The organism is Ruegeria sp. BC3 (assembly GCF_056539265.1).
In genome coordinates this window covers 789,305-845,595 of record NZ_JBQFUP010000001.1, presented here as the reverse complement: position 1 = coordinate 845,595, position 56,291 = coordinate 789,305, and the positions used below count along the sequence as shown (strand labels likewise).

The following is a 56,291-nucleotide window of genomic DNA, read 5'->3' as shown; positions in this document are numbered from 1 at the left end:
GACAAGGTTTCGACCAAGCCCTTTATCGCCCCGGTTCCGGTGTTCCCTGTGTTCCTGGACTTGCCGTTGTTGACCGGATCGGAAGTTCCACACGCGCCTTACATTGCCGTAACCGCAGACCCGTGGCCCGGCAGCGCTGCGGTGTATTCCGCGACCAATGACGAGGACTATGCGTTGCAGGACGTAATCTCTGCCCAAGCTGTCATCGGTACCACCCAAACGCCGTTACGGCGGGCCAGCGTTGGGCTATGGGATGATGGTGCACCATTGCGCGTGCGACTGGTTGATGGCTTGCTGGAATCGCGCCCGCGCGAGTCTTTGTTGAACGGCGCAAACCTGGCCGCAATCGGTGATGGCACCCCAGACAATTGGGAGCTGTTCCAGTTCGCCACGGCTTCGCTAGAGGATCAGGGGGTCTATGCCCTCAGTGGTCGGCTGCGTGGTCAGTTGGGAACAGATGCCGCCATGCCGGATGTCTGGCCTGATGGGTCGACCTTTGTTCTGTTGGATGAGCGGGTCTTTCAGACCGGATTGTTGCGGTCGGAACGGCGCGTGACCAACAACTACCGCATCGGGCCTGGTACCAGGGCGTATGATGACCAGTCCTTTGTCCATCAGGTGCATACATTCGACGGCAATGGGCTGAGACCCTACGCTCCGGTGCATCTAGGGGCCACGGCCACCGTGCAAGGCGATCAGATTTCATGGATTCGCCGCACCCGGTTGGACGGTGACAGTTGGGAGGGGTTGGATGTCCCATTAGGGGAAGAGACCGAATCCTATTTGCTGAGAATCCTGGTCAACGGCAGGGTCGTGCGCGAACAAGTACTGTCAGAACCGCGATGGACCTATGCGCCGGGGATGAAGGTCGCGGATGGTGTAACCGGCAGTTATTCTGTCGACGTTGCCCAAATCTCGGCCAGTTTTGGGCCGGGCCCATCTGCACGTGTTACGGTCGGTTGAGGGGCTTATGCGACCTATCCTGCATGGCGATGTCAGTGCGGCGGCGCGGGTTCTTCTGAACGCGCCGCCTGCGTCTCGTGAATATCTGTGCACCACGATGCTGCGCGAAGCTGAACTGGCCGACATTCACGTCGGCCAGACCGGGTGTTTGCATCCGCAGTTTGGCAATGGATCCCTGATGATGGCGGCGCGTACGCGGTCCTTGGCCGACGAACCCAACTTTGACGACCCGCAATATTGTCAGTGTTTTGAGATGGTTCTGCGGTGTCTGGTTCACTTCCACGTTACCCGGAGGCGCAACTGACACATTTGCTGGCGGCAGGGTCCAGTTCCAAACGACCGACTGGAACTTCTTCGCCGCAGTCCTCGCAATAGCCGAATTCGCCCTCTTCAACCCGGCCCAATGCAGCCTTTAACCTGAGCGTCTCAACGTCTCGATTTGCCTGCTGTGCCTTGGCCATGGCTTGGTTTTGCAGGGCGTCCATCCGGCTCAGGCGCCCAACGGCCTGTTGGTCCAGATCGACCACCGCTTGAGCTTCATGCCCCAACGCTGAATGCTCGGCCAGCTCGGCCAATCGGGCGAGTATCCGGGCCTTGAACCCGGCCAATTGTGTTTCATTCATTTCCGTTACCTTGCAGATCACGGGTTTGCGTTTGGTCTTTTTGCCACTAAATGGCATCCTAGGCGCAGCAAAGGATGAAAAGCCATGTTCGAAACGCGCAGTCACGTGACCCCTGTCGACCCTGTTTGGGATCGTATCACGGCCGAAGCTCAGGCAGCCGTGGAAAAAGAGCCGCTGATGGGCGGGTTGGTGCACGCCTGTATTCTGCATCACCGCAGCCTGGAACGCGCACTGTCGTACCGGATTGCCGCCAAGCTGTGCTCGAACGAAATGTCGATGATGGTCCTGCGCGAGATCGTGGACGATGGCTATGCCAACGATCCGTCGTTGATCGAAGCCGCACGTGCCGACCTGATGGCCGTGTACGAACGCGACCCGGCCTGCCACCGGCTGTTGCAGCCAATTCTGTACTTCAAAGGGTATCAAGCCATGCAGGCCTATCGCGTGGCGCATTGGCTGTGGCGCAAGGGACGTTATGATCTAGCGTATTTCTTCCAGATGCGCTCGTCCGAGATTTTCGGAATTGACATCCACCCTGCCGCAAAGATCGGCAAGGGGATCATGATCGACCACGCCCATTCCATCGTGATCGGTGAGACGGCCATCGTCGGCGACAATGTCTCAATGCTGCATTCGGTGACGCTGGGCGGGACCGGCAAGGAAGAAGAGCAGCGTCATCCCAAAATCGGCGATGGTGTGCTGATCGGTGCGGGCGCCAAGGTTCTTGGTAACATCGAGGTTGGCCACTGCAGCCGGATCGCGGCAGGCTCGGTCGTTTTGCAAGAGGTTCCTGCCTGCAAGACCGTTGCCGGTATCCCAGCCAAGATCGTGGGTGAGGCCGGGTGCGATCAGCCCGCGATCTCAATGGATCACATGCTGGGCAAAGACCAGTAAGTTACCTGAGTTAAAGCGGTTGATCGTTCTTGTTCAACCGCTTGTTCCGTTTCTCCTTTCGCCGCTTTTTTCTTTCTTCCTTGCGCTTCGCACGCTCGGCCTGTCTTTTTGCGGTTTCGACGGGGTCAGAGGTAAATGCTGAATGCTCACCGGGATAGGTGTTGGGTTTTGCGAGTGTTGACGCGGGCAGGCCGACCGCCAGGGCCGCAATCAGAAATGGGATAGCCGGATATATGCGGGGCATAGCGCACCTGTGTTTGAGGTCTCTTGACAAGCAAGGTGGTCAGAGGTGCGCAAGGTCGCAACTTGTGCGGCGATCACAGACGCTCACATCACGGTTGTGATCGGGATAGGCCGCGCCGATTTGAATTTGGCGCGGCCTGTGATCTTTGTTAGGCCAGCATGACCATCGGGTTTTCCAGGTTCTCCACGATGGCTTTGAGCAGTTCAGCGCCCAAAGCTCCGTCGATCACCCGGTGATCGACCGACATGGTGACCGACATAACGGTCGCCACGGTCAGCTCTCCGTCATCGCCGACAACCGGCTTTTTGACGCCAGTACCGACCGCCAGGATACCCGCGTGCGGCGGGTTCACGATGGCGTCGAAATTGTCGATGCCAAACATGCCGAGGTTTGAAACCGCAAACGTGCCGCCCTGATATTCATGGGGGGCCAGCTTGCGCTCGCGGGCGCGGGCGGCCAGATCCTTCATCTCGGTCGACAGTGCTGACAGAGATTTGGTGTCGGCATCCTGCAGAACCGGAGTAAACAGCCCGCCCTCAATTGCGACCGCAACGGCCACGTCCGAAGGTTTCAGCTGAAGAACCCGATCACCGGCCCAGACCGCGTTACAGGCGGGAACCTGTTGCAGCGCGTTGGCGACGGCCTTGATGATGAAGTCGTTGACGCTCAGCTTCACGCCGCGGCCTTCCAACTGCTTGTTCAGCTGGCTGCGGAATTTGAGCAGCGCGTCCAGCTTGATGTCTCGGCGCAGGTAAAAATGCGGGATCGTCTGCTTGGCTTCGGACAGGCGCGCGGCAATGGTCTTGCGCATGCCGTCCAGTTGGATTTCCTCGTATTCGCGACCTTCGTACATCCGCGCGACCATATCCGCCGACGGACCGGAGGGTGCGGCCGCAGGTGCAGCGGCGGCAGGCGCGGCTGCAGCGGCCGGGGCGGCAGCGGGTGCGCTTGCTGTTGCGCCTTCAACATCGGCTTTCACGATGCGACCGTGCGGGCCGGAGCCTGTGATCTGAGCCAGATCCAGCCCTTTCTGGGCTGCAATGCGACGGGCCAGCGGCGAGGCGAAGATACGACCACCATCCGCTTTGGCCGGAGCGGCCGGGGCAGGGGCGGGCGCCTCGGGTGCCGCAGGCGCGGCAGCCTCGTTGCCCGCGGCGGCAGGAGCCGCCTCAGGAGCTTTGGCCGGCGTGGCCGCAATGTCGTCGGCGCTTTCGCCCTCTTCCAGCAGAACTGCGATCGCGGTGTTGACCTTGACGGCTTCGGTGCCTTCCGGGATCAGGATCTTGCCGATGGTGCCTTCATCAACAGCCTCGAACTCCATCGTGGCCTTGTCGGTTTCAATCTCGGCCAACAGGTCGCCGGAGGAGACTGTGTCGCCCTCCTTGACCAGCCATTTGGCAAGCGTGCCCTCTTCCATGGTCGGAGAAAGCGCGGGCATCAGAATTTCTGTAGGCATCTGTTTGTCGCTCCTTACCGATAGGTCACTTGCTTAACGGCAGCGATCACCTCATCGGTGGTCACCAGCGCCAGTTTTTCAAGGTTCGCGGCATAGGGCATCGGAACGTCCTTGCCGGTGCAGTTGATGACCGGCGCATCCAGATAGTCGAACGCCTCTTGCATCACCACGGAACTGATGTAGCTGCCGACCGAGCCTTGCGGCCAGCCTTCTTCGACGGTCACCAGACGGTTGGTTTTCATAACCGAGTTGATGATCGCGCCAGTGTCCATCGGGCGGATGGTGCGCAGGTCGATCACTTCGGCGCTGATCCCCTCTTCGGCCAGCTTGTCGGCGGCTTCCAGGGCGAACTGCATCCCGATACCAAAGCTGACGATGGTCACATCCGTGCCCTCGCGCCAGATACGCGCTTTGCCTAGCGGGACCGTCAGGTCATCCACCTGTGGCATGTCGAATGAGCGACCGTAGAGGATTTCGTTTTCCAGGAACACAACCGGGTTGGGGTCACGGATTGCCGATTTCAGCAGACCTTTGGCGTCGGCTGCGGAGTAAGGCATCACCACTTTCAAACCAGGCACCTGCATGTACCATGCGGCGTAGTCCTGCGAGTGTTGGGCCGCCACGCGCGCAGCGGCACCATTCGGGCCGCGGAACACGATGGGACAACCCATCTGACCGCCGGACATGTAAAGTGTCTTAGCGGCAGAGTTGATGATCTGGTCGATCGCCTGCATGGCGAAGTTGAAGGTCATGAACTCGACAATCGGCTTCAGTCCGCCAAAGGCCGAGCCGACGGCGATGCCGGTAAAACCATGCTCGGTGATCGGGGTGTCGATCACGCGCTTGGAGCCGAATTCGTCCAGCATGCCCTGGCTGATCTTGTAGGCGCCCTGATACTCGGCGACTTCTTCGCCCATCAGGTAGACATCTTCGTCCGTGCGCATTTCTTCGGCCATCGCATCGCGCAGCGCCTCGCGCACGGTCTGCTGGATCATTGGTGCATCTGCCGGCCAGTCCGGGGACAGGTCCACCTGAGGCGCAGCAGGAGCGGCAGCGACAGGGGCGGGGGCCTCAACCGCCGCAGGGGCGGCCTCGGTCTCCGCCGCGGCTGCGGGTGCCGCCGCGGGAATGGCCGAGGCGTCTTCGCCTTCTTCCACCAGCACCGCGATGGGGGTGTTCACCTTGACCCCTTCGGTGCCTTCCGCGATCAGGATCTTGCCGACGATGCCTTCATCGACGGCTTCGAACTCCATCGTCGCCTTATCGGTTTCGATCTCGGCCATGATGTCGCCGCTGGATACGGTGTCGCCTTCTTTGATGAGCCATTTTGCCAACGTGCCCTCTTCCATTGTGGGCGAAAGGGCGGGCATGAGAATTTCGGTTGCCATGTCTTAATCGTCCTCTCAGGCGTAGATATCAGTCCAGAGCTCTTCGACGGAAGGCTCGGGGCTTTCTTTCGAGAATTCGGCGGCCTGATTGACGATCTCTTTGATCTCTTTGTCGATCGCCTTCAGATCATCCTCGGTCGCATGCTTTCCGGTCAGAAGCAGTTCGCGGACGTGCTCGATCGGGTCGCTCTGTTCGCGAACCTTCTGAACCTCTTCGCGGGTGCGGTACTTGGCCGGGTCGGACATCGAGTGGCCTCGGTAACGGTAGGTCTTGATCTCAAGGATATACGGACCTTTCCCCGCGCGGCAGTGCGCGACGGCCTTTTCGCCGGCTGCTTTGACGGCCAGCACATCCATGCCGTTGACCATTTCGCCGGGTATCCCAAAGGCCTGACCACGATGGTAAATATCGGCCGATGAGGTCGAGCGTGCTTGTGCGGTACCCATAGCGTACTGGTTGTTCTCGATCACGAACACGACAGGCAATTCCCAAAGGGCAGCCATGTTGAACGTCTCGTAGACCTGGCCCTGGTTTGCTGCGCCATCACCGAAATAGGTGAAGGTGACACGGCCGTTTTCCTTATACTTGTCAGCAAAGGCCAAACCCGCACCCAGCGGAACCTGGGCGCCAACGATGCCGTGGCCACCGTAGAAGTGCTTTTCCTTCGAGAACATATGCATCGAACCGCCCTTACCTTTGGACAGTCCTCCGATGCGCCCGGTAAGTTCGGCCATCACGCCGCCCGGGTCCATGCCACACGCCAGCATGTGACCGTGATCGCGATATGAGGTGATGCGTTTGTCACCTTCTTCTGCCGCGGCTTCAAGGCCAACGACAACCGCTTCCTGACCGATGTAAAGGTGGCAGAAACCGCCAATCAATCCCATGCCGTACAGCTGACCGGCCTTTTCCTCGAATCGGCGGATCAGCAGCATCTCACGGTAATAGGTGGTAAGTTCTTCCGCTGAAACGTTTGGTTTCTTTGTGGTTTTTCGCGCAGCCATTGTGGCGATCTCCCCCTCTCGGCAAGATAGTTTAGCGTTAAACTATCTCATAAAGCATTTCCTGCGTTCTGGCGAGAGTAAATGTGACGCAGCGTCGGAACGCGCTTGGATTGGCCCAAATGCGTAGATCAGATGCGATGCGTGACTGGGATGTGAAGGAGGGATGCGGCCCGGATCAGCGGATGACGATCTCATCCGAGCGGATCATGCCCAGCACTGAACGCGCCTGTTGATCCAGGAGGTCAAGATCAAGATACGTGTCAGACAGGCGGCGCGTAAGGTTTTCCATCTCTGCGATCTCGGCTTCGAGCTTTGCCAGGTCGCGCGACAGGGCGTCCCGTTCCGCTGCAATCTCGACCCGCCGAAACAGGCCATAGTCGCCCTGCACGGCAGCAAAGGTGAAATACACACCTAGCATGAACGCCACCATGAAGAATGCAACTGCGCCCAAACCGGGCCGATGGGAACGGGACACTCTGTTTACCGCCGTATGAAGTCTGCCTCAATAACGTGCCCTTTGCGGACATCTGCGAACACTATGTCATAGGTGATTCGGCTTGTGAATCCCTCGATTCGCACTTTTTGGCGTTCGACGAAAAAATGTGATCTTCTACGGGCAGTGACCGCGCAGATATCGCATCAACGCCAAGTGGCCAGTTCCTGATTTCGCTTTAGGGTCTGCTCTTCCATGCAGGCCCAATAGAACATCTGCGCAGCACTGCCATCGCTTTTGAGTTCGGGGTCACAGGTTGCATCCCTGCGTTTCAACCAGGCGCGCTGTTCGTTCAACAAAGCCTGTCCGGTTCCGCGCGTATCCGCCGCTGGTTTGATCTCTTTCCAGAGGCGGTTCAGCTCGTTATCCGCGATTTCCCATTTCTCTTTGGCGCAGAAAGTGGCGTCGATCTGAGTTTGGCCGGCGCAATGGGACTGCGCGCCGGAAACAGTGGGCAGAAGAATAACAGCAAGGGTGGCAACGGCTTTCATGGCCCATCTCCCGGTTTGCAGGAGAGTACCACGAATGCCGATTGCCAGCCAGAAAGGGGTTATTGGTCCAGTGCTGCAACGCCGGGCAGGGTTTTGCCTTCCATCCATTCCAGGAATGCGCCACCAGCCGTCGAGATATACGAGAAATCCTTGGCCGCCCCGGATGCATTCAACGCGGCCACCGTGTCTCCTCCACCTGCGACCGATACCAGCTTGCCAGCCTGCGTCAGCTCTGCTGCTTCGAGGGCGGCGGCGTTGGTAGCGGCATCGAACGGTTCGATCTCGAAGGCGCCCAGCGGGCCGTTCCAGATCAGGGTTTGGCTTTTCTCAAAAATCTCGGTGATCGCGGCAACGGTTTCCGGGCCTGCGTCCAGGATCATGCTGTCTTCCGGGCACTGGTCGGCAGGAAGAACTTGATTGGGTGCGTGCGCCTCAAACTTCTCGGCTACAACAATATCGCGCGGCAGAATGATCTCACATCCGGTCGTCTTGGCCTTTGCCAGAATTTCGGAGGCGGTGTCCTTCATCGCCACCTCTGCCAGCGACTTACCGACATTTACGCCCTGCGCGACAAGGAAGGTGTTGGCCATGCCGCCACCGATGATCAGGTAGTCTACCTTTTCGATCAGGTTGCCCAGCAGGTCCAGCTTGGTCGAAACCTTGGCCCCACCCACAACGGCAGTTACAGGGCGCTTGGGCGTGCCTAGAGCGGCCTCAAGCGCGCTCAGCTCTTGTTGCATCAAACGACCCGCGCAGGCGGGCAACAGGCGAGCCAGTGCCTCGGTCGAGCTATGGGCGCGGTGTGCGGCTGAGAAAGCGTCGTTGCAATAAATGTCACCCATCTTAGCCATGCCCGCGGCCAGCTCAGGGCTGTTCTTGGTTTCTGCCGCGTGAAACCGCGTGTTTTCCAGCAAAAGAACTTCGCCAGCGGCCAGATTTGCGGCAGCGGTTTCTGCCTCGATCCCGACGCAGTCATCGCCAAAGCGGACTGTGGTGCCAAATGCGGCTTCCAATGTGGGAACAAGCTGCTTCAGCGACAGGTTCTGGCGGCGTTCTCCGCCCGGACGTCCAAAATGCGCCAGCAGGATTGGTTTGCCTCCAGCGGCCAGAATGTCTTTGACCGTTGGTACAATGCGTTCGATCCGCGTGGCGTCGGTGACAACCCCGTCGACCACCGGCACGTTGATGTCCACGCGCACCAGCACGCGCTTGCCGTTCAGGTCCATATCGTCCAGTGTTTTCCAGCCCATCGCGCAATCCTCGACAATTGTGAAAGTGATTTAGGCGGTTCTTTTCCTTCATTTTGCCCTCAGGTCAATGCGTCACTTGGCATTCACGCCCCCGGCGCATAGTTATTTGGCCAAGACCAAACGACAGGAGGGCCTCATGGCCGAGATCAAAGATCCCGAAAACACAATTATCATCGAGCTGAAAGGCGGCAATGTCGTCATCGAGCTGTTGCCCGACGTGGCCCCCCAACACAGCGCTCGCATGAAGGAACTGGCGCGCGGTGGCGAGTATGACAACGTGGCCTTTCACCGTGTGATCGACGGCTTCATGGCGCAAACCGGAGACGTCCAGCACGGTGATATGGAAGACGGGTTCAACATCCGTATGGCGGGCACCGGTGGGTCGTCTCTGCCCAACGTTCCGGCGGAATTCTCGAAGCTGCCGCATGACCGCGGTACTCTGGGTGCGGCACGGTCTCAAAACCCGGACTCGGCCAACTCGCAGTTCTTCATTAACTTCAAGGACAATCACTTCCTGAACGGTCAGTACACGGTCTATGGCCGCGTCATCGACGGGATGGAGCATGTGGACGCGATCACCCGTGGCGAGCCGCCAGCAAGCCCCGATCGGATGATCAGCGTCAAGGTGGCGGCTGATGTATAAGCTCGCCGCTGCATTTGCCCTGTTGGCCAGCCCCGCGCTGGCCACAGGTCTTGAGATTGAGATCGAAGGCGAGGGGGCCAATGGCACCGTCACCATCGACCTATTCGATGATCTTGCCCCCAAGCATGTTGAACAGATTTCGAGTCTGGCTGCCGAAGGCAAGTATGACGGCGTGGTATTCCACCGCGTGATCGACGGCTTCATGGCGCAAACCGGTGATGTCGAGCATGGCCGTCTGGGCAGCGACATGCGCCGTGCGGGTACTGGCGGTTCGGACCGTCCAAATCTGCCCGCTGAGTTCTCGGACTTCAACTATGACCGGGGCGTTGTTGGCATGGCGCGGGCACAAGACCCGAACAGCGCCAACTCGCAGTTCTTCATCATGTTTGCTCCGGGTCCGTTCCTGAACGGGCAATACACGGTTGTCGGTCAGGTCACCGAAGGCATGGATGTCGTGGATGCAATCAAACGTGGCGAAGGCCAGAACGGCGCCGTCATCGGCCAGCCGGATGTGATGAAAAAGGTCACCGTAATTGACTAAAGAAAAGACCCCGACGTGTTTGACGCGCCGGGGTCTTTCCTTTTTGGGCGGCTCAGTCGTCGCCCATTGCTTTCCAGATCAACGCTCCGACGGCTGCACCGATCAGGGGCGCGACCCAAAACAGCCATAGCTGCGCCAAGGCCGGACCATCTGCAAACAAGGCAACGCCTGTCGAGCGGGCCGGGTTCACGGACGTGTTCGTCACCGGAATCGAAATCAGGTGGATCAGCGTCAGGCACAGACCGATGGCGATTGGGGCAAAACCTTCTGGGGCAAAGTTGGATGTCGCGCCCAGAATGACGATAACAAAGAACGCGGTCATCACGATCTCGATCACCAGGGCTGATGTCAGTGAATACCCTTCGGGCGACGCAGCGCCATATCCGTTCGATGCAAAGCTGCCGACACCTTCAAAGTTGGGCGCGCCGCTGACGATCAGATACAGAACGGCGGCGGCGGCTATCGCGCCGATCACCTGAGCGATCCAATAGGGGATCAGATCTTTGGCCGGGAACCGCCCGCCGATCATCAGCCCAAGGCTGACCGCCGGGTTGAAATGCCCGCCTGAGATATGCCCGACCGCGTAGGCCATGGTCAAAACCGTCAGGCCGAAGGCAAAGGAAACGCCCAGCCAGCCGATGCCCACATCGGCCACTCCTGCGGCCAGAACCGCGCTTCCGCAGCCTCCAAGCACCAACCAAAATGTACCAAAGAATTCAGCGATGAGTTTTGATGACATCAAAAGTCCTCCAGAAAACAATGGTTTCAGTGTAGGTCAAAAATCAGATTTTGTTAAATTTTATGTGATCTGGCTGAGAAGGCCGCAGGAGCCCAATCCTAAGAAACACGGTCAGACCCACTCTGCCGGGTCCAGACGGAACAACTTGGACAGTTGATCATAAACCTCCGGCACCTCAGATTTGAGCGCTCGGGGCTTTTCAAAAAATACCTCGACCGAGACGGCAAAGAACTCTTCATGACCGGTCGCGCCATAGGGGTCGATGACGGTGTGCCGTCCATGCTCGACCGCGTGGACATGGGCGTCGTAGGCGGTCAGAAAGACCCGCTCCCACTCGGCAAAGGTCTGACCGTCACTCAGGATCGGAACGCCGTTGGTGCCGCCTGAAAGGTCGTCGATCTGATGGGCGAATTCGTGCAGAACCACGTTTTGCCCGTCATGGTCATTCAGCGCGCCCAACTCGCTGTGTCGCCAGGACAGGATCACCGGACCGCGGTCCCAGCTTTCCCCGGTGCGGACGATTTCCTTCTCGCTGATCACATAGCCATCCTGCCGACGTTGCCGCGACTTGAAGGCGTTGGGGTAGATCAGGATGGTTGTCAGGTTGTCGTACCACAGATCACTGTTCACGATCAGCAGGCAAGCCTGTGCAGAGATGGCCAGTTCCATCTCTTCCGTGACCTCCAACCCCTCGCATCCAAAGAAGCGGACCTGATTCAGAAAAAGGTTTACCTTGCCGTCCAGTTTGACCCGCAAGTCCAGCGGCAGGCGGCGGATCAGCGGCACATGCTCTTCGATGATCTGGCGCTGGTGATCCGACAAGGGCGTGGACAGTAGCTGTTGGCGCTTCTGGGATTTGGACCAGTGGCGATACAGAACGAAGCCAGCGATAAGTGCCAGGGCGAGAAAGAAGAACAGCATGGGGGTCACTATAGGCGCAAGGCCCCCGGTTGAAACCGGAAATCCCATCCGGGTGGGCGAAAGAAAAACGCCGCAGGTTTCCCCGCGGCGCTCCAAACCAATTCAGGTGGTCAGCGTTACTGCTTGACCTCTGCGGCCGGGTTTGCACCACCCTTGCCGCTGCGGCCAGGGTTCAGGGGATCGTCCTGACGCTGAACCGAACCTTCGAAATGCGCACCGCTTTCGATTGCGATGGTCTTGTGGATGATGTCGCCTTCGACACGTGCGGTCGAGGTCAGGCGGACTTTCAAGCCACGCACGCGACCCACGATGCGGCCGTTGATTACGACATCATCAGCAGTGACTTCGCCTTTGATCGTCGCGGTCTCACCGATGGTCAGCAGGTGTGCACGGATATCGCCTTCGACAGTGCCTTCAACCTGGATATCGCCCGAGGTCTTGAGGTTGCCCGTGATATGCAGGTCCGAGGACAGAACCGACGCCGGCGGCTTGGGCTTGGGCGCGGTGCTGGCCTTGTTTTCTGTCGGTGCAGACGCGGCCGGTGTCGCCGGAGCGGCAGGTTTTGCCGCCTCGGGTGCAGCGGACGAGGGCTCGTTGATTTTGCTCTTAGAAAACATTTCTCGCAGCCTTGATGTAAGTCATTGGGTTAACAGGTTTTCCGTTCACGCGCACTTCATAGTGCAGGTGCGTGCCGGTTGACCGTCCGGTGCTACCCATATCAGCAATATGATCCCCGCGCGAGACCCTTTGACCAACCTTCACACGTATCTTTGTGTTATGGGCATAAAGTGTCTCAATTCCGAAGGCGTGCTTAATTTTTACCAGCCGACCAAATCCGGACTGCCATCCCGCATGGGTGACAACGCCGTCTGCGGTGGCAAAGATGTCGGTGCCGTGGGCACCGGCGAAATCGGCGCCGTTGTGCATGCGGCGACCACCTGTTTTGGGGTCACGGCGCGTCCCGAAACCGCTCGTGAATCGCACGACGGAATTAACGGGGCTTGCAAACGGCGCTTTCTCTGCTGCGATGCGATACAGGTTTAGCTGATCCATTTGTTGCAGCAGAGCATTCGCGCGGATCTCGTCGGGGGTCAGTTCCTCACCGCGCGTACTGTAAGAGATGGGGGTTAGGGGGCCACCCATGCCGCTGTAACCGCGGCGGACTTCTTCGATGATGCGGTCGGTTGGCATACCGGCCTTGCGGAACATCTTGTCCAGTGGTTCGACCGAGATCACCATCGCCTCTTCCAACTGGCGGAAAATCTCGTCGCTGCGTTCCTGCATCAGCCGGATTTCCAGTTCCAAATCGTCACGCTGTTCCAGCGCGTCCTGGGCGTTGGCTGCGATCTGGTCGCGTTCTTCTGCCGTGCGCGCCAGCGCTTCGGTCATGAAATTCATCTGCTCGGGGTTGCCGACGGCGGCCATATACATGTCGCCGTCGCCTGCTTCCTGCTGCAGTTTGGTCAGCTCAGTGCGGGCCTCTTCGCGCTGCTTCATCGTCGCGCGGAGTGTGGTCTGGATGACCTCAATCCCGGTCTCAAGTTCGCGGCGGCGGTTTTCCGAAGCCAGCAGCTCGGACTGCATGGCCGAGATTTGCTCTAGCGCGGCATTGAAACGGTCTTGTGCGGCTACGGCCTCTTGCGCACGCATGTCACGCTCGGCGGACATGATGTTAAGACGTTCCTGATAGGTCGCCTGATCACGTTTGGCCTGTTCCCGGAAGTTGCCTGATCCGATGCTGTCCATCAACAGGATCGCGGTGGCGACAGCGGTCCATCCTACAAAAACAGCGACACCAGCAACGGCGACGATCTGCGTTTCCGAGCTGAGCCGGATGAACCGGGTATCGTTGTCCGATTTCAGAAATACACGGCGTTCAGGAAAATGCCGCTCAAGCAGTGAGTGTATTTTGATTGCCAGACGAGTTCTCACGCGTCTTACCTCTCCATCCCCAAAGATCGGGCCGGTCGTGAGTGATAGCCGTCCCTTGGGCGAAGTGCATAGAGGCAGAGGGGCCTTTGGGCAAGTTTGTTAACCAATCGACCCGGCGTTACAGGATTTTACCGCTGATTCTAGGCAAGAACTTGCCGATAACGTCAACTTGCGCGTGTTTATTGGGCTTGGCCCGGCAGCGGCATGCCCTCGGTCAGGGGCCAGTAGAAATCCGGCGGCAGCCCGGCCTCGGCGCGTTTTTCTTCGTTGAAGGGGGGCTTGAGGGCGCCGTGGAAATACTTGCGTACAAGCTGGTGAAACACATCCTTGGGGTCGGCGTTTTCGCGCCCGCACAGGAAATGAAACCATTTTGAGCCATAGGCCACGTGGCCCACTTCTTCGGCATAGATGACTTCCAGCGCGGCAATCGCCTGCTCGGCCTTGGCCTTACGGAAGATGTCGATCATACCCGGTGTCACATCCAGCCCCCGCGCCTCAAGCACCATGGGAACGACGGCCAAACGCCCCATGAGGTCCTCGGCGGTATCCTCGGCGGCGCGCCACATCCCGGCATGGGCGGGTAGGGCACCATAATGGCTGCCCATGTTTTCCAGACAATCGCAAACCATCTCGAAATGACGCGACTCTTCCTCGGCGCATTTGACCCAGTCGTCGTAGAAACCAACCGGCATCGGCACGTGACCGAACCGCGCGATGATGTCCCAGTGCAGGTCCACTGCGTTCAACTCGATATGCGCAACCGCGTGCAGCAGGGCAATGCGACCGGCTTCTGATCCGGGTTTGCGCTTGGGAACTTCGCGTGGCGACAGCAGTTCGGGTTTATCCGGACGGGCCGGATTCAGCGGCGGCGTTGCGGTGCCGATCTCAATCGCGCGGGCCTCCCCCTTGCGTGATGCGAACCATGCGGCGGCGTGGCGCTTGGACAAAGCTGTCTTGTCGCGACCATCAGCCATGGTCAGAACTTCGGTCGCCATCTGGGTCAGTGTTTTGGGCACTGGCTTGCTCCGCTGATTGAGGTTGGCGGCTCATAAACCGGATGGCGACCGTGGTCGAGAGGGTTACAGGGCGCGCACCGCTTCCAGAACCTCGTCCACGTGGCCGGGCACTTTGACCTTGCGCCAGACCTTGGCGATCTTTCCGTCCGCGTCGATCAGGAAGGTCGAGCGCTGAATGCCCATGGATTTCTTGCCATACATGTTCTTTTCGACCCAGACGCCGTAATCCTCGCAGACCGACGATCCTTCGTCAGACAACAGCGGCGTGGTCAGGCTATGTTTGGCGACAAACTTGTCATGCTTGGCAACGCTGTCCCGCGAGATACCGAAAACTTGAGCGCCCGCATCGGCAAAGGCCTGAAGTTGTTCCGAGAAACCGATGGATTCCTTGGTACAGCCCGGCGTATCATCGCGAGGGTAGAAAAACAGCACGACGGAACCGCCGCGCAGGTCCGACAGGGTCACCTCGCCGCCGCCGTCGCGGGGTAATGTGAAATCAGGGGCGATGTCTGTAACGTCGGGCATTGGAAACTCCGCTAAAGGTTTTTAAAGGCTGTCCGGCATAATAGGGCGACGCGAGCGGGTTGAAAGGCTTGGATAAAAAATTGGTTCAGCACGAAGACGCAAGTGCAGACCGGCCGCAAAAGCCTGCGCGCCGCCGGTCGCGGCGTCGTATTGCTGCGCGCTGGCTCGTCGGAACCATCATAGTGTTGTGCATGCTGGCCGGGGCTGGCTGGTTCTTTGTCATTGGAAAGCAACTGCACGCCCCCGAATGGGTCAAGGAGAGTGTTGAGACGCGGCTGGAGCAAAGCCTGGGCGGTTTGCGGTTCACGTTTGGTGACGCCAGTTTCATCGTCAACGAAAATTGGAGGCCTCGTATCCGGCTGACCGATGTGACCATCAGCGACGCGGCAGGTCAGCAGATTGCTCAGGTCTCGGACTTGCGGACCCGGCTGTCGATGCGTGGTTTGCTGCGCGGTCAGATCAGGCCCCGGCGGATCACTCTGCGCGGCGCGCAGATCGCCTTGACCCGCGGCGAGGATGGGGCGCTGTCGCTGACGGTTGGCTCGGGCAGTGCGCCTGTGCAACGTGCACCAACACTGGCGCAATTGATTGAAGAGTCAGACGATGTCTTTCTGTCCCCGATCCTGTCGGGGCTGCGTTCGATTGATCTGGAGTCGCTGACGCTGGACTATCAGGATCTGCGGCTTGGCCGGGCCTGGGTGTTTGACGGCGGTCATATCTCGGCCACCAGAGAGGGCGATGAGATGCGGCTGGCCACCGGGTTCTCGGTCCTGACCGGGCGGGATTACGCCAGCACGATTGAGGCGAACTATACCAGCGTCCTTGGTAGTCCGCAGGCCAGCTTTGGCGTGTCGATCACTGATCTGCCGTCCGAGGATATTGCCGGGCAAAGCGTGGCGCTGGGATGGTTGCAGGTTCTGAAGGCCCCGATTTCCGGCTCGCTCCGCGGCAGTGTCGACGGCAAAGCCGCGTTGGGTCCGCTGTTTGCCACGCTGAACTTGGACGCGGGCGTGGTCCAACCCACACCCGAAACCCGACCGATCCGATTTGACTCGGCACGCGCCTATTTCACCTACGACCCCGCGCGGCAGGTTCTGGATTTCAACGAAGCGTCCTTGGTGTCGGACCTGGGGGCCGTTCAGGCCGAGGGCACAGCGTTTTTGAACGGGATCCAGAATGGAGTTCTGGAAAGCCTGACCGCGCAACTGACCCTGAACAGCATTGATATCTATCCCGGCGGCCTGTTCCCCGAGTCGCTAGAAACCGCTCGTGCCGATCTGGATTTTCAGATGAAACTGGCCCCGTTCGAGCTGGAGCTGGGGCAGTTGACCATTATTGACGGCTTGCACGAGCTTCATGCTACGGGGAAGTTGATCGGACAGCCGGACGGGTGGGTAGCCGCGCTGGATGCCCAGCTGGATAAGATGGGGTCCGAAAACCTGCTGCGATACTGGCCCGAGGCGCTGGCCCCGAACCCGCGAAAATGGGTGGCGGAAAACCTGTACGAAGGTCAGTTCTCGGACGTGGAATTCGCACTGCGTCTGCATCCCGGCGACGCACCCGAAATCTACCTAGGTGTGGGGTTCGATCAGGCCCAGATCAGGTTCGCCAAAACTCTGCCGTTGATCCAGAACGGGCAGGGCCGCCTGAGCTTGCTGAAAGACAGGTTTACCGTCACTGCGGAACACGGGATCGTTGTCGCGGATCAGGGCGGTGCAGTAGATGTGGCCGGAACCTCATTCATCATACCCGACACAACCGCCAAGGGCGCAACACCAGCGATTGCGCGTATCATCGCCAGGGGCAGCGTCGAGGCCGCTTTGTCGCTGCTCGACCGGCCGCCGCTCAGCCTTTTGAGCAAGGCGAACCTGCCGGTCGACCTGGCAGAGGGTCAGGTCAACCTGACGGGAACACTGGCCTTGCCGTTAAAGAAAGAACTGAAGTTTCAGGACACAGAATTTCACTTCACTGGTGAGATCGAAAATGTCCAAAGCGACAAGCTGGTTCCCGGATACGCGGTCAGTGCCAGTCTGTTGAACCTGACCGGGAATCAGACCGAGGTGGAAATTGACGGCAACGGGCTGTTTGGTCAGGTGCCGATGCAGGTTGCCTGGCGGCAGCCCATCGGCGGGGAAGGACCGCAGCGCAGCCAGCTGACGGGTCAGATCGAACTTTCCCCAAGGTTGATGAGCGAACTGAAGGTGCCGCTGCCCTCGGGGATGCTGACCGGGACCGGAACTGCGTATGTAACCGTCGGGATCGGCGCGGACGAGCCCATCAAACTCACAGCGACATCTGATCTGGCGGGGGTTGGGCTTGCAATTCCGGAACTCGGATGGCGCAAAGGCGCTTCGGCGACCGGTACGATGGTGCTGGACGCAACGCTGGGACAACAACCGCGCGTGGATAACCTGCAACTGGACGTGGCGGGGCTGCGCAGCACGGCGTCGATAACGTTCCGAGATGGTGGGCAGTTTGATCGGATGCGGTTCAGCTCGTTCGATCTGGGCAATTGGCTGGCCGTTCCGGCCGAACTGATCAACAGCGGAGGCCCGGTGCCCAATATTGTGGTGCAGGGCGGCGTGTTGAATCTGGGTCGTGCGACCCTGGGCTCCGGCGGCGGCGGAGGTGGATCGGGCCCCGGTCCAAGGCTGGATGTTCTGCTGGACCGCCTTCAGGTAACCGAAGATGTGGCACTGACCGGGTTCAGAGGCTCGTTTCAAACGACAGGTGGCATAAACGGCACCTTTACGTCCCAAGTGAATGGTGGAGCCGCCGTCAGTGGTGCGGTCAGCCCCCGCAACGGACGCAGCGCCGTGAACATCAAGTCGAATGATGCGGGGGCCGTGTTGCGCTCGGCTGGGGTTATCACGCAGGCACGGGGCGGCGGGCTGGACTTGCAGTTGGAACCGGTGAGTGCACCCGGAAACTATGACGTGATCCTTAAGATCGTGAACACCCGTATTACCGATGCGCCTGCGATGGCCGCGTTGCTGGACGCGATCAGCTTGGTTGGTCTGTTGGATGAAATGACGGGGCAAGGTATCTTTTTCGCGACCATAGACAGCCGGATGCGGATCACACCGACCGAGATCAAGGTGCTCAGCGGCAGCGCCGTTGGCCCTTCGATCGGGTTGTCTTTTGACGGGACGATTGACACGGTGGCGGGCATGCTGGATCTGCGAGGGGCGATCTCTCCGATCTATCTGGTCAACGCCATCGGCAGTGTCTTCACAAAAAAGGGCGAGGGGGTCATTGGGTTCAACTACCGCCTGACCGGACCGTTGACGCAGCCGCGCGTGACGGTGAACCCGCTGTCGGGCCTTGCACCCCTGTTCCTGCGCAATCTGCTGCGCGCTCCTGCGCCAACGGTCTCGGACGGGCCCAATGCCGTGCCGCAAAAACCGGATGAGCCCAAGCAGACCTTTGGTTCACCCCCCAGGGACAATTGAATGGGCGGTTGCTGAATCCGGTTGGGGCTTGTATGGCGCGGCCATGAAACTCAGCGATTTTGATTTCCATCTACCCGAAGATCTGATTGCCACGCGACCTGCCAACCCGCGCTCGTCCGCGCGCCTTTTGGTGGCCGAGGGGCAGGCGATCGCGGACGCGCATGTCTTTGACCTGCCGAACTGGCTGCAGCCGGGTGACCGTTTGGTTCTGAACGACACGCGCGTCATTCCCGCGCGCCTGAACGGGCGCAGGCACCGGGACAGCGCGCAAGGTCCGGTGTCCGCCGCGATCGAAGCGACGTTGCTCGACCCGCAGGCCGACGGCACATGGGCCGCGCTTATCAAACCGTTGAAGAAAGTGAAGCCGGGCGAGGACATCCAGTTCTCGGACGAACTGAGCGCGACTTTGGACCGGGTTGAGGACGGGCAGGCCTATCTGCGGTTCAACCTGACGGGCGAGGATTTCGACGCTGCGCTGGAACGGGCAGGGGCGATGCCGCTGCCGCCTTACATCGCCGCCAAACGTCCAGCGGATGAGCAGGACAAGACGGATTATCAGACGATCTGGGCCCGAAATTCCGGCGCTGTGGCGGCGCCCACAGCGTCGCTGCATTTTGACGATGCGCTGATGCAGGCGCTGGCTGCGCGCGGCGTAGACTTCACGCATGTCACCCTGCATGTGGGCGCGGGCACATTTTTGCCGGTCAAGGTCGAGGACGTGACGACCCACAAGATGCACGCAGAGTGGGGCAGGGTCAGCGCCGCGGCCGCGCAGGACATCCGCGACACCAAGGCAGCCGGAGGCCGGGTGATCCCGGTCGGCACAACTGCCCTTCGACTGATCGAAAGCGCCAGCCGATCCGGTCGGATCGAGCCGTGGGAAGGTGACACCGACATTTTCATCTATCCCGGTTTCAAGTTCCACGTGACCGATGCGTTGATGACCAATTTCCACCTGCCCAAGTCGACCCTGCTGATGCTGGTCTCGGCCCTGATGGGGCAAGAGCGGATGAAACAGGTCTATGCGCATGCCATTGAACAGAAATACCGCTTCTTCTCTTACGGGGATTCGTCGCTTTTGATCCCGTAAGGGACGTCTTGTCGGGATCGAATCTATTCGATGTCGTAGACAAGCATGACCAAAGCCGTTTTCCATAGCAGAACGGACTCAAACTTCTGGTCGAGATTCTTCGGAGGCCCCAAATGCTTCAGGTCCTTTCCAGCGCGTGGGCGCTTTTGCTTGGTATGGGCTTGCTCATGGTCGGGAACGGCCTGCAGGGGACGATCCTTGGTGTCCGGGGCGAGATTGAGGGGTTTTCGACTCTGCAGATGTCCTTTGTGATGTCTGCGTACTTCATGGGCTTTCTGGGTGGCTCGCGTTTCGCACCTGAGGTGATCCGTCGTGTCGGCCATGTGCGGGTCTTTGCGGCGCTGGCGTCGTTTATCTCCGCCGTGATGATCCTGTATCCGCTGATGACAGATCCAATTGTCTGGATTCTGGGTCGCGTCGTGATCGGGTTCTGCTTTTCGGGCGTGTATGTGACTGCGGAAAGCTGGTTGAACAATGCGGCCAGTAACGAAAACCGCGGCCAGGCCCTGTCGCTTTATATGATCTTCCAGATGACCGGCATCATCACCGCGCAGGGTTTGGTCCTTGTTGGCGATCCGGCCGGCTTCGATACCTTCGTCATCGCTTCGATCCTGGTTTCGGTGTCTTTTGCGCCGATCCTTCTGTCGATCTCACCCACGCCTGCGTTCGACACCACGAAACCCATGACCCTGCGCGAGCTTTTTGGCTACTCGCCGCTGGGCTGTGTCGGCATGTTCCTTCTGGGGGGTGTCTTCTCGGCTCAGTTCGGGATGGCCTCGGTTTATGGCGCCCGCGCTGGGCTGTCGTTGGTTGAGATTTCAACCTTCGTTGCGGCCTTCTATGTTGGCGCACTGGTGTTGCAATACCCGTTGGGCTGGATGTCGGATCGCATGGACCGCCGTTTTCTGATCATGTTGGTTGCCGGTGTCGGTGCGTTTGCAGCCTTTGTTGGCATGGTGTTTGGCGTGACCTTCCCACTGTTGCTGGTTTCGGCCTTTGTGATCGGAGGGATGTCGAACCCGCTCTATTCCTTGCTGATTGCCCACGCGAACGACTTTCTTGAGCACGAGGATATGGCGGCGGCCTCTGGCGGATTGCTGTTCATCAATGGTCTGGGCGCAATTGCCGGCCCGCTGATTACCGGTTGGCTGATGGGTGACGACGTCTTTGGCCCCTCTGGGTTCTTCCTGTTCATCGCAGCGCTGCTGGTGACAATGGCAGCCTATGCGCTCTACCGCATGACACAGCGCGCGGCGATCCCGGTCGACGAGACCGGAACCCTGTCGCCGGTCTATCCAACGGCCTCACCCGTGGCCGTGGAATTGGCCCAAGAAGTGGCTATCGAAGCCGCCGAAGCCGAGCAAGAGACGCAAGATGTTGCCTAAGACACAAGATTATGTCGCAAGTGTTGCAATTTTTTACTGTAACAACTGTGTAAAACGCACTTAAATGACCTTACGTCCCCTGGGGTGGGAAACACGACGGAGTTAAGGGCATGGCAAGTCCTGAAGAAGTATTGAGTTATTGGTTAGATGAAGTCGGTCCAAAGGGTTGGTATCTACAGGACGACGATTTGGATGCAGACATTCGCGGAAGGTTCCTGACAACGTGGGAAGCTGCGAATGAAGGTAGGTTTTCCCTCTGGCTGACATATCCCAGCGGTGCTTTGGCTTACATCATCCTGATGGATCAGTTCCCGCGCAATATGTTCCGCGGAAGCGCCAAGGCGTTCGCATCGGATCGCGCGGCCCTGTCGGCGGCGAAATGCGTAATCGACAAGGGTTGGGACATGAAGATCGATGAACCGGCACGCCAGTTCTTCTACCTTCCCCTGATGCATTCCGAAAACCTGTGTGACCAGGAACGTTGCGTTCGTCTGATGTGTCAAAACATGACCAATAGTGACGACGGCAACCTTCTGCACGCACGGGCGCATCGCGAAGTGATCCGCAAGTTCGGCCGGTTCCCATACCGCAACGACGCACTGTCGCGGCCAATGACCGAGCACGAAGCCGCCTATGTCAGCATGGGCGGATATGGCTCAACCGTGCGCGAACTGCAGGCAGCGGCCAGCTAGGACGCGGGCTCGCACCCTCGGATTGCAATGATACGGTCGGCAACAATGTCGGCCGAATTCTCTATTGCGGTGTTGATCAACTGGTCCGGCGACTCGGTCAGTTCTGCCATTTTCGACTGCGCCCCGCGCAGGTTCCCTTCCAGAACATCCAGCTTGTCCAAGACCTCAGACAGTTTCTGAGCCGTCGCACTGTCGGCCACGGTTCCGGCAAACTGAATAGATGACAGATCGCTGCGCAATGCCGTCAATTCGCCGCGCACGCCCTGAACCTCTTCTTTCAAAGGGGCGACAATCTGAACCTTTTCGGCAAACTTACCGGTGATGTCGTCGACGGTCGCCGCCAGTTTCCACCCCAGAAACAAGCACAGCGCAATCAGGATAAGCGTGGCGTTCAGTAGGGCAAGCAAAAGATCTTTCAGCGTTTTGGCCATGGTAAGCCTTTCAAATGACTTGGGTTTCATAAAGCCCGCGTGGGGTTGGTGCCTCTGTTCTAGCTATTGAAGCACGTGCGGTATAGGCTGAAAACAGCGCATGTCGCGCTACTTTACCCTGCGTCGCATTTGTCGCGGGAGCAATATGTTGATGCGTTTCGAGATTTAGTTTAATGGTAAACTAATTTCTGAATCGACCTGCGCCGAGAGGGAAACATGGCTGCACAATCTTTTGATCTGATCGTAATTGGCGCCGGTCCGGGCGGTTATGTGGCTGCAATTCGCGCCGCGCAACTGGGACTGAAAACAGCCGTTGTCGAACGCGAGCATCTGGGCGGTATCTGCCTGAACTGGGGGTGCATCCCGACTAAGGCACTGTTGCGGTCGTCCGAAGTGTTCCACCTGATGGAGCGCGCCAAGGATTTCGGCCTGAGCGCCGACAAAATCGGCTATGACCTGGACGCGGTGGTAAAACGCTCGCGCGGGGTCGCCAAGCAGCTGACAAGCGGTGTAGGTCACCTTCTGAAAAAGAACAAAGTCACCGTCATCATGGGTGAGGCGACGATCCCCGCGAAAGGCAAGGTCAGCGTCAAGACCGACAAGGGCAACGAAGAGCTGACGGCCAAGAACATTATCCTCGCTACCGGGGCCCGTGCCCGCGAATTGCCGGGGCTGGAAGCGGATGGCGATCTGGTCTGGACATACAAACATGCGCTTACGCCGCCGCGCATGCCGAACAAACTACTGGTCATCGGGTCAGGCGCAATCGGGATTGAATTCGCCAGCTTCTACAACACGCTTGGTGCGGATACGACCGTTGTCGAGGTCATGGACCGCGTTCTGCCCGTCGAAGACGCTGAAATCAGCGCCTTTGCCAAGAAGGCTTTCACCAAGCAGGGCATGACCATCATGGAAAAGGCGACGGTCAAGCAACTGGACCGCGCCAAGGGCAAGGTCACGGCCCATATCGAAACTGGGGGCAAGGTCGAGAAGCACGAGTTTGATACTGTGATCTCGGCTGTCGGGATCGTCGGGAATGTCGAAAACCTTGGGCTCGAAGCTCTGGGCGTCAAGATCGATCGGACCCACGTGGTTACAGATGAGTATTGCCGCACAGGTGTCGAAGGCCTGTACGCGATAGGCGACATCGCCGGCGCGCCATGGCTGGCGCACAAGGCCAGCCACGAAGGTGTCATGGTCGCCGAACTCATAGCCGGCCAGCACGCGCATCCGGTAAAGCCCGAAAGCATCGCGGGCTGCACCTATTGCCAGCCGCAAGTTGCGTCGGTCGGGTACACCGAAGCAAAGGCCAAAGAGCTGGGCTATGAGGTCAAAGTCGGGAAGTTTCCCTTCATCGGGAACGGCAAGGCGATCGCGCTGGGTGAGCCGGAGGGTCTGATCAAGACCGTGTTCGATGCGAAAACCGGTGAGTTGCTGGGTGCGCACATGATCGGAGCGGAGGTCACGGAATTGATCCAAGGCTATGTCGTTGGCCGCCAGCTGGAAACCACGGAGGAAGACCTGATGAACACAGTCTTCCCGCACCCGACACTGTCAGAAATGATGCATGAAAGTGTTCTGGATGCCTATGGGCGCGTGATCCATATGTAAGAATAGGGGGCTCTGCCCCCGCCGCCCTTCGGGCGTCTCCCCCGAGGTATTTTCAGCCAGATGAAGCAGGGGATCCTTTATTCATCTGGCCTCAAATACCTCGGAGCGCGAGGCAGAGCCTCGCAAAAAGTGTTTACTTGTTCAAAGCGTCCAGAATTCGGGCCCAGGACCGGATGCCCTTGTGGAAACTTTTCACGTCGTACTTTTCGTTGGGCGAGTGGATAGCGTCGTCGTCATTGGCATAGCCAACCAGCATTGAATCCAGGCCGAGGACGGTATCGAAATAACCGACCACCGGAATTGACCCGCCCATACCGGTAAAGACGGCCTCGCGGTCCCATTCATCGGACAGCGCGCCGCGGGCTGCTTCGAATTCGGGACGGTCGAGGTTCATGACGGATGCAGGTGAGCCTTCGAGGTCGTTGTCCCAGACAACTTTTGCGTCCGGAGACAGGCGATCTTCGACGTGTTTACGGATTTTGTCGCGCAGCGCGTCGGGGTCCATATCGCCCACAAGGCGGCAGGTGATTTTGCAGTGTGCCTCGGATGGGATGACCGTCTTTGAGCCAGCACCGTTATAGCCACCCCACAACCCGTTCACCTCAAGCGTCGGGCGTGCCCATTGCTGTTCAAGCGTGGAGTACCCCTTTTCGCCGTGCGGCTGCGTATAGCCGACCGATTTCAGGTATTCAGTCTCGTTGAACCCGCAGTTTTCCCATTGGCGCAATTGTTCGGCAGGTACCTCGTGGACGCCTTCATAGAAGCCGTCGACCGCGACCCGACCGGTTGCGTCGTCATAGAAGGACGCGACGATCTTGGACAACTCGCGCAATGGATTCAGGCCGGGCCCGCCATAGTGACCTGAGTGCAGGTCAATGCGGGGGCCGATTACGGTGAATTCGTCCTTGAGCATACCGCGCAGTTGCGACGCGATAGACGGGACACCGCGCGAAACCATCGAGGTGTCGCAGACCAGTGCCAGATCAGCTTTCAGCTCATTTTTGTTGGCCTCAAGGAATGGGACCAGCGAAGGGGAGCCGGATTCTTCTTCGCCCTCGAAGAAGAATGTGATGCGGCAGGGCAGGGTGCCATGAATCGCTTTCCAAGCCCGGCAGGCCTCGACAAAGGTCATCAACTGGCCCTTGTCGTCGGATGAGCCACGGCCACGGATGACTTGACCGTTTTCAGTGTCTTCCAGCGCCGGGTCAAACGGATCGCGCTTCCAAAGCTCGAGCGGGTCAACCGGCTGCACGTCATAATGGCCATAGAACAGAACATGCGGGCCGTCGCCGTCTTCGCCCACATGGCCAACGACCATCGGGTGCCCGGTTGTCAGCCGCTTTTCAGCGGCGATGCCGATGCTTTGCAGATCGGCGACAAGCCAGTCCGCGGCCTGTTCGACCTGCTCGTTATAGGCGGGGTCGGTTGAGATCGACGGGATGCGCAGAAACTCCATCAGTCGGTCGATGGATGTGGACAGATCGGCGTCGATCCTGCTCAGAACAGCGTCTAGTGACATGAGCGTCTCCTGAATGGTCGTGAATTGCAGCGGAACCTAACAGCACCGGCAGCGCCGTCCAGCCTGTATCGGCAGGAAATCGGTGATAAGATAGGAAACCTGTTTCGGGTCGCAGGGTTGCCTGCGTCGTTTCCTCGCGTCCGATGGCCGTAACTTTACTTGTCGAATGGCGTGATCAGGGATAATTGATGCAGATCAAAGTTGCGACTCCGAGATTGACGCTAGGCACGTTATTCTAGGGGAAGCGACACCGAAGGGGCAGCTAAGCCTGTCATCTGAGGGAACAACGGGTTCGGCAAACAAACGCAAATGCCGGGCGCAGAAGGAGAAACCGGTGGATTATACTGCTCAGCTCGATACAGCGCTAGCCAAGCTGCATGATGAAGGTCGCTACCGGACCTTTATTGATATCGAACGCCGGAATGGTCATTTCCCGCACGCCGTACGCACCCGCCCCGACGGGTCGCAACAGAACATCACTGTTTGGTGTGGCAATGACTATCTTGGGATGGGGCAGCATCCGGTCGTCCTTGAGGCCATGCACGAAGCGGTGGACGCTGCGGGTGCGGGTTCGGGCGGAACCCGTAACATTTCGGGCACGACGGTGTATCACAAGCGTCTCGAGGCCGAGCTGGCCGATCTGCACGGCAAGGAATCTGCCTTGCTGTTCACCAGCGCGTATATTGCCAATGACGCGACGCTCAGCACACTGCCCAAGCTGTTCCCCGGCCTGATCATCTATTCTGACGCGCTGAACCATGCCTCGATGATCGAAGGTGTACGCCGCAATGGTGGTGCCAAGCGGATTTTCCGTCACAATGACGTTGCTCACCTGCGTGAGTTGCTTGAGGCCGACGATCCTGCGGCCCCCAAGCTGATCGCATTCGAATCCGTCTATTCGATGGATGGTGATTTCGGTCAGATCGAAGAGATTTGCGATCTGGCGGATGAGTTTGGCGCTCTGACCTATATCGACGAAGTGCACGCGGTTGGCATGTACGGCCCGCGCGGTGGCGGCGTGACCGAACGTGATCGTCTGGCCCATCGGATCGACATTATCAACGGCACGCTGGCCAAAGCCTATGGGGTCATGGGTGGCTATATCGCGGCAAGCGAGAAAATGTGTGACGCCGTGCGTTCTTATGCGCCGGGCTTCATCTTCACGACTTCTTTGCCGCCTGCTGTGGCGGCCGGTGCGGCGGCTTCGGTTGCCTACCTCAAGAACGCGCCGGAACTGCGCGAGCAGCACCAGACCCAAGCCAAAATCCTCAAGCTGCGCCTGAAAGGGATGGGCTTGCCATTGATCGACCACGGCAGCCACATTGTGCCCGTGATCGTCGGCGACCCGGTGCATACTAAAATTCTCAGCGACCGGCTGTTGGATGACTATGGAATCTACGTTCAGCCGATCAACTTCCCCACCGTGCCGCGCGGTACGGAGCGTCTGCGGTTTACCCCGTCACCGGTCCACGGACCGGGCGAAATGAACCGTTTGATCCAAGCGATGGACGAACTTTGGTCACATTGTGCGCTAAATCGCGCCGAACTTGCAGGTTAACCTCACGCCAAAGTGTGCAATACGCTTGTCGCGTGTTAAGCTTACCCTAACAAAAGGGACGCACGAATCGTTATGGGATCGATTCGTCGTTAGCGTGTAACGCGCAAAAGGCAGAATGGGGCAGCAGGAATGATTGGGCGCAGATCACAGCGCGATTCCGAAGACGACACAGACGTCCGGCCAAAGGGCTTCGACGACTATGAAGTGCGGCTTGGCGACAGAATGCGTGGTGAGCGCGCGACAATGGGCAAGTCCCTTCTGGATGTTCAGCGCGAACTTCGGATTAAGGCTAACTACATTGCTGCCATAGAGGACGCCGATCCGGACGCGTTCGACACACCCGGCTTCATCGCCGGGTATGTGCGTTCTTATGCCCGCTATCTGGGCATGAACCCGGATGAAACTTTCGCGACCTTCTGTGCCGAAAGCGGGTTTGAAGTGGCCCACGGTATGTCCGCCGAGGCATCGGTCGTGCGCAAACCTTCCGGTGCTTTGCCGTCGCGTGGGCCGATGGGGCGCGATCCGTTCATCTCTCCGAACACGCCTTATGTTCCTGGCCGGGAATCTCTGGTCAGCCAGATTGAGCCGCGCGCGATTGGGTCGTCTTTGGTTCTACTGGCCGTGATTTGTGGCATTGGCTACGGCGGTTGGTCGGTGCTGAACCGTATCCAGCAGGTTCAAGTCAGCCCGGTCGAACAGGCGCCTGTCGTTCTGTCCGATCTTGATCCGCTGGACGCTGCCCGTGCTCCGGTCGAACTGGCCGAGGCAGCAGATACCGCTGCGCCGACGCCCGAAGCGTTGGACCGTTTGTATCGTCCGCAGGCACTGGATGTGCCGGTACTCGTCGCCCGTGACGCGCCAATTGCCACATTGGACCCGCGCACCGTTGGCACATTCCGCCCGCCTGAGCCGCCTAAGATCGAAGTGGCCGAAGTGCACACGGTGGAGCGCCCCACCTTGCCCCAGGTCGTCGAGCAGGTGGACACCGCGTTAAGAATCGTAGCCGTTGCGCCGTCCTGGATGCGCATCCGTGCCGCAGATGGCAGCGTGCTGTTCGAAGGCACCTTGGGCACGGTCGAGCAGGGCAGCACGTTTGAAATTCCCCTGACCGAAGAGCCGCCGCAACTGCGCGCTGGTGCGTCAGGCTCTGTCTATTTCTCGATGAACGGCGAGCACTACGGCCCAGTTGGCGAACCGGGTACGGTCACCAAGGGCGTCGTCCTGTCCAAGGACGCGGTTTCCGAGCGTTATGAGGTTGCCGATCTCGAGGCCGAACAGAATAGCGCGCTCAAGCAGTTGGTCGCTGAACTTCAGGCACAGGTCACCGAAGCCCTGGCCGAATGATCTGACCATTGCGATACCCGGGTAGCCGGACTATCTAAGACGCAACTCAGGCAGCTTTGGACCCGTCCTCATGTCCCTCAATCACGTTCGCCCGTGGAAGAACATCTATCGCCGTAAATCCCGCCAGATTATGGTCGGAAACGTTCCCGTCGGGGGCGATGCGCCAATTGCTGTTCAGACAATGACCAACACGCTGACAACGGATGTTGCGGCGACCGTTGCGCAAGTCCAAGCCGCCGCCGAAGCCGGTGCCGACATTGTGCGTGTATCTGTCCCGGATGAGGCGTCGTCGAAAGCCCTGAAAGAGATTGTACGCGAAAGCCCGGTGCCCATCGTGGCGGACATTCATTTCCACTACCGTCGCGGGATCGAGGCCGCCGAGGCAGGTGCCGCCTGCCTGCGGATCAATCCGGGCAACATCGGCAGCGAAGACCGTGTGAAAGAGGTTATTCAGGCCGCACGCGACCACAATTGCTCGATCCGGATCGGTGTGAACGCAGGCAGTCTGGAAAAGCAACTGCTTGAGAAGTACGGCGAACCGTGTCCCGACGCGATGGTCGAAAGCGGGTTGGAGCATATCCGTATCCTGCAGGACAATGACTTCCACGAATATAAGATCAGCGTGAAGGCCAGCGACGTGTTTCTGTCTGCCGCGGCCTACCAAGGAATTGCCGAGGCGACTGACGCGCCGATCCACCTTGGGATAACCGAGGCGGGCGGGCTGGTCTCGGGCACCATCAAATCTGCCATTGGTTTGGGTAATCTGCTGTGGATGGGTATCGGCGACACGATCCGCGTGAGCCTGTCTGCCGATCCGGTCGAAGAGGTGAAGGTCGGCTATGAGATCCTCAAATCCCTTGGCCTGCGCCATCGCGGCGTGAACATCATTTCCTGCCCCTCCTGCGCGCGGCAGGGGTTTGACGTGATCAAAACCGTCGAAGCGCTGGAACAGCGATTGGAGCACATCAAGACACCTATGAGCCTGTCGATCATCGGCTGCGTGGTCAACGGCCCCGGCGAGGCGCTGATGACCGATGTGGGTTTCACAGGCGGCGGGGCCGGGTCGGGCATGGTCTATCTGGCGGGCAAAGCCAGCCACAAGATGTCGAACGATCAGATGATCGAGCACATCGTTGAAGAGGTCGAGAAAAAGGCGGCAGAATTAGACGCGGCGCGTGAGGCGGCGGAGTAAGGGCAGCTTATCTGGTTGTTGGCAGTCCAAAGAGTGAAACTGTTGCGCGTTGCCTGTGCGGGTCGATCGTGCGGGCTGGTGTCTTCAGTTTGGTGTCGGTCGGGCCCTTTTGTGGGCGGCCCCACATATCGTAGTGGACCCCAGCGCAGGGATCAAAGAACCCGTCAAAGTCGCCAGCTTTTGTTTGCACAATGCAGCCAAACCCCGCCGTGCTGATCGGGCTGGCGATGAACCATTCGACGTTGGCGAATACCTCTGGTTCAATCCCCCGCTCAAGCGCGCCAGAGTGTATCGCCTCAGCCCAGTCCTCTAACGGGATCGTAGGGTCAAATTGCTCCAAAGCCCTTGCCATTTCATCCTGATCCCGGCGCCAAATGACAACCGGCTTCCCCCTGAGGTTCAGGATTTTTGCGTCGCCGGGTTCCCAGCTTCCAATCTCGACGGAGGTTGCAGAGTTCGCAGCGCGGACTTTGACGTCCGCCGTGGTGGTTGTGCCGGAGAACAGGTAATACAGTCCGATTGCAAGTGTCAGAACAGCCCAAAAAGCGGTTACGTAGTAAAGGGTTACGCTTTTTGTTTTCATGTCTGCGAGCTCAAATTCGGATCAATCAATCTCTCTATGGTTGAATGGTTATCGAAACACCCCTCCAAAGGAAAGTGCGTTTGGAATTGAAGCACTACGCAGAAGGGCCGGACCGACGATCCGGCCCTAAAGCTATAGATGCGAAGGGGCGGCCTGACCGCCCCGTGCGCTCAGCCTTGTTCCGCCCGAACACCGTTTGCAATTTGCAACATCTGATCCGCGGGCAGGAAGCCGCGCAGCATTTCGGTGCCCAGAACGAAGGACGGCGTGCCAGAGATTTGCATGCGTTGTGCCAAAGCGCGGGTCCGGGTGATTTCGTCGGTCACCTGCTCGCTGTCCATCGCGGTGATGATCGCATCGCTGTCCAGGCCCAGCCCGTCCGAAATGCGGCGCAGGGCGACCTCTGAGGGCTCGCCGGTGAACTCTAGCAGCGCGTCATGAACCTGTTTGTAAGCGTCATCGCCCGCAACATGCTTGGTTGCAACGGCAAAGCGCGAGGACAGGACCGAAGCGTCGCCCAGAATCGGGAACTCTTTGATCACAAGGCGGATATTTCCGTCTTCGGCCAGCAGGCTCGCCACTTCGGGCACGGCGCGGCGGCAATAACCACAGCGATAGTCCATGAACTCGACCAGCGTGATGTCGCCTTCGGGGTTACCGCCTACCCAGCTATAGCCGTCGTTGAACAGCTCTTCCGCGTTGGCGGCGACCAGATCCTTGTCAGCGGCAGCTTCGGCTGCGGCATTGCGCTGTTCAAGAATATTGATTGCCTCGATGATCACTTCGGGGTTTTCCAGCAGGTATTCGCGGACTTGCGCACCAAACTGCTCTCGTTCGGCATCGCTCATGGTGCTCAGGTCCAGGGCCAGCGCGGGGCCGGTGATCAGGGAAAGCCCCAGAAGGGCGGGAGCGGCGTGTCTGAGGATCATTTCCGTTTCCTTTTCTTTTTCTTCGCTTGTTCCGAGGCAATCAGCACATCCTGCGCCCGTTGCCAACCTGGTGAACCTTCGGGCAATTGCCCAACGGCGCGTCTTGCGTGGATGCCTGCATCGGCCAAACGGCCCTGCAGCGCATATCTTTCAGCGGTCACGGCGGAAGCCATCCCGTTGTTTCCGACCCTGGCATAGGCCATGCCAAGATCCTGCATCAGTCGTGCATTGCGATAATCCCGTGCGCGCGCCTTTTCAAGCACATCGAGCGCGGCCTTTGTCTGCCCGTCGGCAAGCAACGCCCGCCCGTAACCTGCCATCAGCAAAGGATCATTCGGCAACATATCAACGGCATGACCATAAGCTTTAACAGCCTCATTCAATTGCCTGTTTTCCAACAGGATTTGCCCCTTTAGTTCGTAGTAGAACGGGTCGTCGGGCCGGATGTCCAGGGCTGCGTCGATTGCGGCGCGTGCGCGGGCTAAATCGCGGTTCTGGTGGTAGGCGGCGGCCTCGCGCATTAGGCGAATGTCCTGCGCGGTCTCTTCTTTTGCGCGGCGCAGTGTCCAGCCGGGCGAACGAAGGAAGGCCGACAGCTTACCCTTAACCCGCGCGAACCAGTAATCGGCGTTTGGGTTGGAAGGGGCCTGATCGCTGAACTCTCCCATAAAAGCCTGTGCGGCGCGCAGGCGCTCGCGACTGGTCGGGTGGGACCGCATATAGGGATCCTGATTTGCGGTGCTCAGCAATTCCTGACCCGCGAATTTCTGGTGCAGGGCCACCATACCGCTGGGTGAGATACCCGCGGCGCGTAAATAGCTGGCCGAGCTGCGATCGGCCGAGGATTCTTCGGCCCGCGTGTGTCCCAAAAAGCTGCGCAGTGCTGCGCCAGAGGTCCCCGCGGCGATGCCGGCCGCGGCCTCGCCACCTCCGGCGGCCGCTACAACAAGGGCGAGCGCAGTGCCCAGTTGCGCGTTACGTTGCGCCGCGCGCAAGTTTTCGATGCGCCGTGCCAGATGGCCGTTGGCGATATGAGCGGCTTCGTGGGCGATCACGGCCTGCAGCATCTCGGGGCTTTCAACGGTCAGGATCAGCCCGTAATTCACGTAGATCGCGTTGTAATCTATGACAAACGCGTTGAATGTGCTGTCGTTGACGACCAGAATTCGCACCCGATTGGTATTCAGACCAGCGGCCCGCAAGATGGGAAAGGCCAGCTCGCGCAGGCCGTGTTCGATGTCTGGGTCGCGGATCAGGCTTTGGGCGTTGGACTGCGACGCGCTGCTCACCCATGTCACTGCAATCAGCAACAGGGCCGGGATTGACGCCAGCCTTGATACGCGTTCAAAAGCCATGGCTGCAACATGGGAGATGGGCATGAGAAACTCAACCCGGTCCGGGGTCGATCCCTTCATCGTGATGGACGTGATGGAGGCCGCGCGTAAGGCCGAAGAAGCTGGGCGCCACATAATCCATATGGAGGTCGGCCAGCCAGGAACCGGTGCACCCAAAGGCGCAACCGAGGCTTTGGCCAAAGCGATGGAGCAAGGTCCGCTGGGCTACACCGTGGCGTTGGGTCTGCCTGAACTGCGGCAACGGATCGCACGGCTTTATGGTGAGTGGTACAACGTCGACCTGAATCCGGAACGCGTGGTGATCACGCCCGGATCGTCAGGCGGGTTCCTGTTGGCCTTCACTGCCTTGTTCGACAGTGGCGACCGTGTCGGGATCGGAGCGCCGGGCTATCCGTCTTATCGGCAGATTTTGAAAGCATTAGGCTTGGTGCCTGTGGACCTGCCAACCGCGCCCGAGAACCGTCTGCAGCCGGTCCCTTCGGATTTCGCCGGGCTTGACCTGCAGGGCCTGATGATCGCATCGCCCGCGAACCCAACCGGAACGATGCTCGATCACGCCGCGATGGGCGCCTTGATCGAGGCAGCACAGGGGCAGGGCGCGTCTTTCATCAGCGATGAGATTTACCATGGTCTGGAATATGAGGCCAAAGCCGTCACCGCGCTGGAATTGACGGACGAGTGCTATGTGATCAACTCGTTCTCAAAGTACTTCTCGATGACCGGTTGGCGTGTTGGCTGGATGGTGGTGCCCGAGGATCAGGTGCGCGTGGTCGAACGGATCGCGCAGAACATGTTCATCTGTGCGCCCCATGCCAGTCAGGTGGCCGCTCTTGCCGCGATGGATTGCGAGGATGAGTTGCAGGCCAATCTGGACGTGTACCGCCGGAACCGCGCGCTGATGCTGGACGGTCTGCCCAAGGCTGGCTTTACCAACATCGCGCCACCAGATGGGGCGTTTTACGTCTACGCTGATGTCTCGGACCTGACCAACGATAGCCGCGCCTTTGCTGCCGAGATTTTGGATAAGGCCGGGGTGGCCGTCACGCCGGGTCTGGATTTCGATCCGAAACGGGGGCATTCCACCCTGCGGTTTTCCTACGCCCGGTCTACGGACGACATTGAAGAGGGCTTGCGGCGACTGAACCGTTTCATGGCCGAGCGCGGCGCGATCACGGAACAAGCCTGAGCCGTTCACAACGCAGCCCAGATGCGCTAGGGTATCGGTCAAACGATCTCGGGAAAACTTGAGGCCATGAGCAGGATCTTCTATGCCATCGCGCTGTTGTGGGCGCTGACGACGGCTGCTGTCGCGCATGATTTCAGCGCGCTGGCGCGAGTTGTGCCGGATGACAGCAGGATTGTCGATGAAGGCCGCGCCGGTGTGCGCATCGATCTTGGCCTCAGCCAAGGCGTGCCGTATCGCGTGTTCACCCTGCGCGATCCGTACCGCATGGTTCTGGATTTTCAGGAGGTCGACTGGACCGGTCTTGACCCCGACACGTTTCTGCAAAGCGATCGCATAAGCGGAGTGCAATTTGGGGCCTATGTCCCGGGCTGGTCGCGGATGGTTCTGGAATTGGGTGCACCCCTGGCCGTCGACAGCGCCGAGTTGCGCATTGATGAGACGTCAGGTGGGGCGCATCTGTCGCTGATCCTGATGGGCACCGATTTCGATACATTTGCCGCAGGGTCCGGCGCACCGCGTCAGCAGGGGTGGGACTTGCCGGAACCTGCGGTGACACCTGCCATGCCGCGTCAAGGTGCGTCCGGCGCATTGCGGGTGATGCTGGACCCCGGCCATGGCGGCATTGATCCGGGGGCCGAAGTGGACGGTTCGGACGAAAAGACCCTGATGCTGACCTTTGCCCGCGAACTTCGGGAACAATTGCTGAGGGCGGGCGGTTTCGAAGTCGTGATGACGCGGGTCGATGATCAATTCGTCTCGTTGGAGCGGCGCATCGCACTGGCGCATCGAGCAGGGGCCGATGTGTTCATCTCGCTGCACGCCGATATCTTGTCCGAAGGCCGGGCGCATGGGGCGGCGGTTTATACATTGTCCAAAGCAGCCTCTGACGTGGCGAGCGACAAGCTGGCCGAACGTCATGACCGGGGGGACCTTATCGCTGGTATCGACCTGAGCGGTGCAGATGATCAGGTGGCCGATGTGCTGCTGGACATCGCACGACAGGAAACAAAACCGCGCACCGATGCGTTGGCCCGCGCATTGGCCGATGGCATGACGCAGCAAGGCGGTCCGATGAACAGCAGGCCGATCCGCACTGCATCTTTCTCGGTTCTCAAGGCCGCCGACATTCCTTCGGTTTTGGTCGAGCTCGGCTTTTTGTCCAGCCCTCGGGACCTGAAAAACATCCGCAACCCGGAATGGCGGATGGGCATGGCGCAGGGCATTGTTGATGGTCTGAAGAAGTGGCGGCAGGAAGACCGGATCAAAAGATCGCTGATTGGACAGTGACCCTGCGGCGTAAACCGGCTATTATTGGCCATCGTGTTTTGACCCGACGCAGGGGCATCACTATATAGGCGGCACCGCGAGCAAAAGGCAGTAACGTGATCCGTTTTATTCTATCGATTTTCGGGGCGATTTTCAGCCTCGTGACCTTGGGTATCTTTATGGCCGCGCTGGTCGTTGGCGCGATCTTCTGGATGTATGGGCGCGATCTGCCCAGCCATGAATCGCTGGCGCAATACAAGCCGCCGACCATCAGCCGGATTTATTCGGGCGAAGGTCAGCTGATCGACGAATTCGCGCAGGAACGCCGCCTGTTCACGCCGTCCGAGGAAATCCCCGATCTGGTGAAGCAGGCCTTTATCTCGGCAGAAGACAAGAACTTCTACACCCATCAGGGCTATGATCCGCGCGGTATCATCGCCGCTGGTGTCGAGGCGGTGAAGTCCAAGGGTGAGAACGTTCGCGGTGCGTCGACCATCACGCAGCAGGTGATGAAGAACTTCTTGTTGTCCGGCGATCGCCGGGCCGAGCGCAAGATCAAGGAAATCATCCTCGCCACCCGGCTTGAGGATACGCTGGACAAGGAACAGATCCTCGAACTTTATATGAACGAGATCTTTCTGGGTCAGAACTCCTATGGTGTGACCGCCGCCGCGCAGACCTATTTCAACAAGACCCTGCAAGAGCTGGAACCGCATGAGGCCGCGACGCTTGCCGCGATGCCCAAGGCACCGTCGGATTATCACCCGGTACGGCAAAAGGACCGTCTGCTGGCGCGCCGGAACTACGTGCTGCGTGAGATGAACCAGAACGGCTATATTGATCAGGCGACATATGAGGCCGAGGTCGAAATGCCGCTGCGCTCGGTCCAGAACGGTGATTTCGAAAGCTTCCGCACGGCATTGCCGCCACGTGATTACTTCACCGACGAAATTCGCCGTCAGCTGAGCGAAGACTTTGGTGAAGGTGAGTTCTTTACCGGCGGCTTTACCGTCCGTGCTTCGGTCGATGAAGAGATGCAGATTGAGGCCGCCAAAGCCCTGCGCACTGCTTTGCAGAAATACGACCGGTCGCGCGGTAAATGGCGCGGCACGGGCGAGGTCATCCCCGAAGATAAGCTGGCCGATGAAACCCAGTGGCGCGAGGCGCTGGCCATCATGGAAATCCCCCGTGACGTAGTACTGCCTACGCAGTGGTATCCGGCCGTTGTGCTGAACGTCGGTGAGCAGCAATTGACAGTGGGCATCGAAGACGGCCCCGCGGACGGCATCGTTCCGCGTTCCGATATCAAATGGATGCAGGGCGATTTCGCAGCGAACTTCAAACGCGGCGACGTTATTCTGGTGATGGCCGGGGAAGAGGGCCAGTGGTCCGCCCGTCAGGTACCAGAAGTTCAGGGCGGCTTTGTTGCGATGGACGTGAATTCGGGCCGTGTTCTGGCGATGCAGGGCGGGTTCTCGTATCAGGACTCAGTGTTCAACCGTGCCACGCAGGCGCAGCGCCAGCCGGGATCCAGTTTTAAGCCATTTGTTTATGCGGCCGCGCTGGATAGCGGCTATAGCCCTGCAACCATCGTTGTTGACGCCCCGATCGAGGTGAACACGCCGCAGGGTCTGTGGCGGCCCAAGAACTCATCGAACAAGTTTTATGGTCCGACGCCGCTGCGTACCGGGATCGAACAGTCGCGGAACCTGATGACGATCCGTCTGGCGCAAGAGGTCACCATGCCCGTTGTTGCAGGCTATGCGGAGCGCTTTGGTGTCTATGACCGCATGGGCGCATTCCTTGCCAACTCGCTGGGGTCCGAAGAGACCACGCTGTACAAAATGGTCGCCGCTTACGCGATGTTCGCCAACGGTGGCGAACGGGTCGATCCCACGCTGGTCGACCGTATTCAGGACCGGTTTGGCAAGACGATCTATCGCCATGATGACCGCCAGTGTCTTGACTGTAACTCAGCTTGGATCGAACCGGATGAGGCACCCACGATTGAGACCAACCGTTCGCAGGTCATGGACGCGATCACCGCGTATCAGCTGACCTCGATGATGAAGGGCGTTGTGGATCGTGGCACGGCCTCGGCCCATATCAACCTGCCGGTTCCGACTGCAGGCAAGACCGGTACGACCAACGAATCTAAGGATGCGTGGTTCATCGGCTTCACTTCGAACATCGTGGCTGGCTGTTACATCGGCTATGACCGTCCGCGTCCGATGGGGCGGGGGGCTTATGGCGGCACGATGTGTGGCCCCGTGTTCCAGAGCTTTATGGAGAAAGCTGTCGAGAAATACGGCGGTGGCCCTTTCGAAGTGCCGGAAGGTGGGCATTTCATCAAGATCGACCGCTTCAGCGGTGCGCGCCTGCCCGAGGATGCAACCGGCGACTATGTCGTGGCCGAATACTTCCGTGACGGCGTCGACGGCTTTATCGATCGCGTCTATGATGGCGGCTTTGCAATGGGGTCGGACTTGCCGCTGTTTGAAGAGGCAAGCTCGGGTCGTCAGGTGACCACCTCGACCGGCAACACGGTCACTGTTGGACCCAATGCCAGCCAGGGCGATCTTTCAACCGGCGGTCTTTACTGACACCTGAACTGTTTCGAGGCTCCGCTGTCTTGTGGAGCCTTGAACCTCTTGCTATCACGCAGGCCTGATTGAGCAAGTTGGGACAAGACCATGCGCGCCGAAACCCAGAATACCGTGGCGGAAATCGAAAAGTCGCTGGAGCTGCTGGCGCAGCGCATGGACTATGAGACCGCACCTCATCGTCTTGAGGAGTTCAATGCGCGAGTCGAGGACCCCAACCTCTGGGACAACCCGGAAAACGCGCAGAAACTGATGCGCGAGCGTCAGATGCTGGTCGACGCCATCGAGACCTATGAATCGATAAAGACCGACCTGAGCGATAATATCGAATTGATCGAACTGGGTGAGATGGAAGAGGACGAAGAGGTTGTCTCGGACGCCGAAGAAGCCATCAAGAAACTCGGTGCCAAGGCCGCCAAGAAAGAGCTTGAAGCGCTGCTGGATGGTGAAGCTGACGGCAATGACACTTTCCTCGAAATCAACTCAGGCGCCGGTGGTACGGAAAGTTGCGACTGGGCCTCGATGCTGGCACGGATGTATGTCCGCTGGGCCGAGAAAAAGGGTTATACGGTCGAGCTGCAATCCGAGACCGCGGGCGAAGAGGCGGGGATCAAGTCTGCTGCCTACAAGATTTCCGGTCACAACGCTTATGGTTGGTTGAAGTCGGAAAGCGGTGTGCACCGGCTGGTACGGATTTCGCCCTATGACTCGGCCGCCAAGCGGCACACCTCGTTCAGCTCGGTCTGGGTCTATCCGGTGGTGGATGACAACATTGAGATCGAGGTGAACCCAGCGGATATTCGTATCGATACCTATCGGTCTTCGGGTGCGGGTGGTCAGCACGTGAACACCACGGACTCGGCAGTGCGGATCACGCACATTCCGACCGGTATCGTCGTGACCAGTTCCGAGAAGTCGCAGCACCAAAACCGTGACATTGCCATGAAGGCGCTGAAATCGCGTCTGTACCAACAGGAACTGGACCGCCGAAACGCTGACATCAACGCGGCGCATGAGGCCAAGGGTGATGCGGGTTGGGGCAACCAGATCCGGTCCTACGTGTTACAGCCGTATCAGATGGTCAAAGATCTACGCACCAACCACGAGACCTCGGACACCAAGGGTGTTCTGGACGGCGATCTCGACGGGTTCATGGCCGCCACGCTGGCGATGGATGTGGCGGGCAAAAGCCGGTCCGAGGCGCAAGGCGACAGCTAAAGGGGGCGCTGCCCCCGTCTCCACAGGCGGAGACTCCCCCGAGGTATTTTTGGCCAGATGAAGCGGATCCTCGCGCTGCGGAGAGCTGCGAAAAGGTATATGTAAAAACACGGGTTTAAATGCGGGATTGCCCCGGCTAGGCTGATTGCGACGGAATGACACGGGACGCAATGGGCCGAGGGATGGATCTGAGCCAGACAACAGCAACCGCCTTGTTGGCGGACCTTTCGGCCCGGCGCCTTTCGGCCTCGGATCTGATGCGGGCGACTCTGGATCGGATTGGGGCAGTGAACGGGTCGTTGAACGCCATTGTCGCGTTGCGCGATGAGGCGGATTTGATGGCCGAGGCGCGGGCGCTGGATGATGGCCCGGTGACGGGTCCGCTGCATGGATTGCCGATTGCGGTCAAGGATCTGGTAAATGTCGCAGGCTTGGTCTCGTCGCAGGGATCGCCGGTGTTTCGGGAATTTATTCCGCAGAAGGATGATCTGATCGCGGCGCGGATGCGGGCGGCGGGGGCCATTCTGATCGGCAAGACCAACACGCCGGAATTCGGGCTGGGCTCGCACACATTCAATCCGGTCTATGGGGCCACACGCAACCCGTATGACCATGCGCGCACCTGCGGTGGGTCGTCGGGTGGTGCGGCGGTTGCATTGGCGACGGGAATGGTGGCGCTGGCGGACGGGTCCGACATGATGGGGAGCCTGCGCAATCCGGCGGCCTGGAACAATGTCTATGGGTTCCGTCCCAGCTGGGGGCGGGTGCCGCCCGAACCCGCAGGCGATGTGTTTCTGCATCAACTTTCGACACTTGGTCCGATGGCGCGCAGCCCCGAGGATCTCGGGGTATTGCTGGACGTGATCTCAGGCGCGGACCCAAGGCACCCTGCGGTCGTTTCTGCCCCGCCGGTGTCGCCGGTTCAGGCGGCGGATCTGACTGGCATGCGAATTGGTTGGCAGGGTGACTGGGGCGGGGCGTTCCCATTTGAAGACGGCATTCTGGCACAGTGCCAAGACGCCTTGTCTGTGTTCTCGCAGTTGGGTGCCGAGGTCGAGGCGGTTGCCCCACCATTCGACGCTGAGGAGATGTTCCAAAGCTGGTCGACGCTGCGATCCTGGAGCGTTTCAGCCGGCCTCGCACCGTTGTCGGATCAAAAGGCGCAGTTGAAGGACACCGCCCAGTGGGAGCTGGACCGGGGGCAGGCCCTGACCGCGATGCAGGTGCATCAGGCGAGCGTTGTCCGTTCGGACTGGTTCCGGCGCGCTGCGACGCTGTTTGAAACATATGATGCGCTGATCCTGCCCTCAGCCCAGGTTTGGCCGTTTGAGGTGCAGGTGCCGTTCCCGAAGCAAATCGCCGGAACGCCGATGGACACCTATCACCGCTGGATGCAGGTCGTCGTGCCGGTCAGTTTGATTGGGCTGCCCTGCCTGTCGGTTCCCACCGGGTTCGGAGCCGACGGCTTACCGATGGGGATGCAGGTCTTTGGACCGCGCGGGGCTGATGGACGTATTTTATCGATCGGGGCCGCGTATCACGCCGCGACGGGGTGGCCGCAGAAACGACCGGCTTGAGAGGAGGCCGGAAAACGGGAGGACAGACAGAAGATGGAGAAACCCTTTGGGGTCCCCGAGATGGGGCCAGCAACGACACAGATGCTGCGCGAGGCGCTGCGCCGGGCATGGGCCGACTTTCGACGCGCCCCGGTGTTTGGCCTGCTGTTTGGCGGGTTCTATGTGCTGGCGGGCTGGGCCATGGCTTGGGTGACGGTGCAGACGCAGACTTCGTACTGGCTGGTGCTGGCGACCATCGGATTTCCGCTGCTAGGGCCATTTGCGGCCGTGGGACTCTATGAGGTATCACACCGGTTAGAGCAGGGAGAGCCGCTTGATTTCGGGTCAATTTTTGGGGTGGTTGTGCAGCAGAGTCGCCGTCAGTTGCCCTCGATCTGTGCGATCATCGTTGTGATCTTCCTGTTCTGGTTCTTCCTGGGGCACATGATTTTCGCGCTGTTCCTGGGGCTGTCGACGATGACCAACGTGTCAACTTCGCTCGAAGTGTTTCTGACGCCGAATGGTCTGACGATGCTGGCCGTCGGCAGTATTGTTGGGGCTCTGTTCGCCATTCTCTTGTTTATGATTACCGTGCTGTCGATCCCAATGTTGCTGGATCGGGAACTGGATTTCGTGACCGCCATGATCGCGAGTTTCAGCTATGTTCAGTCAAACCCAAGGGTAATGTTGGGGTGGGGCCTTTTCGTGGCCGTTCTGACATTTGTGGCGATGATACCGTGGTTTCTGGGTCTGCTGATCGTGCTGCCTTTGCTGGGGCACGCCAGTTGGCACCTTTATCGTCAGATCACAATTGCCGGGGCGGGAAAAAACGACAAGGCAGCCTAGGCCGCACTTTGTTCAAAGCGCTTGGCGGCCCGCGCGGCGGGCAAGGCGGCCTTCGGTTCGGTGCCCAGGAAATTCAATGTGAGCCTGCGCATGGTCGTCGCCTGGGCATTGGTTTTGGACAGGCAGATCGCAACCCCGCGCCACCGTTCGGCGTTTTCGTCCGTTCCCCGCGTCACAAGGTAGATACGGCTGTTCTGCGCGGCTCGGCTGGACATCAGGATGTAGATTTGCTGTCCCGCACAGGCCGCAATTCCCTGAACCTCGCGCCGTGATGGATGCGCCTGTTCCGCGCCGTTGCCGGGTTCATAGCTGCGCACCAGTGTGCATTGCGGCAAACGCCGGGCATGGATCAGCCGGTGCCGTGTCGAGGGCGCGCCGTCCAACCCCGTTTCCGTGACATAGTAAAAGCCCGCCGGCAGGAGGTTTTCGGTCAGCGTCGATGGGCCAGAGCCCAGAAATTCGGTCAGGGCTGATGCTGCCGGGTGGATCGGGGGAAGTTCAATCTCGTCCAGTGGCCGCAGCAGAATGCGCGCGTCGACCTCGAAGAAGCGGCACATGCGATCCAGAACATCGGGGCGCGGAAAGCTTTCACCTGACAGGTATCTGTTGAATTGGGTTCTATTGATGCCCAGCTGGCGGCACAGTTCGGACACGGAAGAGTACTGCCGCGACAACTGCCGAAGATTTGCACCAAACATCCTGCGCAATTCATCAGGACTACGGGTAGAATTGATCATTTCTGTCCCAGGTTCCAGAGTATCGTTCACAAGCGCGACGCAGCTGACCTTTTCGGTCGTTCATGCGTTTCAAATCGTACTGATGACCCTAGCGGACGCATCCCAACGCCAAGCTACGCTCTAAAGCTAACGTAGGGGAGGGTAAACGCAATAGGCTTTAAACCCTTTTGTATGATCTTTAGGAGTTTTTATGCTCACTCGCCACAGTGGTTTCTGTAACCGAGCAGTCGCAGAAGGATGCCTCGCCCTTGAAATAGAGGCGAGGCAGTTGTTTTCTTAGTCTCCGCGCAACAGGGCAGCGACGCCCGTGCGCGCAACCTCGACCAAACCCAAGGGGCGCATCAGATCGGCAAAGGCGTCGATCTTGTCGGGGGCACCGGTGATCTCGAAGATGAATGAGTTCAACGTGCTGTCGACAACACTGGCGCGGAAGATATCGGCCAGCCGCAGAGCTTCAACGCGCTTGTCGCCTTCGCCAACGACTTTGATGATGGCCAGTTCGCGCTCGACCGAGGGGCCTTCGACGGTCAGGTCGTGAACTTCATGTACAGGGACGATGCGTCCTAGCTGTGCCTTGATCTGTTCAATCACCTGCGGCGTGCCCTTGGTGACGATTGTGATACGGCTGAGGTGGCCAGTGTGGTCCACCTCGGCCACGGTCAAGCTCTCGATGTTGTAACCACGGCCCGAGAACAACCCGATCACGCGGGCCAGAACACCCGGCTCGTTTTCGACCAGAACCGCAATCGTGTGCTGTTCCTGCACGTCCGAGAAGGTGGGCCGTAGGTTATAGGCGGAATGGCGCGTCGCGCCTTTTTTGATATGTAGGGCAGACATTTATGTCCCTTTCATCATCCTGAGATGGTCGGGCACCATAGCGCCCGACAGCATTCGACGAGTTTTGTTAAACCAGAACCGAGCCTTTGGAATCGATCACGCCCTGTGTTTCGGCCTCACCCAGCAGCATTTCGTTATGCGCCTTGCCCGAGGGGATCATGGGGAAGCAGTTCTCGTGCTTTTCAACCAGACAGTCAAAGATCACGGGGCCGTCGTAGTTGATCATCTCCATGATCGCGTCATCCAGATCGGCCGGGTCAGAGCAGATGATGCCCTTTGCGCCAAACGCCTCGGCGAGTTTGACGAAATCGGGCAGGGCTTCGGACCAGCTGTGCGAGTACCGCTCGCCATGCAGCAGTTCCTGCCACTGGCGGACCATGCCCAGGCGTTCATTGTTCAGGATGAACTGTTTCACCGGCAGACGGTACTGAACGGCGGTGCCCATTTCCTGCATATTCATCAGCCACGACGCTTCACCGGCCACGTTGATGACCAGCGCATCCGGGTGCGCCATTTGCACACCGATGGACGCAGGGAAGCCGTAACCCATGGTGCCCAGACCGCCCGAGGTCATCCAGCGGTTTGGATCTTCGAACCCGAGATACTGCGCCGCCCACATCTGATGCTGACCGACCTCGGTCGTCACATAGCGGTCGTGATTTTTGGTCAGTTCCTCAAGGCGTTGCAGCGCATATTGCGGCTTGATCGACTTTTCGCTGTTGGTGAACGCCAGGCAATTGACCTTGCGCCAGTCATTGATCTGTGCCTGCCATTCGGCAACCGCCGGCGCGTTGGTCTTGCGACCGCGTGCTTTCCAGACCTTCAGGATGTCTTCCAGAACATGGGCCACGTCGCCGACAATCGGGATGTCAACGCGGATCACCTTGTTGATCGAAGACGGATCAATGTCGATGTGCGCTTTCTTGGAATTCGGCGAGAACGCGTCAATCCGGCCAGTGATCCGGTCGTCAAACCGCGCGCCGATGTTGATCATCAGATCACAGTCATGCATCGCCAGGTTGGCCTCGTAGAGACCATGCATCCCCAGCATACCCAGCCAGTTCTTGCCGGACGCCGGATAAGCACCCAGCCCCATCAGGGTCGAGGTGATCGGGAAACCGGTCGAATCCACCAATTCACGCAGCAACTGGCTGGCCGCCGGGCCAGAGTTGATGACGCCGCCGCCGGTATAGAAAACCGGCTTTCTGGCGGTTTCGATTGCCGCAACCAGTTCGGTGATCTCTTCCAGATCGCCTTTTACAACCGGCTGATAGTGCGAGGTCGACGGCTTGGGCGCGTTGTATTCGCCCGAGGCAAACTGAACATCTTTCGGTATGTCGATCAGCACCGGACCGGGGCGGCCCGAGGTGGCGACGTGAAAGGCCTCGTGCATGGTCTCGGCCAGCGAGTCCGTGTCCTTCACCAGCCAGTTGTGCTTTGTGCAGGGGCGCGTGATGCCAACGGTGTCGGCCTCTTGGAAGGCATCCGAACCGATCATGAAGGTCGGAACCTGACCGGTCAGAACAACAATCGGGATCGAGTCCAAAAGCGCGTCCGTCAGGCCTGTTACCGCGTTGGTCGCGCCGGGACCGGATGTCACCAGGGCAACGCCGGGTTTGCCGGTCGAGCGGGCATACCCTTCGGCCGCGTGAACCGCGCCCTGTTCGTGCCGCACCAGAATGTGGCGAATGTCGTTTTGCAGAAAAATCTCATCATAGATCGGTAGCACAGCGCCGCCGGGGTATCCGAATACCGTGTCCACGCCCTGATCCTTGAGGGCCTGAACCACCATCTTTGCGCCGGTCATCTCACGTGTCATCTGCTTTGCTCCGTTCGCGACATGTGTGTCTTGCGTTTTGCCAAAAAAAAGCCCCCGAGTTTTTTCGGAGGCGCATGGGTTCGATTATGGTTTACCGTTACCGGCCCATGCGCGTGTTTCCTACGATTACGACTAGCGTTCTCATCGCCAGAGGCTCCTTCTTTGCGTGGTGGGGACATTATGACCGGCGGAAAGGGGCGTCAACAGGCAATTGCACCAATTTTCTAACCCGAGGGGTGAATTTTGCGACATTTTATTGCGCAGATTGACGCATGTGGGGAACAAATGGGAAATACGGCTCTTTCTCACTGCCGATTGCCGCTACCGGGGCGGTCAAAAAGCGGCATGGCGATGTCCGAAACAAGCATGATGCAGGCATCCGACTGCGGCAGGCTGAACTTGACCGAACAGGTGAGGGAGGCCGAGGATGATCCACGATCTGGTTGATCTGGGACAGTATCCAATCGATTGCCCGGGCTCACGCGCGTACGATCAGTTGATCGCTGATCTGCGTCGAGAGCTGGAGAAGGACGGCTGTGCTGTCCTGCCCGGATTTGTTCATGCCGACGGTCTGACCCAGCTTTTGGCCGAGGCGGACGCGGTGGCGGGGCACGCGCACCGATCGTTCAACCGGACCAATGCCTATTTCACGCAGGACGATCCCGAGTTGGATCGGAACCACCCAGTGCGACGGTTCTTTGACAGGTCGAACGCCTTTGTTCCGGCAGACAACTTTCCGAAGTCCGGTCCACTGCGGCGGATCTATGAATTCGAGGGGTTCTTGCCGTTTATTCGCGCCGCATTGGACGAACCGGTAGATCGCTTCTTTCGTTATGATGACCCGCTGGCGGATGTGATCATCAACATGGTTGAAGATGGGCAGGGCTTTCCCTGGCACTTTGACACTAACAATTACACCGTGACGCTGGCCATCCAGAATGGCGATGAGGGCGGGGCCTTTGAATATGTCCCGAACCTGCGCAGTAGCGAGGATGAGAGTTTTGCCTCGGTCGCCTCGGTGCTCGATGGAAACCGGGCGCGGGTTCGGACGTTAGAGTTGCAGCCGGGAGATTTGCAGATCTTCAAGGGTCGCTATTCGTTGCACCGCGTTGCCCCGGTCAAAGGTGCGCGCCGACGGTATGTGGGTATCTTCTCTTTTGTCGAGGCCGAAGGGATGTGTGGCGGGGTCGAGCGGACAAAGCAACTCTATGGGCGGGTTTTGCGACACCACCACGCCCGCGCGGGCCTGCGCAAGGATCAGTTGTTGGATTGAGCGGTTTCAGAGTAGGACTGGAGTCACGGTCCGACATCGGAGGGTCTAATGCCGGAACTTCTGCAACTCACCCCATTTGTCTTGTGTTCGTCATTGCAGAAACAGATTGATTTCTATTGCGAACGGTTGGGATTTACCTGCGGATTCAGGCAGGACAATTACGCCTTTCTGAAACGCGGAAAGGTTGCCATCCGTTTGCTGGAATGCCCGCCGCGCGAGGATGGGCGACCCCTAGGAGACGACCAGTCGTTCTATGTTGACGTGGACGGGATTGATGACCTTTTCGACACCATGAAAGCCGGGCTGACCGACTTGCCGGAAGGACGCGTGCGCCCGCCTTTTGATCAGCCCTACATGCAGCGCGAGTTTCATGTGTTGGACGAAGACGGGACGCTGGTGTTTTTTGGCGAGGATATCCGGCCCAGATAACAGGGCCTCCCGCCCATCGTTGACGCGCCTGCGGCGCATCTCCTCTGGTTGGGCCCGGCAGCGCGTACCGCGCTGCGGTTGCGCGAGGTCAGAAGCCGGGGCTTGTGCCCTGCAATACGCCATGTTCCAGTGCATAGCGGGTCAGGCCGGCGGTGGAGGAAATACCGAGCTTGCGCTTTATGTTCTTGCGGTGGGTTTCCACAGTCCGGACAGAGATATCCAGCGCTGCGGCGACCTCTTTGTTGGATTTGCCCTGCGCCAGTTCCAGCAGGATTGTCTGTTCGCGCCCAGTCAGCGCCTCGCGGGCGCTGTCGCCTTTGGGCTGCAGTGATCCGCTGGCTCCGGTGCATAGGTATTGCTCTCCGCGCATCACGGCGTCGATGGCCTGTTTTATCTCGTCCGTGGGGACGTCCTTGAGCACATATCCCTTTGCCCCGTGGCTTAGCGCGGTCGAGATGTATTCCGGGCTGTCATGCATGGACAGGATCAGAATGCGTGTCTGGGGCAGGCGTTCTAGAATGATCTCGGTGGCACTGAGCCCCCCGAGACCGGGCATGTTCAGATCCATCAGGATCACATCAGGCATCAACTCGGTTGCCTGATCGACGGCCTCTTGCCCGCTGCCTAGGGTTCCGACCACCGAGATCTCATCATAACTCTCAAGGATCGACTGGATCCCTTCGGCAACCATCGGATGGTCGTCTACGATAAGTACCCGGATCGTCTGATCGCTCATGTACCGGCCTTTCGGTTCAGAGTTGCGTCTTCCTGTGGTGGCAGCAAGTGGCTGAGGGGCAGGCTGACCTCGATCACTGTGCCGCTGCGTGGGGCGCGTGATGACAGAATGCGCAACGATCCGTCAAGTTGTTCGATGCGTTCCTGCATGTTGCGCAGGCCAATCCCGGGGTTTGCGGGATCAGGTGTCGGGCGCAAGCCGCGACCATTGTCGGTGATCCGCATCGTCGCGCCCTTCTTATGGCCGCGCAGGTCGATTGTAACACGGGTCGCGCCGGAGTGACGTTCAATATTGGTCAAAGCCTCTTGAGCAATACGGTAGAGGGCGATCTTGCTGTCCTGATCCAACCGGTTGCGGAATACGACGGTTGAAAACTCGGTCTCGATTCCGGTGCGTTCGCAGAAATCGTCGGTCAGGGCCTTTAGGGCAGGGCCGAGGCCCAGATCGTCCAGCACGCCGGGTCGCAGATCGCGGCTGATGCGGCGCACCTCGGTGATAGCGGTGCCAAGCGTATCGATCCCTTTATCCAGCGGCGCACGCGCGCCCTCATCATCTCCGCGCGACAGGCGACGTCGCGCATTGTCGAGGGTATAGCGCACCCCGACCAGAATCTGGCTGATCCCGTCGTGAAGCTCGCGGGCCACGCGGCCACGCTCTTCTTCCTGCGCGTCGAAAACGCGCTGCGTCAGTTCCTTGAGCTTGGCGTCTGCCAAACGCCGTTCGCGGACGTTCAGCAACATGCCGGAGGTAAAAACCACCAGCACCGCCGCCAGAACAATCCCGCCGATGTAAGAGAATGTTCGTTGCACGCGTGCCTCAACCTCGGCCCGTGCGGTGGCGACTGTGGCGACGATGTCGTCTATGAACACTCCGGTTCCGACGACCCAGCGCCAGTCCTGCAGGCCGACCACATAGGCGATCATCTGTGCCTCTTCACCGGTCGAGGGCTTTTGCCACATGAAACTGTGCCACCCGGCACCCTGACGGGCGAGGCTGATGAATTCATCCACGACAGGGGTGCCGTCGCTGTCGGTCAGACCCTCCCAGTTGCGGTTGATAAATTCGGTCTGACGCGGGCTGACGAGGTTGTTGCCGTCGTAGTCATAAACGAAAAAGAAGCCGTCCTTGCCGTAGATCATCGCCGACAAGATTTGCGTCACAAGGTTCTGGGCGATTTCGTCATCTGGCGACGCACGCCCATAGATGTAGGCAAATCCGTTGCGCGCCTGGGTGACGTAGTTCTTCAGCTCTTCCTTCTTGGCCTCGATCAGACGACGTTCCAGCGCCTGGATTTCGCGTTCGGCCGTAGCTCGGGACTCCTGCGCGACAAAAAACGCAATCGCGGCCACGGCCACAACCAGCGGAATCGCGGCGACAAGCGACAGTTTCTGCCCATAGGTCAGCGAGATCAGATTACGGAATCCCCTCATAGCCGAATCGATACGCAAGCGGACGGGAAAATGCAAAATTTTTGGGTGAACCGGCGTGGATTCAGGGCGGAAGGCGCAGTTTTTCTTTGACTTTGCTGCTGTTTGACTGGCCGAAACGCCAAAAAACGCGGTCGCCTACGTAGTAGTAGGTATTCACATTCACATCTCTGTCATTAGGCTGACGCGCACTGAAAACGACTGCGCCCGGCATTCGCCCGGGCTTTGAATATGTAGGGGAGGAACACTCATATGGATCGTCGTTCATTTTTGAAAACATCTGCTCTGGGCGGCTCGGCAGCTGCGGCCACCACGCTGGCGGCACCGGCTTACGCGCAGGGCAAGCGCACGCTGACCATGGTTACATCCTGGGGTCGCGGCCTGGCAGGTGTTTTCGACAGCGCGCAGCGTTGTGCCGACAGCATCACCACCATGTCGGACGGCAACCTGACCGTTGACATCAAGGCTGCCGGTGAACTGGTTGGCGCGTTCGAAGTCTTTGACGCGGTATCGTCGGGTCAGGCCGACATGTACCACGCGGCAGACTATTACTTTGTTGGTCAGCACCCGGGCTATGCCTTCTTCACCGCTGTTCCGTTCGGCATGACCGCGCAGGAACTGGTGAACTGGTACTACCACGACGGCGGTATGGAGCTGCATGACGAGCTGGGTCAAATCTTTGGCCTGAAGTCGTTCCTGGCCGGTAACACCGGTGCGCAGGCAGGTGGCTGGTACTCGAAAGAGATCAACGGCCCCGAAGACTTCCAGGGTCTGAAGTTCCGTATGCCGGGCCTAGGCGGTCAGGCACTGGGTAAACTGGGCGCATCCGTTCAGAACATCCCGGGTTCGGAAGTGTATCAGGCGCTGTCCTCGGGTGCGATCGACGGCACCGAGTGGATCGGCCCCTGGGCGGACGAAAAGGCCGGTTTCCAGGAAATCACCAAGACCTACTACACCGCGGGCTTCCACGAGCCGGGCGCAGGTCTGTCGCTGGCGACCAACCGCGAAGTCTTTGAGAGCCTGACACCTGCTCAGCAGAAGATCATCGAGATCGCCGCAGCCGAAGCGCACCAGTGGAACCTGGCGCAATTCCTGGCCAACAACGGTGCAGCCCTGCAGCGTTTGCAGTCGGGTGGCGTTAAGGTCATGGAATTCCCGGACAGCGTCTGGGATGCCTTTGGTCAGGCCAGCCAAGAAGTTCTGGACGAAAACATGGGCGACGAGCTGTTCAAGAAAATCCACGACAGCGCAATGTCGTCGATGGCCGCGTCGTCGGCATGGAACAACCTGTCGTCGGGTGTCTACACCTCGCAGCGTGACCGCGTCCGCGGGTAAACGTTTTCCAAACGTTCAAATGGTTTCCCCGTCAAGGCGGGGAAACCTTTCGCTGTTGCGTATGCGCGGATCCATCAAACCGCTATAATCAGCAGTGCAACTGATACGACCTGGGGACAACATGCAGGACGAAAACGGTATCTCGTTCTTCGGCGCCCTGTGGAATGGACTTGTCTGGTTCATTCAGAACATTGCCGAAGCCTTCTATAATTTCGGGTATGCGATCACGCATCCGCAGCTCTGGCTGAACTGGTCGGACAAAGAAGCCATCATGCGCTTTGTCTACTATGGTGGCTCGGTCGAGTTCTTCTTTGTGGTCTTCGCCATCTTTTTGGTTGTGACGGCTATCGGGCTCTATTACCGGAACTTCATGTGGGGTGTCGTGCGTGGTCTCGAAGGCTTTGCCAATACCACAGGTCGGTTCTTTGCCTGGGCCGGTCTTTTGATGGTGATCCAGCAGATCGTCATCGTGTTCATGCAGCGCGTCTTTACTCGCCCCGATATGTCCTTTGGATTGGGCATCCCGTTTCAGATGGACATCAGCTGGTTCGCCGAAGAGCTAAAGCTGTACAACGCCATGGTCGTCTGCCTTTGCTGTACCTACACATTCGTGCAGGGTGGGCATGTGCGCGTTGACCTGATCTATGCAGGCATCAGCCACCGGGCCAAGCGCGTGGTCGATATGCTGGGGGCGTTGTTGTTCATGATGCCAATGGCGGTGCTGACATGGATGTATGGTTGGTACTTCATGTGGCGTCACCTGATCGTGCCGAAACCCTCGGCCAGTGACACGCTGGATCGTCTGGTTATGAAGTCCCGCGCCCTGCGCTGGAACGTCGAAACCATCGGGTTCAGCCCCAACGGATTCAACGCCTACTTCCTGTTCAAGATCTTGCTGGTGGCCTTTGCGGGCATGGTGTTCCTGCATGCCATCGCGTTCTTGTACCGCTCGTACCTTGAATATGTCGAAGGGCCGGACAGCGTTGGAAAATACCTCGACAAGGATAGCCTTGGCGAAGGTGAAGAAGCCTACGAAGGCGCACATTAGGGACGGGGACCCAGACTATGTTATTCGGACTTGATGGCGTCGAGATAGGCCTCATTATCGTATTCTTCTGCCTTTTCGGAGGTATCCTATCCGGGTTTCCGGTGGCCTTTGCCATCGGCGGGGCAGGGATTATCTCCTTCGGGATCATCGCGGCGCTGGATAGCGCCGGGTTGTTGATCCATCAGGCGATTGATACCAGTTCCCAAGCGTATAGGGATCTGGTGAATTCCGGGGTCAAACCCGAAACGGTGTCGGTGTTCCGCTTCCCCGATTTGCCAAGGATAGCCGAGCCGGTCTTTGTGCAAGGCTGGGAAACCGCGCTGGACCGCAACGTTTCGTTCATCGTTAACCGTATGAACGAGCGTGTTCTGGCCGGTCAATCCATCGAAACCCTGCTGGCGGTTCTGATGTTCGTTCTGATGGGCATCACGCTCGAGCGGTCCAAGATCGCCAACGACCTGCTGACCACAATGGCGCGCGTCTTCGGCCCGCTGCCGGGTGGCTTGGCTGTGTCGATCGTGGTTGTGGGTGCATTCCTTGCTGCCTCAACCGGTATCGTCGGCGCGACCGTTGTGACCATGGGTCTGTTGGCGTTGCCGACGATGTTGCGAAACAACTATTCGCCTGAACTGGCGACAGGGGTGATCGCGGCCTCGGGGACGTTGGGGCAGATCATTCCGCCCTCCATCGTGATCGTTCTGTTGGGGACACTCGCGGGCGACCTATATTCCACCGCTCAGGAAACCCGTGCACAGGATGCCGGGTGTACTGATGCCCTCACCTATCTGGGTGAGCCTGCGGTGGTCTCGGTCGGGACGCTGTTCCAGGCGGCGTTGCTGCCGGGGATCATGCTGGCCTTGCTCTATGCGCTATATGCGTTTGGGTATGCGCTGCTGAACCCGGAAAAAGCACCGGCGGTTGAGATCGCAGGCGGTAGCGGTGAGCCGATCACACGCGGCGAAGGCCTGACGTGGTTGCTGGGTGCACCTGTTGCTCTGATCGTGGGCGCGGTGATGCTGGGCAGTGTTGGGGTTATTGGTAGCCAAAACATCAACGTGTCGGCATTCTCGGACGTCGGTGAAGGCGCGTCTCTGCGCACAAACGTGTCCGCAGAATGTAAGGCCTCGATGATCGAGCTGCACGGGCAAACAGCCTGGGATCAGGCGGTTGCCGAGCAGGAAGCGATTGACGCAGCAGGCGGTGTCGCAAATGCCGAACGGCTGAGCGAAGAAGAACTGACCGCCGCGCGCGACGCCAAGATCGCCGCCGCTGCACCGATTGGCACCGGCGTCGCGGTTATGGTTGTTCTGCTGGGGCTGACGCTTGTCATGGCGCGCGGCATTACACCGTCCAAGCCGACACAGCCGCTGATAGTTGGGGCCATTGGTCTGCTGTTGATGTTGCTCGTCGATGTACTGCTCATTGCGCCGACAACGTCTTCGGGTTTGACCTTCGTTCTGCTGGCGGTGCCGTTTGCGTTGGCAATGTACGGCTGCAAAGAGGCTGCGGCGCGCTGTGCCACGAACGATCTGATCCGGGTGGTGTTCCCACCGCTGGTTCTGATCATCGCGGTGCTGGGTTCGATCCTAGGTGGCGTCACCAACCCGACACCGGCGGCCGCGCTGGGTGCGGGTGGCGCGATCATGCTGGCCGCCTATCGCAAGCTGCAAGACCAGGGGCGTTCTGGCAAAGTGATCATCTGGGCGACCTTCGCCGTGATCATCGCGTTGTTGATGGGCGTCAACTTTGACCTGCGTATCAATCAGGGCAGTGTCAGCTTTGAGACCTGGGTTGCCTTCATTGTTGCTTATGGTGCCTATTTGTTCGCCTTGTTCGGGCTGATTTATGGGTGCTGGGTCCTGTTCTCCAGTGGCGTTCTGACGCCGGTGGTGCGCGAGACGGCCAAGGTGACCTCGATGGTGTTCACCATCCTGATCGGGTCGCAGCTGTTGAACCTGGTTGTGATCTCGTTTGGTGGTGAGCACTATATCCAGCAATTCCTGCGCAGTTTTGACAACGAGTTCACGGTCTTCCTGATCGTGATGCTGGTCCTGTTCATTCTGGGCTTTGTGCTGGATTTCCTCGAGATCATCTACATCGTGATCCCCATTGTGGGACCGGTGATCTATGGCGGGTCGTTCGATCCGAAATGGGTAACGATCATGGTGGCGGTGAACCTGCAGACATCGTTCCTGACGCCTCCGTTCGGGTTTGCGTTGTTCTATCTCAGGGGCGTTGCGCCCAAAGAGGTGACAACGGGTCATATCTACCGAGGGATCATTCCTTTTGTGATCATCCAAGTGGTTGGGATTGCGATCCTGTGGTTCTTCCCGACGATTGTCACCATCGTTCCGGATTTGATCCCGAACTGATCTTGGTTCAATTATCAAAATGAAAAGGGGGCCTTCGGGGCCCCCTTTGCTTTCACAGTTGGAAAAAGGGGCGCTGCCCCTTCTTGGCCTGTGGCCAATTCATCCCCGAGGTATTTTTTGGCCAGATGAAGTGCGGATCAGGCGAACTGGATCAGGTCCCAGCGATTGCCGAACGGGTCGCGCCAGACGGCGACTGTGCCATAGGGCTCGTGACGGGGGTCTTCTTCGAAATGGACGCCAGCGGCTGTCATCGCGCTGTGGTCGCGGTCGAAGTCGTCGGTTTGCAGAAAGAAACCCACGCGGCCGCCGGTTTGATTTCCGATGGCAGCAGATTGTTCGGGGCCGTCGGCTTTGGCCAGCAAAAGCGAGGCGTCGCCCGAACCCGGAGGTGCGACCCGGACCCAGCGCTTTCCGTCGCCAAGGTCGACGTCCTGCAGGAGGGTGAAGCTGAGCGTTTTGGTGTAAAACGCGATCGCGTCATCGTAGTCCGGCACCACGAGGGTGACGGCAAACAAGCTCTGGTTCATGATATGTCAGCCTTTGGTGGGGTGGCGGTCCGGCAGTTGAATGCTGGCGACCTGTTCCGCGATGGGGGCGGTCGAGAGTGGGTGGTGGCTGGAGTCTGTCAGATCGGACGGGTTGTTCACCCGGATCCATTCACCCTGGTAGTAGGCCTCTAGCCCGGAGAAGCGGGCCTTGTAGCCCATCTTCGGGCTGCCCGGCACCCAGTAGCCGAGATAGACATAGGGCAGTCCGGCCTCGCGCGCGATGTCGATGTGGTCGAGGATCATATACGTTCCCAGCGAGTTTTGGGGCTGCTGGGGGTCGTAGAAAGAATAGACCATGCTGAGCCCATCATCGAGAACGTCCGTGAGGCTGACGCCGATCAGGCTTCCGGTCTCGGGGTCGGCATATTCCACGACACGGCTGCGGATCGGGGTTTCCTCAATCATCGCTGCGAATTCAAAGACGTCCATATCGGCCATACCGCCGTCTGCGTGGCGGGTGTCCAGGTACCGGCGGAACAGTTCGTACTGTTCATCCGTCGCCCAGGGCGAGTTCGCCCGGCGCTGAAGGTAAGAATTGCGCTTTGCCGCGCGTTTCTGGCTTTTGCTGGGACGAAAGGCCGAGACATCGATGCGGGCCGACAGGCAGGCCGCGCAATCCGAGCAGGACGGGCGATAGAGAACGTTTTGGGATCGGCGGAACCCTTGCTGTGACAACGAGTTGTTCAGCTGGTCCGCACCTTCCCCCTGAAGGGCAGTGAACAACTTACGCTCCATCCGGCCCTCAAGATAAGGGCAAGGCTGTGGTGCCGTCACATAGAACTGTGGCGCGATTGGCAGCGTGTGTCGCATGAATGTCTCGTGTCTCCTAGGACCGGATGATAGCAACCGATCCCGAAACCGCCAAGTGATTCACGCTGTTGAATTTTTTACGCGCGATGGTTGATCATGACCGTTCCAAGGAACGCGTCGGTAAGGCCCTGGCCGCGTGCGCTGGTCAGCATCATGATGACCGAGATCACTTGAATGACGGGGAAGGCCATGGAGACAAAGTATCCCGCCGTGTGGGCCACTGCTTTGCCGAAATCCATCCGCGATCCGAATGCGTCGCGCAGTTCGATCCCCATAAACCGCATGCCCAAGGTGGCCGAACCGCTTGTGATGGTCACAACGCGATAGACAAAACTGACCACGGCATAGATCAGGGCCAGGACAAAAAAGCCCAGACCAAAGGTCAACAGGATGGTGACTGTACACAGCAACGAGATAAAAGCGATGTCAAACAACCAGGCAATAAACCGTTTGGTTGCGACGGACTGATAGAACTCAGGCTGTCTGTCTGGGTCGGGCAGGTGGGTCATTCGGTGCTTTCCGGGTGAGAATTTTGGACACCCTGTCCCGAAATGCGGGACAGGGCAAGGATGGCTTAGGCGCGTTCGCCGTTTTCGGGCTCATCATGGTTTTCACGGGCGCGTTCATCCATGAACTGGTCGAACTCGGCCTTGTCCTTGGCGTCGCGCAGGCGGCGCAGGAAGGCCTCAAAGTCCTGTTGCTCGCGCTCCAGGCGGGCCAGCGTGTCGGCCTTGTATGCGTCAAAGGCGCTGTTGCCCGAGGGTTTCATCGCGCTCATGTGGCTATGCCAGGATTTGCGGCGGCTGCAGGATTTGCTGAACATGCGTTTGCTCCAGATCATATAGGCCAGAAGAGCCAGGCCGACGGGCCAGAAGAAGATGAAACCAAGGACCATGGCGGCGATCCAGGCCCCTTTGCCCTTGTCATCCATCCAGGCTTCGGCACGGTAGAGCCACCCCGGATTTTCAGGGACGGCGTGGTCGGACAATGCGGTCATTTGGGTTCTCCGGGTTAGATGTAAATTGCGTTCACATTGTCTAGATGGGAGCTGAAACCGGGGTTGCAAGGGGTCAATGTGAAAATGATTTACATTTTGTGTTTTTTGGGGCGTTGACCTTGCTCTGGAACAGGCGCACTTTCCGCCTATGCAACATGTTGAAAATACGTCCCCTCCGACGATTGATGAGATTTTGAGCCTCGAAAAACAGGTTTGGGCAGCACTTGTAGACGGCAACGCCGCCGCTGATCGCGCCTTGCTAAGTGCGGATTTTCTGGGGGTGTACCCGACCGGGTTTGCCAACCGGGATGACCATGTGGGGCAGTTCGCCGACGCCCCGACTATGTCCGACTATAAGCTCAGCGAAACGCGCTTGCGGGTGCTGACCCCGGACGTCGTTCTTTTGACGTATCGCGCTGATTACCAGCGCCCAGGTGCCGAGGGTTGGGACGCGATGTTGATTTCGTCCCTTTGGGAACGGCGGCATGATGTATGGGTGAACAGTTTCAGTCAGGATACCCCGGTGGAGAGTTCATGAGCGGCCCTCTGTCCATTCAGCGGCTGCCGCGAGCATTTGACGTATCTTTGGGTAACGAAGCGCGTGCTGCAGTTGGTGGGATAACCGCCGAGCAAGGTGAGTTGATTGCCGGAACAGCCGGGTCGAGCCCGTATCTGAAAGGTCTGATCGACCGCGAAAAGGATTGGTTGGCCGAAGCCCTGCAGCAGCCCGATGATGCGTTGGCTGCTGTTATGCAGGCCGCCCGAGCGTTGCCGGCGGATCAATTGAAGCCAGGCTTGCGGGTGGCCAAGCGACGCATGGCGTTGCTGACCGCGCTTGCTGATCTGGCTGGTGCGTGGCCTTTGGAAAAGGTGACGGCTGCGCTGACCGATTTTGGCGCCCTAGCCGCAGATGTCGCAGCCAAGGCCGAAATCGCCACTCTGATCCGGCGTGGAAAACTGCCGGGGAAGGGGCCGGAGGATGT

53 protein-coding genes (2 of these 53 running past the window's edge) are annotated in these 56,291 nt (G+C 59.0%); 26 read left to right on the top strand and 27 right to left on the bottom strand.

From position 1 onward, the window contains the following. Together ACR0MV_RS04165 and ACR0MV_RS04160 are read left to right on the top strand one after the other, a co-directional pair. Nucleotides 1–963 carry the 3' portion of a baseplate multidomain protein megatron gene (locus ACR0MV_RS04165; protein WP_480701069.1) on the top strand. The gene continues 3,006 nt to the left of window position 1, outside the view, so the window shows 963 of its 3,969 coding nt (coding positions 3,007–3,969); the start codon falls outside the window, past its left edge; it ends in the stop codon at nt 961–963. 7 nt (nt 964–970) lie between these two features. Beyond that, nucleotides 971–1,267, top strand: a complete 297-nt coding sequence (locus ACR0MV_RS04160; protein ID WP_170427997.1) for a DUF7742 family protein — start codon at nt 971–973, stop codon at nt 1,265–1,267. Here ACR0MV_RS04160 and ACR0MV_RS04155 read toward each other — a convergent pair. Beyond that, nucleotides 1,248–1,586 carry a TraR/DksA family transcriptional regulator gene (locus tag ACR0MV_RS04155; RefSeq protein ID WP_170427994.1) on the bottom strand — a complete coding sequence of 113 codons (339 nt, stop codon included), beginning with the start codon at nt 1,584–1,586 and terminating at the stop codon, nt 1,248–1,250. The genes ACR0MV_RS04160 and ACR0MV_RS04155 overlap by 20 nt on opposite strands. A gap of 84 nt (nt 1,587–1,670) precedes the next feature. Between ACR0MV_RS04155 and cysE the strand changes: the two genes are divergently transcribed. Continuing rightward, nucleotides 1,671–2,480: a serine O-acetyltransferase gene (cysE, locus tag ACR0MV_RS04150; RefSeq protein WP_170427991.1), complete on the top strand. Its 810-nt coding sequence runs from the start codon at nt 1,671–1,673 to the stop codon at nt 2,478–2,480. A gap of 392 nt (nt 2,481–2,872) precedes the next feature. On the opposite strand, the gene ACR0MV_RS04145 is transcribed toward cysE, so the two are convergent. The 6 genes from ACR0MV_RS04145 to ACR0MV_RS04120 form a co-directional block, all read right to left on the bottom strand. Then, complete coding sequence (locus tag ACR0MV_RS04145; RefSeq protein ID WP_170427988.1) at nt 2,873–4,180, bottom strand: pyruvate dehydrogenase complex dihydrolipoamide acetyltransferase; 1,308 nt, start codon at nt 4,178–4,180, stop codon at nt 2,873–2,875. A 14-nt stretch (nt 4,181–4,194) separates the two neighbouring features. Continuing rightward, entirely contained in the window at nt 4,195–5,568 is a 1,374-nt protein-coding gene (locus ACR0MV_RS04140) for a pyruvate dehydrogenase complex E1 component subunit beta (protein WP_475202542.1), read from the bottom strand. A gap of 15 nt (nt 5,569–5,583) precedes the next feature. After that, a complete protein-coding gene (gene pdhA, locus ACR0MV_RS04135; protein ID WP_170427981.1) occupies nt 5,584–6,573 on the bottom strand; it encodes a pyruvate dehydrogenase (acetyl-transferring) E1 component subunit alpha in 990 nt (329 codons plus the stop codon). A 175-nt stretch (nt 6,574–6,748) separates the two neighbouring features. Then, nucleotides 6,749–7,048 (bottom strand): FtsB family cell division protein, encoded by a 300-nt coding sequence (locus ACR0MV_RS04130; RefSeq protein WP_170427978.1) that lies wholly within the window; start codon nt 7,046–7,048, stop codon nt 6,749–6,751. Nucleotides 7,049–7,212: 164 nt separating this feature from the next. Beyond that, complete coding sequence (locus tag ACR0MV_RS04125) at nt 7,213–7,557, bottom strand: lysozyme inhibitor LprI family protein (protein ID WP_170427975.1); 345 nt, start codon at nt 7,555–7,557, stop codon at nt 7,213–7,215. Between the two features lie 59 nt (nt 7,558–7,616). After that, nucleotides 7,617–8,807 carry a phosphoglycerate kinase gene (locus ACR0MV_RS04120; protein ID WP_480701068.1) on the bottom strand — a complete coding sequence of 397 codons (1,191 nt, stop codon included), beginning with the start codon at nt 8,805–8,807 and terminating at the stop codon, nt 7,617–7,619. Between the two features lie 136 nt (nt 8,808–8,943). Here ACR0MV_RS04120 and ACR0MV_RS04115 point away from each other — a divergent pair, with 136 nt between their 5' ends. Together ACR0MV_RS04115 and ACR0MV_RS04110 are read left to right on the top strand one after the other, a co-directional pair. After that, the gene (locus tag ACR0MV_RS04115) at nt 8,944–9,450 is read left to right on the top strand and encodes a peptidylprolyl isomerase (RefSeq protein WP_170427969.1); all 507 of its coding nucleotides are present in this window, start codon (nt 8,944–8,946) and stop codon (nt 9,448–9,450) included. Further along, nucleotides 9,443–9,991, top strand: a complete 549-nt coding sequence (locus ACR0MV_RS04110; RefSeq protein WP_480701067.1) for a peptidylprolyl isomerase — start codon at nt 9,443–9,445, stop codon at nt 9,989–9,991. Before ACR0MV_RS04115 ends, ACR0MV_RS04110 begins: the two co-directional genes overlap by 8 nt. A 52-nt stretch (nt 9,992–10,043) precedes the next feature. Here ACR0MV_RS04110 and aqpZ read toward each other — a convergent pair whose 3' ends face one another. From aqpZ to ACR0MV_RS04080, 6 genes are all read right to left on the bottom strand, one after another. After that, on the bottom strand, nt 10,044–10,730 hold the full coding sequence (gene aqpZ, locus ACR0MV_RS04105) for an aquaporin Z (protein ID WP_170468545.1): 687 nt from the start codon (nt 10,728–10,730) through the stop codon (nt 10,044–10,046). Nucleotides 10,731–10,841: 111 nt separating this feature from the next. Further along, complete coding sequence (locus ACR0MV_RS04100; protein WP_475202550.1) at nt 10,842–11,651, bottom strand: M90 family metallopeptidase; 810 nt, start codon at nt 11,649–11,651, stop codon at nt 10,842–10,844. Nucleotides 11,652–11,767: 116 nt separating this feature from the next. Continuing rightward, the gene (locus ACR0MV_RS04095; RefSeq protein WP_480701066.1) at nt 11,768–12,268 is read right to left on the bottom strand and encodes a bactofilin family protein; all 501 of its coding nucleotides are present in this window, start codon (nt 12,266–12,268) and stop codon (nt 11,768–11,770) included. Beyond that, complete coding sequence (locus ACR0MV_RS04090) at nt 12,258–13,583, bottom strand: DUF5930 domain-containing protein (protein WP_480701065.1); 1,326 nt, start codon at nt 13,581–13,583, stop codon at nt 12,258–12,260. Before ACR0MV_RS04090 ends, ACR0MV_RS04095 begins: the two co-directional genes overlap by 11 nt. A 179-nt stretch (nt 13,584–13,762) precedes the next feature. Further along, nucleotides 13,763–14,578, bottom strand: coding sequence for a ferritin-like domain-containing protein (locus ACR0MV_RS04085; RefSeq protein ID WP_480701243.1), 816 nt, complete (start codon nt 14,576–14,578; stop codon nt 13,763–13,765). A gap of 84 nt (nt 14,579–14,662) precedes the next feature. After that, nucleotides 14,663–15,124 carry a peroxiredoxin gene (locus ACR0MV_RS04080; protein ID WP_170468539.1) on the bottom strand — a complete coding sequence of 154 codons (462 nt, stop codon included), beginning with the start codon at nt 15,122–15,124 and terminating at the stop codon, nt 14,663–14,665. Nucleotides 15,125–15,192: 68 nt separating this feature from the next. On the opposite strand from ACR0MV_RS04080, the gene ACR0MV_RS04075 reads away from it, so the two are divergent. From ACR0MV_RS04075 to ACR0MV_RS04060, 4 genes are all read left to right on the top strand, one after another. Then, nucleotides 15,193–18,576 carry a YhdP family protein gene (locus ACR0MV_RS04075; RefSeq protein WP_480701064.1) on the top strand — a complete coding sequence of 1,128 codons (3,384 nt, stop codon included), beginning with the start codon at nt 15,193–15,195 and terminating at the stop codon, nt 18,574–18,576. 43 nt (nt 18,577–18,619) lie between these two features. Further along, a complete protein-coding gene (gene queA / locus ACR0MV_RS04070) occupies nt 18,620–19,666 on the top strand; it encodes a tRNA preQ1(34) S-adenosylmethionine ribosyltransferase-isomerase QueA (protein ID WP_170427949.1) in 1,047 nt (348 codons plus the stop codon). A 113-nt stretch (nt 19,667–19,779) separates the two neighbouring features. After that, the gene (locus ACR0MV_RS04065) at nt 19,780–21,051 is read left to right on the top strand and encodes an MFS transporter (RefSeq protein ID WP_480701063.1); all 1,272 of its coding nucleotides are present in this window, start codon (nt 19,780–19,782) and stop codon (nt 21,049–21,051) included. A gap of 110 nt (nt 21,052–21,161) precedes the next feature. Next, nucleotides 21,162–21,743, top strand: coding sequence for a DUF924 family protein (locus ACR0MV_RS04060; protein WP_480701062.1), 582 nt, complete (start codon nt 21,162–21,164; stop codon nt 21,741–21,743). Here the strand turns inward: ACR0MV_RS04060 and ACR0MV_RS04055 are convergent. Then, on the bottom strand, nt 21,740–22,174 hold the full coding sequence (locus tag ACR0MV_RS04055; RefSeq protein WP_480701061.1) for a hypothetical protein: 435 nt from the start codon (nt 22,172–22,174) through the stop codon (nt 21,740–21,742). The genes ACR0MV_RS04060 and ACR0MV_RS04055 overlap by 4 nt on opposite strands. Nucleotides 22,175–22,390: 216 nt before the next feature. On the opposite strand from ACR0MV_RS04055, the gene lpdA reads away from it, so the two are divergent. After that, complete coding sequence (gene lpdA, locus ACR0MV_RS04050) at nt 22,391–23,785, top strand: dihydrolipoyl dehydrogenase (RefSeq protein WP_480701060.1); 1,395 nt, start codon at nt 22,391–22,393, stop codon at nt 23,783–23,785. 133 nt (nt 23,786–23,918) lie between these two features. Here the strand turns inward: lpdA and ACR0MV_RS04045 are convergent, their stop codons facing one another. Continuing rightward, complete coding sequence (locus ACR0MV_RS04045; RefSeq protein WP_480701059.1) at nt 23,919–25,304, bottom strand: dipeptidase; 1,386 nt, start codon at nt 25,302–25,304, stop codon at nt 23,919–23,921. A 334-nt stretch (nt 25,305–25,638) separates the two neighbouring features. On the opposite strand from ACR0MV_RS04045, the gene hemA reads away from it, so the two are divergent. From hemA to ispG, 3 genes are all read left to right on the top strand, one after another. Then, entirely contained in the window at nt 25,639–26,862 is a 1,224-nt protein-coding gene (hemA, locus tag ACR0MV_RS04040; protein ID WP_480701058.1) for a 5-aminolevulinate synthase, read from the top strand. A gap of 129 nt (nt 26,863–26,991) precedes the next feature. After that, on the top strand, nt 26,992–28,206 hold the full coding sequence (locus ACR0MV_RS04035) for a helix-turn-helix domain-containing protein (protein WP_480701057.1): 1,215 nt from the start codon (nt 26,992–26,994) through the stop codon (nt 28,204–28,206). Nucleotides 28,207–28,276: 70 nt separating this feature from the next. Then, complete coding sequence (ispG, locus tag ACR0MV_RS04030) at nt 28,277–29,398, top strand: flavodoxin-dependent (E)-4-hydroxy-3-methylbut-2-enyl-diphosphate synthase (RefSeq protein ID WP_170427925.1); 1,122 nt, start codon at nt 28,277–28,279, stop codon at nt 29,396–29,398. A 7-nt stretch (nt 29,399–29,405) separates the two neighbouring features. Here ispG and ACR0MV_RS04025 read toward each other — a convergent pair whose 3' ends face one another. From ACR0MV_RS04025 to ACR0MV_RS04015, 3 genes are all read right to left on the bottom strand, one after another. Next, nucleotides 29,406–29,981 carry a Rieske (2Fe-2S) protein gene (locus ACR0MV_RS04025; protein ID WP_480701056.1) on the bottom strand — a complete coding sequence of 192 codons (576 nt, stop codon included), beginning with the start codon at nt 29,979–29,981 and terminating at the stop codon, nt 29,406–29,408. 170 nt (nt 29,982–30,151) lie between these two features. After that, the gene (locus ACR0MV_RS04020; protein WP_480701055.1) at nt 30,152–30,910 is read right to left on the bottom strand and encodes a DsbA family protein; all 759 of its coding nucleotides are present in this window, start codon (nt 30,908–30,910) and stop codon (nt 30,152–30,154) included. Then, nucleotides 30,907–32,289: a M48 family metalloprotease gene (locus tag ACR0MV_RS04015; protein ID WP_170468521.1), complete on the bottom strand. Its 1,383-nt coding sequence runs from the start codon at nt 32,287–32,289 to the stop codon at nt 30,907–30,909. The genes ACR0MV_RS04020 and ACR0MV_RS04015 overlap by 4 nt, the downstream gene beginning before the upstream one ends. Here ACR0MV_RS04015 and ACR0MV_RS04010 point away from each other — a divergent pair. The 6 genes from ACR0MV_RS04010 to ACR0MV_RS03985 all read left to right on the top strand — a co-directional run bounded on the left by ACR0MV_RS04010 (nt 32,288) and on the right by ACR0MV_RS03985 (nt 40,940). Then, a complete protein-coding gene (locus tag ACR0MV_RS04010) occupies nt 32,288–33,451 on the top strand; it encodes a pyridoxal phosphate-dependent aminotransferase (protein ID WP_480701054.1) in 1,164 nt (387 codons plus the stop codon). The genes ACR0MV_RS04015 and ACR0MV_RS04010 overlap by 2 nt on opposite strands. 66 nt (nt 33,452–33,517) lie before the next feature. Further along, the gene (locus ACR0MV_RS04005) at nt 33,518–34,738 is read left to right on the top strand and encodes an N-acetylmuramoyl-L-alanine amidase (protein ID WP_480701053.1); all 1,221 of its coding nucleotides are present in this window, start codon (nt 33,518–33,520) and stop codon (nt 34,736–34,738) included. 95 nt (nt 34,739–34,833) lie between these two features. Continuing rightward, on the top strand, nt 34,834–37,320 hold the full coding sequence (locus tag ACR0MV_RS04000) for a penicillin-binding protein 1A (RefSeq protein WP_480701052.1): 2,487 nt from the start codon (nt 34,834–34,836) through the stop codon (nt 37,318–37,320). Nucleotides 37,321–37,410: 90 nt separating this feature from the next. Next, a complete protein-coding gene (gene prfB, locus ACR0MV_RS03995) occupies nt 37,411–38,538 on the top strand; it encodes a peptide chain release factor 2 (RefSeq protein WP_170427903.1) in 1,128 nt (375 codons plus the stop codon). Between the two features lie 182 nt (nt 38,539–38,720). Further along, complete coding sequence (locus ACR0MV_RS03990) at nt 38,721–40,115, top strand: amidase (RefSeq protein WP_480701242.1); 1,395 nt, start codon at nt 38,721–38,723, stop codon at nt 40,113–40,115. A 33-nt stretch (nt 40,116–40,148) separates the two neighbouring features. Continuing rightward, nucleotides 40,149–40,940 carry a DUF2189 domain-containing protein gene (locus ACR0MV_RS03985; protein ID WP_480701051.1) on the top strand — a complete coding sequence of 264 codons (792 nt, stop codon included), beginning with the start codon at nt 40,149–40,151 and terminating at the stop codon, nt 40,938–40,940. Here ACR0MV_RS03985 and ACR0MV_RS03980 read toward each other — a convergent pair. The 3 genes from ACR0MV_RS03980 to ACR0MV_RS03970 all read right to left on the bottom strand — a co-directional run bounded on the left by ACR0MV_RS03980 (nt 40,937) and on the right by ACR0MV_RS03970 (nt 44,333). Further along, entirely contained in the window at nt 40,937–41,677 is a 741-nt protein-coding gene (locus tag ACR0MV_RS03980) for a helix-turn-helix domain-containing protein (RefSeq protein ID WP_170427897.1), read from the bottom strand. The two genes, ACR0MV_RS03985 and ACR0MV_RS03980, sit on opposite strands and share 4 nt — an antisense overlap. A 276-nt stretch (nt 41,678–41,953) precedes the next feature. Continuing rightward, on the bottom strand, nt 41,954–42,514 hold the full coding sequence (ilvN, locus tag ACR0MV_RS03975; protein WP_170427893.1) for an acetolactate synthase small subunit: 561 nt from the start codon (nt 42,512–42,514) through the stop codon (nt 41,954–41,956). A gap of 67 nt (nt 42,515–42,581) precedes the next feature. Further along, nucleotides 42,582–44,333 (bottom strand): acetolactate synthase 3 large subunit, encoded by a 1,752-nt coding sequence (locus ACR0MV_RS03970; RefSeq protein ID WP_170427877.1) that lies wholly within the window; start codon nt 44,331–44,333, stop codon nt 42,582–42,584. A gap of 427 nt (nt 44,334–44,760) precedes the next feature. Here ACR0MV_RS03970 and ACR0MV_RS03965 point away from each other — a divergent pair, with 427 nt between their 5' ends. Together ACR0MV_RS03965 and ACR0MV_RS03960 are read left to right on the top strand one after the other, a co-directional pair. Further along, nucleotides 44,761–45,606 (top strand): HalD/BesD family halogenase, encoded by an 846-nt coding sequence (locus tag ACR0MV_RS03965; RefSeq protein ID WP_480701050.1) that lies wholly within the window; start codon nt 44,761–44,763, stop codon nt 45,604–45,606. Between the two features lie 48 nt (nt 45,607–45,654). Continuing rightward, entirely contained in the window at nt 45,655–46,035 is a 381-nt protein-coding gene (locus ACR0MV_RS03960; RefSeq protein ID WP_480701049.1) for a bleomycin resistance protein, read from the top strand. Between the two features lie 88 nt (nt 46,036–46,123). On the opposite strand, the gene ACR0MV_RS03955 is transcribed toward ACR0MV_RS03960, so the two are convergent. After that, the gene (locus ACR0MV_RS03955) at nt 46,124–46,771 is read right to left on the bottom strand and encodes a response regulator transcription factor (RefSeq protein ID WP_170468501.1); all 648 of its coding nucleotides are present in this window, start codon (nt 46,769–46,771) and stop codon (nt 46,124–46,126) included. Then, a complete protein-coding gene (locus ACR0MV_RS03950; RefSeq protein WP_170468499.1) occupies nt 46,768–48,201 on the bottom strand; it encodes a cache domain-containing protein in 1,434 nt (477 codons plus the stop codon). The genes ACR0MV_RS03955 and ACR0MV_RS03950 overlap by 4 nt, the downstream gene beginning before the upstream one ends. A 249-nt stretch (nt 48,202–48,450) precedes the next feature. Here ACR0MV_RS03950 and ACR0MV_RS03945 point away from each other — a divergent pair, with 249 nt between their 5' ends. The 3 genes from ACR0MV_RS03945 (at nt 48,451) to ACR0MV_RS03935 (ending at nt 52,953) form a co-directional block, all read left to right on the top strand. Continuing rightward, nucleotides 48,451–49,533 (top strand): TRAP transporter substrate-binding protein, encoded by a 1,083-nt coding sequence (locus ACR0MV_RS03945; RefSeq protein ID WP_170427861.1) that lies wholly within the window; start codon nt 48,451–48,453, stop codon nt 49,531–49,533. A 121-nt stretch (nt 49,534–49,654) separates the two neighbouring features. Continuing rightward, entirely contained in the window at nt 49,655–50,581 is a 927-nt protein-coding gene (locus ACR0MV_RS03940; protein WP_480701048.1) for a TRAP transporter small permease subunit, read from the top strand. Between the two features lie 17 nt (nt 50,582–50,598). Further along, entirely contained in the window at nt 50,599–52,953 is a 2,355-nt protein-coding gene (locus tag ACR0MV_RS03935; RefSeq protein WP_480701047.1) for a TRAP transporter large permease, read from the top strand. Between the two features lie 137 nt (nt 52,954–53,090). Here ACR0MV_RS03935 and ACR0MV_RS03930 read toward each other — a convergent pair whose 3' ends face one another. The 4 genes from ACR0MV_RS03930 to ACR0MV_RS03915 form a co-directional block, all read right to left on the bottom strand. Next, the gene (locus tag ACR0MV_RS03930) at nt 53,091–53,480 is read right to left on the bottom strand and encodes a VOC family protein (protein ID WP_480701046.1); all 390 of its coding nucleotides are present in this window, start codon (nt 53,478–53,480) and stop codon (nt 53,091–53,093) included. A gap of 6 nt (nt 53,481–53,486) precedes the next feature. Continuing rightward, complete coding sequence (locus ACR0MV_RS03925) at nt 53,487–54,311, bottom strand: arginyltransferase (RefSeq protein WP_480701045.1); 825 nt, start codon at nt 54,309–54,311, stop codon at nt 53,487–53,489. A 77-nt stretch (nt 54,312–54,388) separates the two neighbouring features. After that, entirely contained in the window at nt 54,389–54,820 is a 432-nt protein-coding gene (locus tag ACR0MV_RS03920) for an RDD family protein (protein ID WP_480701044.1), read from the bottom strand. A 65-nt stretch (nt 54,821–54,885) separates the two neighbouring features. Beyond that, nucleotides 54,886–55,308, bottom strand: a complete 423-nt coding sequence (locus ACR0MV_RS03915) for a DUF2852 domain-containing protein (protein WP_170427844.1) — start codon at nt 55,306–55,308, stop codon at nt 54,886–54,888. Between the two features lie 148 nt (nt 55,309–55,456). On the opposite strand from ACR0MV_RS03915, the gene ACR0MV_RS03910 reads away from it, so the two are divergent. Both ACR0MV_RS03910 and ACR0MV_RS03905 read left to right on the top strand, forming a co-directional pair. Next, the gene (locus ACR0MV_RS03910) at nt 55,457–55,846 is read left to right on the top strand and encodes a DUF4440 domain-containing protein (protein WP_475202590.1); all 390 of its coding nucleotides are present in this window, start codon (nt 55,457–55,459) and stop codon (nt 55,844–55,846) included. Continuing rightward, nucleotides 55,843–56,291 carry the 5' end (the start) of a bifunctional [glutamine synthetase] adenylyltransferase/[glutamine synthetase]-adenylyl-L-tyrosine phosphorylase gene (locus ACR0MV_RS03905; protein ID WP_480701043.1) on the top strand. The gene runs 2,341 nt beyond the window's last position, so 449 of the gene's 2,790 nt are visible here — the first part of the coding sequence; it begins with the start codon at nt 55,843–55,845; its stop codon lies beyond the right edge, outside the window. The genes ACR0MV_RS03910 and ACR0MV_RS03905 overlap by 4 nt, the downstream gene beginning before the upstream one ends.

What these genes read in the sequence shown, in the direction of transcription:
- ACR0MV_RS04160 (WP_170427997.1), top strand. Translation starts at nt 971, where the DNA reads ATGCGACCTATCCTGCATGGCGATGTCAGTGCGGCGGCGCGGGTTCTT.
- ACR0MV_RS04155 (WP_170427994.1), bottom strand. Translation starts at nt 1,586, where the DNA reads ATGAATGAAACACAATTGGCCGGGTTCAAGGCCCGGATACTCGCCCGA.
- cysE (WP_170427991.1), top strand. Translation starts at nt 1,671, where the DNA reads ATGTTCGAAACGCGCAGTCACGTGACCCCTGTCGACCCTGTTTGGGAT.
- ACR0MV_RS04145 (WP_170427988.1), bottom strand. Translation starts at nt 4,180, where the DNA reads ATGCCTACAGAAATTCTGATGCCCGCGCTTTCTCCGACCATGGAAGAG.
- ACR0MV_RS04140 (WP_475202542.1), bottom strand. Translation starts at nt 5,568, where the DNA reads ATGGCAACCGAAATTCTCATGCCCGCCCTTTCGCCCACAATGGAAGAG.
- pdhA (WP_170427981.1), bottom strand. Translation starts at nt 6,573, where the DNA reads ATGGCTGCGCGAAAAACCACAAAGAAACCAAACGTTTCAGCGGAAGAA.
- ACR0MV_RS04125 (WP_170427975.1), bottom strand. Translation starts at nt 7,557, where the DNA reads ATGAAAGCCGTTGCCACCCTTGCTGTTATTCTTCTGCCCACTGTTTCC.
- ACR0MV_RS04120 (WP_480701068.1), bottom strand. Translation starts at nt 8,807, where the DNA reads ATGGGCTGGAAAACACTGGACGATATGGACCTGAACGGCAAGCGCGTG.
- ACR0MV_RS04115 (WP_170427969.1), top strand. Translation starts at nt 8,944, where the DNA reads ATGGCCGAGATCAAAGATCCCGAAAACACAATTATCATCGAGCTGAAA.
- ACR0MV_RS04110 (WP_480701067.1), top strand. Translation starts at nt 9,443, where the DNA reads ATGTATAAGCTCGCCGCTGCATTTGCCCTGTTGGCCAGCCCCGCGCTG.
- aqpZ (WP_170468545.1), bottom strand. Translation starts at nt 10,730, where the DNA reads ATGTCATCAAAACTCATCGCTGAATTCTTTGGTACATTTTGGTTGGTG.
- ACR0MV_RS04100 (WP_475202550.1), bottom strand. Translation starts at nt 11,651, where the DNA reads ATGCTGTTCTTCTTTCTCGCCCTGGCACTTATCGCTGGCTTCGTTCTG.
- ACR0MV_RS04095 (WP_480701066.1), bottom strand. Translation starts at nt 12,268, where the DNA reads ATGTTTTCTAAGAGCAAAATCAACGAGCCCTCGTCCGCTGCACCCGAG.
- ACR0MV_RS04085 (WP_480701243.1), bottom strand. Translation starts at nt 14,578, where the DNA reads ATGGCGACCGAAGTTCTGACCATGGCTGATGGTCGCGACAAGACAGCT.
- ACR0MV_RS04080 (WP_170468539.1), bottom strand. Translation starts at nt 15,124, where the DNA reads ATGCCCGACGTTACAGACATCGCCCCTGATTTCACATTACCCCGCGAC.
- queA (WP_170427949.1), top strand. Translation starts at nt 18,620, where the DNA reads ATGAAACTCAGCGATTTTGATTTCCATCTACCCGAAGATCTGATTGCC.
- ACR0MV_RS04065 (WP_480701063.1), top strand. Translation starts at nt 19,780, where the DNA reads ATGCTTCAGGTCCTTTCCAGCGCGTGGGCGCTTTTGCTTGGTATGGGC.
- ACR0MV_RS04060 (WP_480701062.1), top strand. Translation starts at nt 21,162, where the DNA reads ATGGCAAGTCCTGAAGAAGTATTGAGTTATTGGTTAGATGAAGTCGGT.
- ACR0MV_RS04055 (WP_480701061.1), bottom strand. Translation starts at nt 22,174, where the DNA reads ATGGCCAAAACGCTGAAAGATCTTTTGCTTGCCCTACTGAACGCCACG.
- lpdA (WP_480701060.1), top strand. Translation starts at nt 22,391, where the DNA reads ATGGCTGCACAATCTTTTGATCTGATCGTAATTGGCGCCGGTCCGGGC.
- ACR0MV_RS04045 (WP_480701059.1), bottom strand. Translation starts at nt 25,304, where the DNA reads ATGTCACTAGACGCTGTTCTGAGCAGGATCGACGCCGATCTGTCCACA.
- ACR0MV_RS04035 (WP_480701057.1), top strand. Translation starts at nt 26,992, where the DNA reads ATGATTGGGCGCAGATCACAGCGCGATTCCGAAGACGACACAGACGTC.
- ispG (WP_170427925.1), top strand. Translation starts at nt 28,277, where the DNA reads ATGTCCCTCAATCACGTTCGCCCGTGGAAGAACATCTATCGCCGTAAA.
- ACR0MV_RS04025 (WP_480701056.1), bottom strand. Translation starts at nt 29,981, where the DNA reads ATGAAAACAAAAAGCGTAACCCTTTACTACGTAACCGCTTTTTGGGCT.
- ACR0MV_RS04020 (WP_480701055.1), bottom strand. Translation starts at nt 30,910, where the DNA reads ATGATCCTCAGACACGCCGCTCCCGCCCTTCTGGGGCTTTCCCTGATC.
- ACR0MV_RS04010 (WP_480701054.1), top strand. Translation starts at nt 32,288, where the DNA reads ATGAGAAACTCAACCCGGTCCGGGGTCGATCCCTTCATCGTGATGGAC.
- ACR0MV_RS04015 (WP_170468521.1), bottom strand. Translation starts at nt 32,289, where the DNA reads ATGCCCATCTCCCATGTTGCAGCCATGGCTTTTGAACGCGTATCAAGG.
- ACR0MV_RS04005 (WP_480701053.1), top strand. Translation starts at nt 33,518, where the DNA reads ATGAGCAGGATCTTCTATGCCATCGCGCTGTTGTGGGCGCTGACGACG.
- prfB (WP_170427903.1), top strand. Translation starts at nt 37,411, where the DNA reads ATGCGCGCCGAAACCCAGAATACCGTGGCGGAAATCGAAAAGTCGCTG.
- ACR0MV_RS03990 (WP_480701242.1), top strand. Translation starts at nt 38,721, where the DNA reads ATGGATCTGAGCCAGACAACAGCAACCGCCTTGTTGGCGGACCTTTCG.
- ACR0MV_RS03985 (WP_480701051.1), top strand. Translation starts at nt 40,149, where the DNA reads ATGGAGAAACCCTTTGGGGTCCCCGAGATGGGGCCAGCAACGACACAG.
- ACR0MV_RS03980 (WP_170427897.1), bottom strand. Translation starts at nt 41,677, where the DNA reads ATGATCAATTCTACCCGTAGTCCTGATGAATTGCGCAGGATGTTTGGT.
- ilvN (WP_170427893.1), bottom strand. Translation starts at nt 42,514, where the DNA reads ATGTCTGCCCTACATATCAAAAAAGGCGCGACGCGCCATTCCGCCTAT.
- ACR0MV_RS03970 (WP_170427877.1), bottom strand. Translation starts at nt 44,333, where the DNA reads ATGACACGTGAGATGACCGGCGCAAAGATGGTGGTTCAGGCCCTCAAG.
- ACR0MV_RS03965 (WP_480701050.1), top strand. Translation starts at nt 44,761, where the DNA reads ATGATCCACGATCTGGTTGATCTGGGACAGTATCCAATCGATTGCCCG.
- ACR0MV_RS03960 (WP_480701049.1), top strand. Translation starts at nt 45,655, where the DNA reads ATGCCGGAACTTCTGCAACTCACCCCATTTGTCTTGTGTTCGTCATTG.
- ACR0MV_RS03955 (WP_170468501.1), bottom strand. Translation starts at nt 46,771, where the DNA reads ATGAGCGATCAGACGATCCGGGTACTTATCGTAGACGACCATCCGATG.
- ACR0MV_RS03950 (WP_170468499.1), bottom strand. Translation starts at nt 48,201, where the DNA reads ATGAGGGGATTCCGTAATCTGATCTCGCTGACCTATGGGCAGAAACTG.
- ACR0MV_RS03945 (WP_170427861.1), top strand. Translation starts at nt 48,451, where the DNA reads ATGGATCGTCGTTCATTTTTGAAAACATCTGCTCTGGGCGGCTCGGCA.
- ACR0MV_RS03940 (WP_480701048.1), top strand. Translation starts at nt 49,655, where the DNA reads ATGCAGGACGAAAACGGTATCTCGTTCTTCGGCGCCCTGTGGAATGGA.
- ACR0MV_RS03935 (WP_480701047.1), top strand. Translation starts at nt 50,599, where the DNA reads ATGTTATTCGGACTTGATGGCGTCGAGATAGGCCTCATTATCGTATTC.
- ACR0MV_RS03930 (WP_480701046.1), bottom strand. Translation starts at nt 53,480, where the DNA reads ATGAACCAGAGCTTGTTTGCCGTCACCCTCGTGGTGCCGGACTACGAT.
- ACR0MV_RS03925 (WP_480701045.1), bottom strand. Translation starts at nt 54,311, where the DNA reads ATGCGACACACGCTGCCAATCGCGCCACAGTTCTATGTGACGGCACCA.
- ACR0MV_RS03920 (WP_480701044.1), bottom strand. Translation starts at nt 54,820, where the DNA reads ATGACCCACCTGCCCGACCCAGACAGACAGCCTGAGTTCTATCAGTCC.
- ACR0MV_RS03915 (WP_170427844.1), bottom strand. Translation starts at nt 55,308, where the DNA reads ATGACCGCATTGTCCGACCACGCCGTCCCTGAAAATCCGGGGTGGCTC.
- ACR0MV_RS03910 (WP_475202590.1), top strand. Translation starts at nt 55,457, where the DNA reads ATGCAACATGTTGAAAATACGTCCCCTCCGACGATTGATGAGATTTTG.